The sequence below is a fragment of the Micromonospora musae genome (assembly GCF_003626635.1).
In the GTDB taxonomy this organism is placed as follows: domain Bacteria; phylum Actinomycetota; class Actinomycetes; order Mycobacteriales; family Micromonosporaceae; genus Micromonospora; species Micromonospora musae.
This window is the reverse complement of record NZ_RAZT01000008.1, coordinates 57,184-114,854: the sequence shown is the minus strand read 5'-3', so window position 1 is coordinate 114,854 and position 57,671 is coordinate 57,184. Positions and strand designations below refer to the sequence as shown.

Genomic DNA, 57,671 nt, shown 5'->3' with positions numbered 1-57,671 from the left:
TGAGGGTCTGCTCCCGCTCGTCGTGGCCACCGCCCATGCCGGCGCCACGGTGCCGGCCGACGGCGTCGATCTCGTCGACGAAGACGATCGCCGGAGCGTTCGCCTTGGCCTGCTCGAAGAGGTCACGGACCCGGCTCGCACCGACACCGACGAACATCTCGACGAAGTCGGAGCCGGAGATGGAGTAGAAGGGCACCCCGGCCTCGCCGGCGACCGCGCGGGCCAGCAGCGTCTTACCGGTACCGGGCGGGCCGAAGAGCAGCACGCCCTTCGGGATCTTGGCGCCCAGGGCCTGGTACTTGGCCGGGTTCTGGAGGAAGTCCTTGATCTCGTGGAGCTCCTCCACCGCCTCGTCGGCGCCCGCGACGTCCGCGAAGGTGGTCTTCGGCGTGTCCTTGGTGATCATCTTGGCCTTGGACTTGCCGAAGTTGAGCACCCGCGAGCCGCCGCCCTGCATCTGCGACATGAAGAAGAGCAGCAGAAGCACGAGCAGCACGATGGGGAGCAGGTTCACCAGCAGGCTCACCCAGATGCTGTCGGACGACACCTTCGTGTCGGCGGGGCCGGTGATCCGGTTGGCCGCCTTGGCGTCGAGCACCTCCTGCCAGACCCGGCCGCCCACCTCGTAGGGGAACTGGGCCTCGATCCGGTCGGTGGTGGTGTCGCCGAACTTGGTCTTCTGGGCGAGCTTGAGCTGGAGCGTCTGCTCCTTGTCCTGGAAGACCGCACTATCGATCTTGCTTGTGTGGAGCTGGTCCAGCGCAACGGAAGTGTCCACCCGGTGGTAGCTGGGTCCCGAGGTGAACAACTGACTGAGAACAACGGCGCCGAGGATGACCAGGATGATCCAGACCACCGGTCGGCGGAAGAAACGCGTACGTTCCATGCTGTTGTCGGGTGCCTGAGCGCCCGCATCCTCCTGATCGACGTCCTGACCGTCTGATTGGTGTCGCCGCCGGAGCGGCTGCCGGAGCCGCCCTGCGGGCCGGCCTCGACCGCCGAGGAGCGACAAATTGCCGCGCCGCGGTCATTCGACGGTACACCGTGTGCGCACGGAGTGAGCTTGCGAGCCCCGCACTCGACGCACGCCGGACATCGACGGCACGTCCCGTGGGTCGGGCCCGCCAGCCCGCGCCATCCCGTACGACGGGACCGGGCGGAGACCGGCGTGGCGAGGAGTCCACTCCCGGCCACCCACAAACACCCGGTCACGCGGTCGAGGGGCCGGGCGCGGAGGTGCCTCCACGCCACCGACGTCCACGGTAGTCCGAAGAGCTGAGAATCCGCTGAACGTCCGCTTGACGAGCGAGCCCTCTTCGGTCTCTGCCCGCCGTCCGCCGGAGCGCCGGCGCGGCCACGGTGCGTACCCGGCGGGCTCTCCTCCTCGACGGCGGGTCAGCGTCGATGCGAGGAGGGTTCAGGAACGGGCGTAGACCTCGGGCTTCAGCACGCCGACGTAGGGCAGTTCCCGGTACCGCTCGCCGAAGTCCAGCCCGTAGCCGACGACGAACTCGGTCGGGATGTCGAAGCCCACGTACTTGACCGGCACCTGGACCTTGACCGCGTCCGGCTTGCGGAACAGCGCGACGACCTCGACGCTCGCCGCCGAACGGGACTCCAGGTAACGCAGCAGCCAGGAGAGGGTGAGGCCGGAGTCGACGATGTCCTCGACGACGATCACGTGCCGGCCGGCGATGTCCCGGTCGAGGTCCTTGAGGATGCGGACGACGCCGGAGGAGGTGGTGCCCTGCCCGTACGACGAGACGGCCATGAACTCGAGCTCGGCGGGCGGGCCGTGGCGGCCCAGCGCCCGGGCGAAGTCGGCCATGAACATGACCGCGCCCTTGAGCACGCAGACCAGCAGGAGCCCGTCCTCGACGTGGGCGTGGTCCGCTGCGACCTGCTTGGCCAGCTCCGCGGTCTTCTCGCGGATCTGCGCCTCGGAAATGATCACGTGGTCGATGTCGGCGTCGTACCAGGAGCCGTCTGCCATGGCTCCTAGCCTGCCGTACGCCGACCGGCCCCCGTCGGCGGGGCCGCCCCTTTTGGCGCGGTCCCGCCCGGGATTTTCCGGTCGAATCACACCAAGGGGCATCAGCAGGTACGGGACGGCGAGCGACGACCGGCGTCGGTCGGTTTCCAGTCGGCGGAGTCGCGGCTGTCGGCGGTGACGCCGGTCGCCGCGGCGACGGCGAGGACGGCCAGGAACAGTACGAGGACGAGGAACTCCATGACGGCGCCCACTTTCGAATGGTTGATATTGGTTTCGCCGCCGATGCGCATCGGATCTGAGCCCAGTGTGCGACCTCGACCCAGGAGCCGACAGTGGCAGGAATGCCACTGATCATCGATTTACTGCCAACAGTCGGGTTACCCTCGTCACATGCTCCGATCGGTTGCCGTACTCGCCCTCGACCAGGTCGCCCCGTTCGAGCTCGGCGTGCTCGCGGAGGTCTTCGGCACCGACCGGACGGCCGACGGATTTCCCGCCTACCGCTTCGACGTCTGCAGCCCGGACGGCGCGCCGGTACGCACCTCCGCCGGATTCCAGCTCGTCCCGCACGCCGACCTCGCCCCACTGGAGGAGGCGGACCTGGTCGCGGTCCCCGCGCACGACCGGTGCGCCACCGTCCCCGAACCGGTGCTGGAAGCGCTGCGCCGGGCCGAGGCCCGCGGCGCACACCTGCTCAGCGTCTGCTCGGGCGCCTTCCTGCTGGGCGCGGCCGGGCTGCTCGACGGCCGCGACTGCACCACCCACTGGCGGTACGTCGACGACCTGCAACGGCTGCACCCGACGGCACGGGTCCAGTGCAACTCCCTCTACGTCGCCGACGGTCGGCTTCTCACCAGCGCCGGCACCGCCGCCGGCATCGACGCCTGCCTGCACCTGGTCCGCCAGGAGCACGGCTCGGCCACCGCCACCCGGCTGGCCCGCCGGATGGTGGTGCCGCCGCACCGCGACGGCGGCCAGGCCCAGTACATCGAGGCACCGATCCCCCGGGCGCCGGAGGCCCCGACCCTGGAACCGGTCCTGGAGTGGCTGATGGGGCACCTCGAACGCCCCGTCACCGTCGACGAGCTGGCGGCGCGGGCCGGCATGGCGCCCCGGACGTTCGCCCGCCGGTTCCGGGCCGAGACCGGCACCACTCCGCACGACTGGGTGACCAACCAGCGGGTGCTGCTGGCCCGCCGGCTGCTGGAGGAGACCGGGCTCAGCGTCGAGGCGGTCGCGGACCGGGCCGGCTTCGGCGACGCCGCAACGCTGCGCCACCACTTCACCCGCCGGGTCGGCGCCACGCCGCAGAGCTACCGCAGCACCTTCCGCGACCGCGCCCACGTCGGCTGACCGACCGGGCCCGGCACCACCACCGGGGTGTTACGCGAGCGTACGGTCGGGGTCTTCGCCCAGCCCCGGCCCAGGAGGTGCCCTCCGGCGCCTCAGGCGAGCAGGAGGCGATCGGCGCGGCGAAGGACGCGCAGACCGCCCGGCAGGTGCGCGGGGCCCTGTCCCCGCCACGCCGTGACCAGCGCGTTCAGCGCCACCACGTGACGGTGGGAGAGCGCGCTCGGCGGGGCGCCCAGCTCCCTGGCCCAGGCGTGCAGCACCCGGCTGCGTACGGCGGGAGCGAGCGCGGCGAGCGCCGGCACGGCAAGGCCGCCCGCCGGATCACGGGCGGTCGCCAGGGCCGCCTCGGCGAGGTCGTCGAGCGCGGCATTGTCCTCAGCGACCAGCCCGGCGGTCCGGGCCAGCCCGTCCAGCACCGCCGGCCCCAGCGCGCGGACCAGCGCGGGCAGCACGTCGGAGCGCACCCGTGCCCGGGAGTACGCGGGGTCGCTGTTGTGCGGGTCGACCCACGGCTTCAGGCCGAGCACGACGCAGGCCGCCAGGGTCTGCGCACGAGTGATCCCGAGCAGTGGGCGCAGCAGCGGCACCCCGGCGAGGTCCCGGCGGGCGGGCATCCCGGCCAGGCCCCGCGGGCCGGCGCCCCGGGCCAGCGCGAGCAGCACGGTCTCGGCCTGGTCGTCGCGGGTGTGTCCGGTGAGCACCGCGGCGGCGCCGTGCCGCGCGGCGGCGGCCCCCAGCGCCTCGTAGCGGGCCTCCCGGGCGGCCGCCTCCGGGCCACCGTGACGCCCGGCCACCTGCACCCGGACCAGCTCCACCGGGGCCAGTCCCAGCTCGCCGGCGAACGCCACCACCTCGGCGGCCCGCTCGGCGGAGCCCTCCTGCAGCCCGTGGTCGACCGTCACCAGGCCGGCGCGGCGGCCGAGGCGCGGCGCGACGAACGCCGTGGCGGCGGCGAGCGCCAGCGAGTCGGCGCCACCGGAACAGGCCACCAGCACCGGCCCCTCCCCGGGCAGGCCGGTCAGGGCGCGGCGCACCGCCACCCGGATCGCGGCCACCGGCGGGGCGAGTACGGCCACGGACGTGCCGTCAGCCGGCCGACGGCAGCGGACCGGCGGGGCCGTGCACCCGGGCCACCCAGGCGTCCGGGTCGCCCAGCTCGTCGATCCGGGGCAGGGTCAGCGGCGAGCCGAAGACCTTGTTGAAGCCCTCCATGCCGACCCGCTCGACCACCCCGTGCACGAACTTGCGGCCCTCGGCGTACTGGCGCATCTTGACGTCCACGCCCAGCAGCCGGCGGATCGCCTTCTCCAGCGGGTTGCCGGCCTCACGCCGCCGGTTGAACGCGGCACGGATCCGTTCGACGCTGGGAATGACCTGGGGGCCGACGCCGTCCATCACGAACTCGGCGTGCCCCTCGAGCAGCGTCATCAGCGCGGTGAGCCGGTCCAGCACGGCCCGCTGCCCCGGCGTCTGGACGAGATCCAGCACGCTGGTGCGGCTCTCCGGGTCGCGGATGGCGTCGGCGAGGGTGCCCACCCCGCGGCGCAGCCGATCGACCAGGTGATCCTCGCCGGACGACGCGTCCACGAACGCCTGCACCTCGCCGAGGAAGTAGGCCCGCATCCACGGCACGGCGGTGAACTGGGTCCGGTGGGTCACCTCGTGCAGGCAGACCCAAAGCCGGAAGTCGCGCGGGTCGGCACCGAGCTTCCGCTCCACCTCGACGATGTTCGGCGCGACCAGCAGCAGTTGCCCCGGGTCGCCGGAGAAGACCTCGTACTGGCCGAGCACCCGGCCGGAGAGGTACGCGAGCACGGTGCCCGCCTGCACCCCGGTCAGACGGGAGCCGATCGCCTCGGTGAGGACACCAGGCTTCTTGTCGCCACCGAGCCGCCCGACCAGCGGGCCGAGCACCTCACGCAGCCCGGCGATGTTGGCGGCGGCCCAGTCCCGCCGGTCGACCACCCGGACGGGCGGATGGCTCACCTGCGCCCGCAGACCGGTGTAGTCGGCCACGTGCCGGGCCGCTTCCTCGGTGAGTCGCCGCAGGTCACCGACGACCTCGGTGGCCTCGGCGTACGACACCCGGGGACCCGACTTGCCGAGCGCCCCCGCGGTGGCGGCGGCGAGATCCCAGTCCACGAACTGCGCCATGCACCCACCGTACCCGGGTGGGAACACCCCGAACCGGGCCTGCGGTGGGCCGGCCGGGAGGCGCCACGCCCCGCCCGCCGGCCCGGGGTGGGTCAGCGGCAGCCGCAGCTCGCGAGCGTGGCGGCGATCCGGTCCAGTGCCACCCGGGCGGGATCGCTACCGCCGGGCACCCGGTCGGTGAGCACCGCGAAGGTGAGCAGCCGGCCGTCCTTCGTGGTGACCAGGCCGGCGATCGCGTTCACGCTGCTCAACGTCCCGGTCTTGGCCCGGACCACGCCGGCGCCGGCCTCGGTGCCGGCCGTCTCGTACCTGTCGCCCAGGGTTCCGGACCAGGCGGCGACCGGCAGGCCACCGAAGATCGCGGCCAGCTCGGGGCGGCTGCCGTTGCCGGCGAGCGTGATCAGGTCGGTGAGCAGCGACGGGCTGATCCGGTTGGTGCGGGACAGCCCGCTGCCGTCGGCGAGGGAGAGCTCGTCGGCCGGCAGGCCCAGCTCCCCGGCCACCTCGTCCATGGCGGCGCCCGCGCCGACGAACGAGCCGGGCTTGTCCCGGGCCAGCGCGACCTGGCGGGCCAGCGCCTCGGCGATGATGTTGTCGCTGTCGGTGATCATGATGTCGACCAGCCGCATCAGCGGCATCGACTCGACCTTGCCGAGTTCGCTGCCGGGGGCGCCGGCCGTGGCGTCGCCCCCCGCGATGGGCGCCGTGCCGCGGGAGACCGCGCTGTTCGGCAGACCGAGCCGCCGCGCGAACGCGCGGCCGGCGGTGAGGTCGGGCTCGGAGACCCGCACGGCGGCGTGGTTACCCGCCTCGTGGTCCCGCTTGGCCTGCGGCACGTCCCGACGCGCGCCGTCGGTCATCAGGGCGGTGATGGGCGAGCCGTACCCGCCGGTCGGAATGTCCTCGTCCCAGCCCGGTTCGAGGCCCGGGCCGGAGTAGAGCGACCCGTCGATGATCACCTTGGTCGGCTTGGCGCCGCCGAGCGCCTGCTCGACCTGGCGGGCCAGGTCGTCCAGCCGGGCGGCGCCCGGATAGAAGCCGTTCTTGTCGACGGCGAGCGTCGGGTCTCCGCCGCCGACGATGACCACCTCGCCCGGGTTCGCCCCGGCGACCGCCCGGGTCGGGATCCGGTATCCGGGTCCCCTGGCGGCGAGCACGGTGACCCCGGTGACCAGCTTCGTCACCGAGGCGGGCACGGTGCCGTCGTCCGCGCCCCGACCGAAGAGGGACTGGCCGGTGACGGCGTCCGCCACCGAGACGTTCACCCGGTCGCCGAGCGCGGCCGCCCGGACCAGCGGGTCGAGCGCGGCGCGCACCCCGTCGGGCGTGGGCTCGGGGGCGTTCGGGTCGGCACCGGCCAGCACCGCCGACGGCGAGGGCTCCGGTGCCGCCGGTTCGGCCCGGGTGTCTTCGGCGCCGCCGAGCCAGTCGGCGACCGGGCCGGGGCGTACCACCGCCACCCCCACGCCGGCGAGCACGAGCAGGAGCACCACGGCGAGCACCACCGGCAGCCGACGGCGCGGCGCGGGAGCGATCGGGCCGGCGGCATCCGGCGGCGCACTGACCGGGCCGTCGGGCGAACCGCCGGCGCCGAGCCGGTCCGGACCGGCGGGAGCGGTGCGGTCGGTGGGACCGGTTGTCGGCGGTCCGCCCAGCGCCGCCCCGGCGTACTCCTGGACGGCGGGCCACTGCTCGCGGCTCGGTCCGGCCGGTGCCGGGCTGGTCGGGATACCGGAGGTCGGAGCCGGCCCGGCGGAATCGGGGGCGGGAAAGACCGGAGGGACCATGGGCCGCTCCGGCCCCACGGCGGGGAATCGTCCCGGAATGGGCGCGGAGCCACCGGTGGGCGGTTGCTCCGCCGCCTGGTCGGGGCCCGGGCCTGAGGTCCGGGAGGGGTGAGTACCGGGAACCCGTACGCGCCCAGTGGCGCCACCGGAACCAGATCGCCCCGTACCGCGTCCAGACCCCTCGTCCGGGCGGTAATGTGAATCTTCCCTCCCCACGGCCCCCTCCTCCCCTGCGGAAATTGGCTTGGGTGACACTACTTCGGTCCGAACACTATGCGGCGGTCGCGGCCGGCGGGTGAATACGCCCACCGGCGGTGCCGGCGATTCCGTTGGCCAGCGTGGGCAAACGAGGGAGCGTGCACATGGATTTCGACGTCACGGTTGAGATCCCGAAGGGTCACCGCAACAAGTACGAGGTGGACCACAAGACCGGCCGGATCCGGCTGGACCGCACCCTCTTCACATCCACCCAGTATCCGGCGGACTACGGCTTCATCGAGGGCACCCTCGGTGAGGACGGTGACCCGCTGGACGCGCTCGTCCTCGTGCCCGAACCCACCTTCCCCGGCTGCCTCATTCGATGCCGCACCATCGGCATGTTCCGGATGACGGACGAGAAGGGCGGCGACGACAAGGTCCTCTGCGTCCCCTACGAGGACCCGCGCCAGGAGCACCTGCGCGACATCCACCACCTGGGCGAGTTCGACCGGCTGGAGATCCAGCACTTCTTCGAGGTGTACAAGGACCTCGAGCCCGGCAAGTCCGTCGAGGGCGCCACCTGGGTGGGCCGCACCGAGGCCGAGGCCGAGATCCACGCCTCCTACCAGCGCGCCAAGGAAGCCGAGGAGCGCGGCGAAGGCCTGCACTGATCGCATCGATCTTTACGACGGGCCCGGGAACCGCTCAGCCGAGCAGCCCCCGGGCCTGTTCGTACAGGTCCAGCACCGCGCAGGCGACCGGCACCACGGCCACCACGAACGCCGTGTCGGCCAGGTCCGCGACCCGACCGAGGTACGGCGAGACCGGACGTCGGGCGTAGGTGGTGCCGGCGCTCACGGCGAGCACGGCCAGCGCCACCCCGGCGGCGGCCAGCCCGAGCCGACCGGTCGCACCGGCCCGGTCGGCGAGCACGGCGCCGAGCACGGCGTACCCGACCAGACCGCCGATCACCGGCGGCACCCGGTGCCGGACCGCCACGAAGAGCCGGGAGCGGAGCAAGAGGACGGCGGCGGTGACGGCGATCAGCACCGCACCGGCGACGCCACCGGTGACGGCCAGCACCACCGCCGCCAGCACGGCCAGCACGGCGTGCCCCAGCAGCATCCCGGTGAGCATCTCCTCGGTGCGGGCCACCGCGGCGTACACCCGGCCCCGGTCGGGCAGGTCGCGCACCGGCGTACCGCCCTCGTCCGCCGTCGGCAGGGTGATCGGCGGCAGCGGCAGCTTGCCGAGCCGGATCGCCAGCAGCGGAATCACCCCGATCGCGAAGACCAGCACGCAGAGCAGCACCGCGGCGGCTCCGGCCGGGCCGAGCGCCAGCCCGCCGAGGGCCGTCGGCGCGCCCAGCAGGCCGACCGTCGCACCGGCCACGAAGACGCGTAGCCGGCTGGCGACCCCGAGCAGGCCGAGCACCGACGCCAACAGCAGCGCCACCGCGCCGGCCAGCACCTCCGCGGCCCCCACCCAGCGCAGCGGCGCGAACGGACCAACCGGGTCACCCGAGCCGACCGCCAGCGCACCGGCCGCCGCCGCGTACGGCAGAGCGTAGCCGCCGAGCGTCGCGGCGCTCACCCCGTCGCCGTGCGCCCGGGAGGCGATCGTCCCCGCGACGACCAGCAGCAGCGCGCCGACGGCCGCGGTGAGCCAGCCGCCCCGCTGCTGCGGCCCGCCGCCGAGCAGGGCGAGCAACCCCACCGCGAGCGGCACACCGGCGCCGGCCAGTACGACGGTCCGGGTGGCCGCCGCCGACCACGCCCCGCCCCGACGCCGCGCGCCGTCCACGATCGCCTCGACCACGTCGTCGTACTCCAGCTCCGGCCAGTGGACGCGGGCCGGGACCAGGTGCAGCACCTCACCGTCGCGGATCCCCTGCGGATGCAGCCCCTGGGCGGTCGACAGCGGCACGCCGTCGGTGCGCCGCAACACCCAGCCCCCGTGCCGCTCGCCGTCGTCGGCCAGCCCGACACCGGCGTGGCGCAGCACGTCCGGGAGCAGCTCCGCGAGGGGGACCTGTTCCGGCAGGGCGACGTCCAGCCGGCGTCGCGGGGCGCTGATCGTGACGCGGGCCAGCCCGGATGACATCGGCCTGTCTCCATATCGAACGGGATCGGTGGCTGCGCGGACGACAGGACTTTACCTACGATGAGCCAGCTTCGGGTTACCGAGCGTTCCGGAAGGAGGTTCCGTGTCCACCGTCGTCGTCAAACGGCCGCCCCGCCGACCGGCACCCGAGATCCCGGTCGGCGAGCTGCCCGTCGAGGCCCCGCCGGAGATCCCCGAGGTGACCGGCGGCCGCTGGCAGCAGCTGCTCATGGTGCTGCCCATGCTCGGCGGCACGGTGGCGATGGCGATGATGTTCGGCCGGGGCGGGGGCGCCTACTCGTACGTGGTGGGCGCGATGTTCGGGCTCTCCTCGCTGGCGATGCTGGTGACCTCGTGGGGCAGCGCGTCCGGTACGCCCCGCAAGTCGGAGATGATGGCGGCCAGGCGGGAGTACCTGCGGCACCTGACCGCCCTGCGCCGCCGGGTCCGGGAGACCGCCGGGCGGCAGCGGGAGGGGCTCTACTACCGGCATCCCGACCCGGAGCGGCTCTGGTCGACGGTGACGAGCCACCGGGTCTGGGAGCGCCGCCCCGGCGATCCGGACTTCGCGGTGGTACGGGTCGGCGTCGGGCCGCAGACCCTCGCCACCCCGCTGCTCCCACCCGTGACCCGGCCGCTGGAGGAGCTGGAGCCGATGACGGCCGGCGCGCTGCGCCGCTTCCTCGACGCCTACTCGGTCGTGCCCGACCTGCCGGTGGCGCTCTCGCTGCGCAGCTTCGCCCGGGTCTTCGTACGCGACGTCGGCGCCACCGAACCCGACAACGGGCCGGCGGCGGACGGCGGCCCGGCCCGGGGCGCGGCGGCGCGGGCGATGGTGCGGGCGGTCCTCACCCAGCTGGCGGTCTTCCACGCCCCGGAGGAGCTGCTGATCGCCGTCTGCGCCGGACCCGAACGACGCGCCGCCTGGGAGTGGGTCAAGTGGCTGCCGCACGCCCGGCATCCGGACCGCGCCGACGCCCTCGGCCCGGTGCGCCTGGTCACCAGCTCCGCCGCCGAACTGGAGCAGCTGCTCGACGAGGTGCTGGCCAGCCGATCCCGGTTCAGCCCGGCCGGCCCGGCGACGGACGGGCCGCACGTGGTGGTCGTCCTCGACGGCGGCGACCTCACCGGCGCCACCGACATGACCGGCGACAGCGGTATCGACGCGGTCACCGTGCTCGACCTGGACACCCCGCCGCCCCGGCTGCTCGACCGGTACGCGCTCCTGCTGGAGCTGCGCGACGGGCGGCTGCACTCGTACTCCGCACAGGGGCACGCCGAGGTGGGCGCGCCGGACCAGCTCGACCCGGCCGACGCCGAGGCGGTGGCCCGCCGGCTGGCCCCGCTGCGCCTCGCCGGCACGGCGAACGGCCCGGACGCCCCGCTGCACGCCGAGCCGGGGCTGCCCGAACTGCTCGACCTCGGCGACCCGCAGGGCTTCACGGTCGAGCAGGGTTGGGCGCCCCGGCCGGCGCGGGACCGGCTGCGCACGCCGATCGGCGTGGGCGCCGACGGCGGCACCGTCGAACTGGACCTCAAGGAGTCCGCGCAGGACGGGATGGGCCCGCACGGGCTGCTCATCGGCGCGACCGGCTCCGGCAAGTCCGAGTTGCTACGCACGCTGGTGCTGGGGCTGGCCGCCACGCACAGCTCGGAGCAGCTCAACTTCGTGCTCATCGACTTCAAGGGCGGGGCCACCTTCGCCTCGTTCGACCGGCTGCCGCACACGGCCGCCGTGATCACCAACCTGGAGGACGCGCTGCCGCTCGTCGACCGGATGGTCGACGCCATCAACGGTGAGCTGATGCGCCGTCAGGAGCTGCTCCGCCGGGCCGGCAACTTCGCCGGCGTACGGGACTACGAACGGGCCCGGGCCACCGGCAGCGCCCTCCCCCCGCTGCCGTCCCTGCTGCTGATCTGCGACGAGTTCTCCGAGCTGCTCTCCGCCAAGCCGGACTTCATCGACCTCTTCGTGCAGATCGGCCGGTTGGGGCGGTCGCTCGGCGTACACCTGCTGCTCGCCTCGCAGCGGCTCGAGGAGGGGCGGCTACGCGGGCTCGACACGCACCTGTCGTACCGGATCGGCCTGCGTACCTTCTCCGCGCTGGAGTCCCGGACGGTGCTCGGCGTACCGGACGCCCACGAGTTGCCCCGCACCCCCGGGCACGGCTACCTGCGCTTCGGCACCGAGCCGCTGGTCCGGTTCAAGGCCGCGTACGTCTCCGGCGCGCTGCCCCGGCGCGGCCCGGCGGGCGGCCCCGAAGTGGACGGACCACCGCGCCTGCTCACCTTCGACACCCACTTCGTGCCGATACCCGACCCGGGCGCCAAGCCCACGCCGACGGCCGAGGAGGAGGGCCGGGAGAGCCTGCTGGACGTCCTGGTGGGCCGGCTGGCCGGCCAGGGGCCGCCGGCCCACCAGGTCTGGTTGCCTCCGCTCGACCGGCCGCCCGCGCTGGACGAGCTGCTCGGCCCGGTCACGGTGGATTCCGCGCGCGGATTCAGCACCGGCAACCCGGAGCTGCACGGCGCGCTCGGCGTTCCGGTGGCCGTGGTGGACAAGCCCTTCGAGCAGCGTCGTGACCTGCTCTGGCTGGCCCTCGACGGGGCGGCCGGGCACGTCGCGGTGGTCGGCGCCCCGCAGAGCGGTAAGTCGACGGTGCTGCGGACGCTGATCTGCGCGCTGGCGCTCACCCACACCCCGCGCGAGGTGCAGGTCTACTGCCTGGACTTCGGCGGGGGTGGGTTGGCCGCGCTGCGCGACCTGCCGCACGTCGGCGGGGTGAGCGGGCGCGCCGACCCGACCGCCGTCCGCCGCACCATCGGCGAGGTCGCCACCCTGCTCGCCGAGCGGGAACGCCGCTTCGCCGAGCTGGGCGTCGAGTCGATGGCGGCGTACCGGCGGTGGCGGAGCGAACCCACCGGCGCCGGCCGGCCGGACGTCGACCCGTTCGGCGACGTCTTCCTCGTGGTGGACGGGTGGACGACGCTGCGCGCCGAGTACGACGACCTGGAGCCCCTGATCACCGATCTGGCGACCCGGGGGCTCTCCTACGGGGTGCACGTGGTGACCACCGCGCTGCGCTGGCTGGACTTCCGCCCCGCGATCCGGGACCTCTTCGGGTCCCGCCTGGAGCTGCGCCTCGGCGATCCGAACGACTCTCTGGTGGCCCGCCGGGCGGCCGCGAACGTGCCGGAGAAGACTCCGGGCCGGGGCGTCAACGCGGACGGCCTGCACTTCCTGACCGCCCTGCCCCGGCTCGCCGGAGCCGACACCGCCGACCTCGTCAAGCAGGTCGCGGGGGCGTGGAACGCTCCGCCCGCGCCCCGCGTACGGCTGCTGCCGCCGGTGCTCCCCTACGCCGACCTGGACCTCGCCGCAGCGACCGGGCTGCGGCTGCCCATCGGGATCGCCGAGGCCGACCTGCGCCCGGTGGCGCTCGACTTCGCCGCCGAACCGCACTTCGTGGTCTTCGGCGACGCCGAGTGCGGCAAGTCCTCGTTCCTGCGTGCGCTGGGCGCCACCATCACCACCCGGTTCACCCCGGAGCAGGCCCGGGTGATCCTGGTCGACTACCGGCGGAGCCTGCTGGGGGCGATCGAGACGGACCATCTGATCGGCTACGGCACCGCGGCCGCGCACGCCACCGACCTCGTCGAGTCGGCCGCCGGTTACCTCGCCCGCCGCATCCCCGGTCCCGAGGTCACCCCCGAGCAGCTGCGCGAGCGCTCGTGGTGGTCGGGGCCGGAGCTGTTCGTGCTCGTCGACGACTACGACCTGGTGGCGACGGGGCCGGCGAACCCGCTGCGCGCGTTGGAGGAGTACCTTCCGCAGGCCCGCGACATCGGCCTGCACCTGGTGCTGGCCCGGCGCAGCGGCGGCGCCGCCCGCGCCCAGTACGAGCCGATCGTCCAGCGGCTGCGGGAACTCGCCACGGCCGGTCTCGTGATGACCGGCAGCCCGGACGAGGGGGCGCTGGTCGGGCCGGTCCGCCCCGGCCCGCTGCCGCCGGGCCGTGGTCGGCTGGTCACCCGGCGAGAGGGCGTACGCCTGGTCCAGCTGGCACATCTGCCGGCGCCGTGAACCGTGTCCTGCGGATCGTCCCTCGATCGGGCGGGGAACCGGTAATCTCCGATCGTTGTGGTTCCGCTGGCGATGAATGGCTGAGGATGTGACTGGGGTTCGGCGCAGCTGCCCGGCAGCGGGCCGACGGACCGCCGGCCGGGCGCTGCTCGGCGTGACGGCGGCCGTCGTCGCGGTGACCGTTCCCGCGGTGCCCGTCGCGGCGGCTCCGGTCCGCGCGAACCCGGTCGCCGCCACCCCGTTGGCGTACGCGCCGGACGTGGCCCCGGACCGGCCGGACCAGATTCGCGACGAGCAGTGGCAGATCGACGAGTTGAACGCGGCCACCGCCTGGCGCACGTCGACCGGGCGCGGGGTGACCGTCGCCGTCGTCGACTCCGGAGTGGACGCCACCCACCCCGACCTGACGGGGCAGGTGCTGCCCGGGTACGACCTGGTGTCCCCGGGTGGCGGCGAGCAGGCGGATCCGGTGGGCCACGGCACCACGGTGGCCGGGTTGATCGCCGGCCGCCGGGACGACAAGCGGGGCGTGGTCGGCCTCGCGCCGGACGCACGCATCCTGCCGGTCCGGGTCCTCGACGACGAGAACCGGTACGACGACGCGCTCATCGTGGCGCGCGGTGTGCGTTGGGCGGTCGACCACGGCGCGCGGGTGATCAACCTGTCGCTCGGCGGCAGCGGCGACAGCCCCGCGCTCGCCGCCGCCCTGGACTACGCCTTCGCCCGCGACGTGGTGGTGGTGGCCTGCACCGGCAACGTCGCCAGCTCGACGACGACCGAGGTCTGGTACCCGGCCCGGGAGCCGGGTGTGATCGCGGTCGCCGGCCTGGAACGAAACAGCGAGAACCTCTGGTCCGGCTCGATCACCGGGCGCGCCGCCGTGCTCTCCGCGCCGGCCACGGGGCTCGTCGGCGCCCGCCCCGGCGGCTACTGGCGGGTGCAGGGGACCAGCTTCGCCGCGCCGCTGGTCTCCGCGACCGCGGCCCTCGTCCGGTCCCGCTATCCGCAGATGTCGGCGGGCGACGTCGTCAACCGGCTGATGTCCACCGCTCGTGATCTCGGGCCGACGGGGCGGGACGACCGCTTCGGTTTCGGGCTCGTCGACCCGGTGGCCGCGCTCTCCGCCGATGTGCCGACGGTGGCCGGCAACCCGCTCGACGACAACACCTCTCCCGGCGTGGCCGGCTTCGGGCCGGCGCCGGGTCTCGCCCAGGGCGACGAGACGGCCCGCATCGGTGATGCGCTCGGCTTCAACGCCCCGCAGCAACAGACCCGGTGGACCGCCCGCCCGGCGGGCGGCCAGGACGACTCGGAGCCGGAACGGCTCTGGACGGGGGCCGCGCTCTTCGTCGCCCTGCTCACCGGGGCGGCGCTGATGCTTCGCCGGCGGCGCCGGCAGCACCGCTGAGGCTGCGGCTGATCAACCGCCGGGTCGGGTAGAACGGATGCCATGAGTACGACCGGTCCGCGCACCCTCGTTCCCGGCACCGAGACGTCCTGGCGGCGACGCCGGCTCGACCCGGCGGCGCCACGCGGACTGCGGCTGACCCTGGCGGTGGCCGCCGCCTTCCTGGTGCTGGCACCTTTCACCTCGCTCGCCCTGCTCGTGCTCGGGGCGTGGCCGCCGCTGCACCGGCTGGACACGTCGGTGACCGGGGCGCTGCACGACCACGCGCTGGAGCACCCGGGTTGGGTACGGCTGATGGCGGTCTGGACCGAGGTCTTCGCGCCCATGCCGCTGCGCGCCGCCGCCCTGGCGCTCGTGGTCTGGCTGGTCCGTCGAGACGCCCGCCGGCTGGCCCTCTGGGTGGTGGTGACCATGGTGCTGGGCGGGCTGCTCGGCCCCCTGCTCAAGCTGCTCGTCGGCCGGAACCGCCCGGATTTGCTCGAACCGGTCGCCCGGGCCACCGGGTACGCCTTCCCCTCCGGTCACGCGCTCAACGCGGCGCTCGCCGCCGGGGTGCTGCTGGTGGTCTTCCTGCCGTTCGCCCGGCGCCCGGCGCAGCGCGCGGCGCTCTGGGCCACGGCCCTGCTGATCGCCGCGCTGACCGGGGCGAGCCGGGTGGCGCTCGGCGTGCACTGGACCAGCGACGTGATCGGCGGGTGGCTCCTCGGCACGGCCGTCCTGGCCGCCACCGCGGCGGGCTTCACCGTCTGGCGGCACACCTCACCGGTCGCCCGACCGCTCTCCCACCGGGAGCCCGCGCCGCCCCGCAGGTAGCTCAGGTGCACTCGCCGGTGTCGACGCCACGGGTGCGCTCGGCACCGGCCAGGGCCACCGGCCGGGCCTCCGCCGCCGTCACCGCGAACCCGGTGTTCGGGTCGTCCGCGGCCGCCGCGAAGATCACCCCGAGCACCAGCCCGTTCGAGGAGACCAGCGGCCCGCCGGAGTTGCCGCTGCGGACCAGCGCACGGATCGTGTAGATCTCCCGGGTCACGTCCCCCGACGAGTAGATGTCGGGCCCGGTGATCCGGTCCACGTCGCGGATCCGGGCCGACTGGGCGTTGTACGGCCCGTCGAGCGGGAAGCCGAGCACGATGGCGTCGGCACCGGTGCCCGCGTTGCCGGCGGCGAACCGCATGGAGGGGCCGGGCAGCCCCGGCACGTGGAGCACGGCGAGGTCCCGGTCCGGGTCGTAGACGACCACCTCCCCGTCGTACCGGTCGCCGCCGAGCTCCACGGCGACCGAGCGGGTGCCGGCGACGACGTGGGCGTTGGTCATCACCCGGTCGTCGGCGTACACGAAACCGGAGCCCTCGATGCGCCGGGAGCAGCTCGGCGCGGAGCCGAGCACCTTCACCACCGAGCGCTGCCCGTTGACCACCACCTGGGAGCCGGCGAGCGCCGGGTCGGGCGGCTCCACCTGCCGGGCCCGGGTGGGCGCGAGGTCGCCGAAGACGTCGGGGAAGCCGTTCGTGTCGACGGTGTCCCGCAGCGCGGTGGAGAGCCGCTGTGCCTGGTCGGGCAGGACCCGGTCGACCACGTTGAGCAGGGCGCTGTTCCGCACCGAGGAGGCCAGCCAGGGCAGCGAGGAGGAGCCGAGCGGCACCGCGACCAGCCAGGCGACCAGCAGGACCGCGAAGAGGGAGACGAACGCGCCGCCGACGTCGTCGATCTTGCGGAAGACCGGACCGGTGATCGCGGCCCGAAGGTTCGAGCCCAGCCAGCCGGCGAGCGCCTGCCCGGCCACGGCGAGACCGAAGACGGCCACCAGGGAGATCAGCACCCGTGTGCCGCTGTCGACGAACTGGCGGGCCAGGATCGGCCCGGCCTGGAGCCCGATCAACGCGCCGAGGAAGAACCCGGTGAACGACAGGATCCCGATGACGAAACCCTGGCGATATCCGCTGATCGCGAACACGAGCATGAGCAGCAGGAGGACGAGATCGACGGCGGACACGGGTCAAGCGTACGGGCCGGCGGCCCGTCGGATGACCATCGCTTGCGGAAGGTGACCGCGTGATCAGCGTACGGGTGTCTCGTCGACCTCGTCGGTGCCCGCGGAGGGCGCCGGCGTCGCCCCGGTGGGCGGCAGGTCGACCAGCCGACCCGGTTCCCAGGGGCGGGACCAGCCGCCCAGGTCGAGCAGGGTGCTCAGCACCCCGGCGGTGAAGCCCCAGACCAGCATGCCGCGGACCGCGAAGGCCGGGCCGACCCAGCCGCTCGGGTGGCGTACGCGCACCCGGTTCACCGGGTCGACCAGCTCGGCGATCGGCAGCCGGGCCACGTGCGCCACCTCGGCCGGCTCACAGGGGCGCACCGGGTGCGGTGCGTGCCACCAGGCGAGGACGGGGGTGACCACGAAGTCGCTGACCGGTATCCAGAGCTTCGGCAGTTCGGCCAGGACGGTGACGCTGCCCGGGTCGAGGTCGACCTCCTCGTTCGCCTCCCGCAGCGCGGTGGCCCGGGCGTCGGCGTCCTCCGGGTCGGCGGCGCCGCCGGGGAAGGCGGGCTGACCGGCGTGGGTCCGCAGGGTGGCCGCCCGTTGCAGGATCAGCACGTCCGGACCGGTTTCGGCCTGCTCGCCGAGGAGCACCAGCACGGCGCTCTCCCGCCCGCCGCTCTCCGGCGTCACCAGCCGGGTGAAGTCCTCGGCGCGGGCCGTTCCGACCCGGGCGAGCAGGGGCGCCATCCACTCCGGCGGTCTCCGGGTCACGCCGGCACCGCCACCCCGAGGTGCTCGCGGACCAGCTCGCCGAGGCGTGCGTCGTCCAGCGCGCCGGACGCGTCGGTGTGCACGACCCGCCCCTGCGGGTCGACGAGGAGGGTCAGCGGGAAGGCGTTGCGGTTCAACGCCCGCTGCAGCGCCGTGCCCTGGTCGACCAGCATCGGGAAGCCGACGCCGAGGTCCTCGCCGATGGACTGGGCTGCGCTGCGGCTGTCCTGGCTGTTCACGCCGATCACGTGCAGCCGGTTACCGGCCCGTTTGCTCAGCCGCTGGAAGGCGGGCAGCTCCTCGCGGCACGGCGGGCACCAGGACGCCCAGATGTTGATCACAGCGGGGCCACGTACGTCGCGGAGGGCGACCGGCGCCCCGCCCGTGAAGCAGGAGAGGGTCAGCTCCGGCAGGGGATCTCCGGTGCCGACGGTCGAGTCGGCGGCGTCGGGGGTCGCCGTGCCGGCGGTCGGGGTGGCCGGCGGGGTGGTCAGCGTCGCGCAGTCCTCGAACGGTGACGGCCGCTCGGCCCGCGGCCGTGACGGAGCGGCGGACTCCTCGGTGCCGGCGGCGGTGCAGCCGGCGGTGGCGGCCACCAGCAGCGGCAGGAGCAGGGCGACGATCCGGCGCTTCACGGCACCTCCGCGGTGACCGCCTGGGCCGGCACCAGCTGCGGGTCGATCCCGGCGGCGACCGCCAGGTCGCGGGCCCGGGGGCCCTTGAGCAGCTTGACGGCGACCGTGGGGTCGGTCGGTCCGGTGCCGTACGACGGGCAGAGCTTCGCCAGCGTGCAGGCTCCGCAGGCCGGCTTGCGGGCGTGGCAGACGCGGCGGCCGTGGAAGATCACGCGGTGCGAGAGCATGGTCCAGTCGCGCTTCTCATAGAGCGCGCCGATCGCATGCTCGATCTTGACCGGGTCGGTCTCCGCCGTGAGCCGCCAGCGGTGCGTCAGCCGCTGGAAGTGGGTGTCGACGGTGATCCCGGGCACCCCGAACGCGTTGCCGAGGATGACGTTCGCCGTCTTGCGCCCGATCCCGGGCAGCGCCACGAGGTCGGCGATCCGGCCCGGCACCTGACCGTGGTGGCGCTCGACCAGCGCCTGCCCCAGCTTGATCAGCGAGTCGGTCTTGTTCCGGAAGAAGCCGGTGGGGCGGAGCAGCTCCTCCAGCTCGCCCCGGTCGGCGGCGGCGTAGTCGGCGGCCGTCGGGTAGCGCGGAAAGAGCTTCGGGGTGACCTCGTTGACCCGCTTGTCGGTGGTCTGGGCCGAGAGGATCGTCGCGACGGCCAGCTCCAGCGCGTTGGAGTGGTCCAGTTCGCAGTGCGCGTCGGGGTGGGTCTCGGCGAGCACCCGGCCGATCCGCCGAGCGCGTCGCTTGCGCCCGAGGTCGGTCTCGTCGACACCGGGAGAGCTACGGGTCACGACGGCCAGCCTACGTCGCCGCTCGGGCTCCCCCCGGGTCCACGCCCCGGAGCACCTAGCCGGGGTCAGCTGGGGCTGATCTTGCCGGCGGCGTCGAAGCGGGCCCCGGTCTTCGGGAAGTCGCTGCCGGTGAGCTGCTTGACCAGGCCCAGGCCCCGATCATCCGGGTCCATGGTCGGCTTGCCCGCCCCGTTCATGTACGTCGACGTGAACGAGCCCCCCGCCCAGCTGCCGTCGCGGTGCAGAGACACCTTGAGGACGCCACCCCAGCCGAGCCGGCCGTTGTTGCTGAGCGAGCCGCCCCCGCCCGCGAAGTTCCCCAGGCTGTAGGCGATCAGCCGGCCCTTGTAGAACTCCATTCCGCGCAGCACGTGCGGGCCGTGCCCGACGATCAGGTCGGCCCCGGCGTCGATCATCGCCTTCGAGAACTTGACCGGATCGCCCCGGTTCTCGCCCAGGAACATCTCGGTGCCGGGCCGGACCCGGGTCTTGTCCGAGCCTTCCGCGCCCATGTGCACCTGCACCACGACGAGGTCGGCCATGGTGGCCGCCTTCGCCACGACCCGCTTCGCGGCGGCGATGTCGACGAGGCTGTTGGACCAGACGTACGACGAGAAGCCCGCGACCGCGATCTTGACGCCCTCGGCCTCGACGACAGTGATCTGATCCGGCGCGCCGGTGTGCGCCAGGTCGTACTTCTCGAGGGCCCGCTGGGTGTTCTGGTAGCCCTTCGGGCCGTAGTCGTAGCCGTGGTTGTTGGCCTGGTTGAGCAGGTCGAAGCCGGCTTCACGCAGGTGGGCCGCGTACTCGGGCGGGGCCCGGAACTGGAAGCAGCGGGTGGAGTCCGCCCCGCACTTGCCGGTGCCCGTGTCCACCGTCAGCGGCTCCTCCAGGTTGCCCATCACCACGTCGGCGGCGAGCGCCTTGGTGACCGAGTTGAAGAAGCCCTTGCCACCGTTGGCGGGCAGCCGGTTCGGGGCGTTGCCCATGATGATGTCGCCGGTCGCGGAGAGCGAGACGATCTCCTTCTCGGCCGCGGCGGAGCCGCCCGTCGAGGGGGTGACGTCAGTCACCGGCGCACCGGGGGCGCCACCGCCCGCGCCGGGTCGCCAGACCGGGGAGGTGGCCGACTCGCCGCACCCGGCCACGAGAACAGCGAGCAGCACGCCGAGGACCAGGGCGGTCCGGCGGCGGCGCGAGGGGTGGGCGGCACCGTACATCGCCCGCGACCCTACCGGGCAGGCTTCGCCGAAACGACGGCCGATCGGCCGGAATTTCAGCCGTTCAGCCGCTCTGACCAGGGCACGACTGTGCATACCCCGCCTGCGAGCACGGCGGCGTGCACCGCGCGGGCGAGCGGCGCACCCCAGGTCGAGCGGGGCCCGCCGTAGGCGAAATCGGGGCCGTCCACGGGGCAGAGCACGGCGACCGCGTCCGTCGGGGTGCCGGTGGCCGCCAGACCCAGCTCCGAGATCGCCTGCGCCTTCGCCTCGGTCGCGGTGGCCACCGCGTTGACCAGGGCGGCGTCGCCGAGCCGCGCCGGCACGTACACCACGATGTTGATCGTGCCGACCCGTTCGCCGAGCGCCTCGGGCGCCGGCTCGGCAGCCCGGACGGGGAGGCCGAGCCCGACCGTCGCCCACACCCGCACGCCGCCGTCGCTCCGGGCGACCACCTCGGCGACGTCCACGCCGGTGAGCAGCCCCACGCCGGGTCCGTCGAGCCCGAGTCCGTGGGCGAGCGCGGCCAGGTGGTCGGCCGGCTCGTCCCGGTCGTACGACATCGGCACGGTCGCGTTCACGACCCAGTGCCGTACGCCGATCCCGCCGCCCAGCGACGCGGTGCTCACCGCGCGCAGCGGTGTGGTGGCCCGCCACACCAGCAGCGGAACGTCGAGCCCGTCCTCGTGGCGGGTGGTCAGCAGCGGCTCGCTCAGCACGCGGTGACCCTACGGGCCGCCGGCTCCGGTGACGCCGGTGGTCGGTTGCCGGCGTCCTCGCTGGTCAGGCGGAACGGGCGGATTACGCCCAACGATCACGTTTCCAGGGGCGACCTCTGATTCCGGCTCACGTGCGCCTAGACTTGTCGGCGCGCGAGGGACCAGCGGACGGCGGACCCGGCCGAGGGACGGCAACGCGCAACCGGAGGTGCGCGATGGACGAGGTACTGGCCCGCAGCGGGATCTTCCAGGGTGTCGACCCGGAGGCTGCCGAGGCGCTCGCCAAGGAGATGGAGACGATCGAGGTCCGCAAGGGCGAGGTCGTGTTCAACGAGGGTGAGCCCGGCGACAGTCTTTACATCCTGCTGTCCGGCAAGATCAAAGTGGGTCGCCGCGCGGCGGACGGCCGGCAGAACCTGATCGCGGTGATGGGCCCGTCGGACATGGTCGGCGAGCTGTCACTCTTCGACCCGGGGCCCCGCACGGCGACGGCCACCGCGGTGACCGACACCCGCCTGGTCCGGCTGCGTAAGCAGGCCCTGCGGCCGTGGCTGGCCAACCGGCCGGAGATCGCCGAGCAGCTGCTCCGGGTGCTGGCCCGCCGGCTGCGCCGGACCAACGACTCGCTCGCCGATCTGATCTTCACCGACGTGCCGGGCCGGGTCGCGAAGAACCTGCTCCAGATGGCCGGTCGCTTCGGCACCCGCGACGGCGGCGTGCTGCGGGTGACCCACGACCTCACCCAGGAGGAGATCGCCCAGCTCGTCGGCGCCTCCCGGGAGACGGTCAACAAGGCGCTGGCGGACTTCGCCTCGCGGGGCTGGCTGCGCCTTGACGGCAAGAGCATCATCATCCTGGATCCGGAGCGCCTGGCCCGCCGCGCGCGGGTCTGAGCGACCCGTCGGGCCGCCCGCCCGATCCCGGAGCGTCTCCGGCCCGGACCGCCTCGCGCGGTCCGGGCCGCTTCGTGTCTGCCCCGGGCAGAAAAGCTCGACACCGCCCCCGGCGCGGCGGGATCGTGGACCGATGTTGAACCGGGTCGCCGTCCTCTCCGACATCCATGGGGTGCTGCCCGCGCTGGAGGCCGTGCTGGCCGAGCCGGACGTGGCCGCCGCCGACCTGATCGTGCTCACCGGTGACATCGCCGCCGGCCCGCAGCCGGTCGAGGTGCTCGACCGGCTCGCCGACCTCGGCGACCGGGTCTGCTGGGTGGGCGGCAACGCCGACCGGGAACTGGTGGAGGCACGAGCCGGGCGCAGCCTCCCGATCGAGGTCTCGAACTGGGCGGCGACTCAGCTCCGCGACGATCAGGTCGACCGGCTGGCGGCGCTGCCCCGCACGGTGACCCTGCCCGTCGCCGGCCTCGGTCCGGTGCTCTTCTGCCACGCGACGCCCCGCGACGACGAGGAGGTCGTGCTGGTCGACAGCCGGATGGCCCGCTGGGCCGAGGTCTTCGCCGACCTGCCGGCGGAGGTGCGCACGGTGGTCTGCGGGCATACCCACATGCCGTTCGCACGGCTGGTCGACCGGCGCCTGGTGATCAACCCGGGCAGCGTCGGGATGCCGTACGGCGGGACCGGCGCGTACTGGGCGCTGCTCGGCCCCGGGGTGCAGCTGCGCCGTACCGACTTCGACGTGGAGGCGGCCTGCGCCCGGGTGGCCGCCGAGTCCAGCTTCCCGGACGCCGCCGGCTTCGCCGACGAGTACGTCCGTTCCCGGCACAGCGACGCGGACGCGCTCGCGGTCTTCGCCCCTCGCGACGGACGCTGAGCGGACCGGCCCCAACCCCTCCGAACGCGCGCCAGCCCCAACCTCGCCGAGCAGCGGGCCAGCCAGCCTCGCGAACAACGCGCCAACCTCAACCCCTCCGAACGCGCGCCGGGAGACGCGCCGAAGGGGGTAGGGATATGGTGCGCGGCGCTTTGGAGCTGAATCACCCACGACATCGGGTCGGGTCGGGGAACCTCTGCCGGCTCACGTCGCCTTCGGGGCCGGCACGCCAACACGGGGAAGTGGTCTGCCCGGTAATCGACGACGCACTGCGCCCCGGCCACGACCGCTCTCGGCCCGCACGCTCGTGGGTGAGCCGGTGTCCCGGCAGATCGGCGTCATTGACGACGGTGATCGCGCGACGTTCTCCGGGCACAGGTGGGAGGCATCTCGAGGTCCGCCGCCGCCCCGCAGGCGCGGCGTTCAAGGCCGCCAGCCAGGCCGGCCTCGTCGATCGACTCGGGTTCCTTGAAGTCGGGGTGTCCGGGTGGTCCGGACGGCCCGACATCAAGGAACCCGAGTTGACCATGGGGCGGATCAGGCGGGCTGCATGCGCCTGGACCGCCACGCGGGGTCGCTGTCGTCCGGTCACCGTTCGGTCGCGAGGTCGCCATCGCTCGCCGGGTCCACAAAGCGGACACATCCTGCCGACTGCGCGGGGGTGCCCACGGCCCACGGCCCACGGCTCACGGCTCACGGCTCACGGCTCAGGCTCACGGCGACGACGGGCGCGGCGGAGCGTCAACGCGCGACCGCAGGCTCGCTGACTCGCCTGCGACATCAGCTCCAAAGGCTCCGCGCACCAGCACTCGGCGTCCGCCGACGCCGATCGGTGGTCCGCAGTGGACACCACGGTCACGGGGCACGAAAAAGTCAGGCTTGACTGTTTGTTTTGATCCCGGCACGCTGTTCCCGTGTCCGCCGCATCGATCCGCGTGCCTCGGCAGGAACGCAGCCGCGCCACGCAGGCGCGACTGCTGGAGGCGACCGTCGAGTGCCTGGTGGAGCACGGCTGGGCGGGCACCACGACCACGTTGGTCGCGGCCCGGGCCGGGGTCTCCCGCGGTGCGCAGCTGCATCACTACCCGACGAAGGCCGCGCTGGTCACCGCGGCCGTCGGGCACCTCGCCGAGCGTCGCGCGGCCGAGCTGCGCGCCGAGGCAGCAGCCCTGCCGATCGGGCCGCAGCGGCTCGACCGGGTGATCGACCTGCTCGAAGTGGCGTTCACCGGTCCGCTCTTCGTCGCCGCGCTCGAACTCTGGGTCGCCGCCCGCACCGATCCCGAGCTGCGTAGGGCGCTGATACCCCTGGAGGCCCGGGTGGGCCGGGAGATGCACCGACTCACCGTCGCGCTGCTCGACGTCGACGAGCGACGCCAGGGGGTCCGCGAGACGGTCCAGGCCACCCTGGACCTGCTTCGTGGGCTGGGCGTGGCCAACCTGCTCACCGACGACAGCGTCCGGCGCGCCGCCCTCCTCAACACCTGGAAGCGACGACTCGCCACGCTCCTCACGCCCTGACCCGCCCGCGCCCGGGGGCACGACCAGACCGGAGGCACCATGGTCGACCTGACGAACCTGCTCGCCGACCTGGCCGAGGAGTCCGAGGCGCTGGAGGCTCTCGTCCGTCCACTGCCGCCGGCCGACTGGTCCCGCCCGACCCCGGCGGCGGGCTGGACCATCGCGCACCAGATCGCCCACCTCGCCTGGACCGACCACGTCGCGTTGCTCGCCGGCACCGACTCCACGGCCTTCTTCGCCTCCGTGAACGCCGCCCCGGACCCGGCCCGGCTCGTCGAGACCGGTACGAGAGAGTTCCTCGCCCCGCCGGCCGAGCTGCTCCTCCGCTGGCGCGCCGGTCGTGCCTCCCTCGCCGCCGTCCTCGCCGCCTGCCCACCCGGAGAGAAGCTGCCCTGGTACGGCACCCGGATGTCGCCCACCTCGATGGTCACCGCCCGGATCATGGAGACCTGGGCGCACGGCGAGGACGTCGCGGACGCGCTCGACGTACGCCGCCCCGACACCGACCGGCTCCGGCACATCGCCCACCTCGGCGTGCGTACCCTCGGGCACAGCTTCGCCACCCACGGCCGGCCGATGCCCGCGGCGCCGGTGCGGGTGGAGCTGACCGCGCCCCGCGGGGAGACCTGGAGCTTCGGTCCGGCCGACGCCACCGACCGGGTCACCGGACCGGCCCGGGACTTCTGCCTGCTGGTGACCCAGCGCCGGCACCGGGCCGACCTGGCGCTTCGCGTCACCGGCCCGGTCGCCGACGAGTGGCTCGACGTGGCGCAGGCCTTCGCCGGCCCGCCCGGCGCCGGTCGCCCGCCGCTGGACCCGCGATCCGGCCGTCCGTCGCCGGCCGCGCCGCAGACCCCCGGGGTACGAGCGTGATCCGCATCGGCAACGCCTCCGGCTTCTACGGCGACCGCTTCACGGCCTGGCGGGAGATGCTCGACGGCGGCGAACTCGACGTGCTGACCGGCGACTACCTGGCCGAACTCACCATGCTGATCCTCGGCCGGGACCGGCTGCGCGACCCCTCGCTCGGGTACGCGAGGACCTTCCTCCGGCAGCTCGAAGGCTGCCTCGGCACCGCGCTCGACCACGGGGTCAAGCTCGTCACCAACGCGGGTGGGCTGAACCCGGCCGGGCTGGCCGCCGCGATCAGCGCGCTCGCCGACCGGCTCGGCCTGACCGTCCGGGTCGGGTACGTGGAGGGCGACGCACTGGCCCCGCCGGACGCGCTCACCGCAAACGCGTACCTGGGCGCGTTCGGGATCGCCGCCTGCCTCGACGGCGGGGCCGACGTGGTCGTCACCGGCCGGGTCACCGACGCCTCGCTGGTGGTGGGTCCGGCGATCGCCTGGTACGGCTGGACCCGCGACGACCTCGACGCGCTCGCCGGCGCGACCGTCGCCGGGCACCTCGTCGAGTGCGGCGCACAGGTCACCGGCGGCAACTTCAGCTTCTTCACCGAGCTGCCCGACGGGGGCCGCCGCCCCGGCTTCCCGATCGCGGAGGTGCACCGCGACGGCTCCTGCGTCATCACGAAACACCCCGGCACCGGCGGCGCGGTGACCGTGGAGACCGTCACCGCACAGCTGCTGTACGAGGTGGGCGGGCCTGCGTACCTCGGGCCGGACGTGGTGACCCGGCTCGACACGGCGACCCTGCACGCCGAGGGGGACGACCGGGTAAGGGTCTCCGGCGTCCGGGGAGCGCCACCCCCGGCCACCCTCAAGGTCGGCGTCAACAACCTGGGCGGCTACCGCAACTCGATGACGTTCATCCTCTGCGGACTGAACATCCCCGCCAAGGCGGCCCTCGTCCGGGGGCAGCTCGAAGCGGCGGTCGGCGCGGACGGGCTGGAGTTCACGCTGGCCCGCACCGACCACCCCGACTCCGGCGACACCGAGACGGCGAGCGCGCTGCTGCACGTACACCTGCGCGACGCCGACCGGGCACGGGCCGGGCGGGCGTTCTCGGCGGCCGCGGTGGAGCTGGCGCTCGCCTCCTACCCCGGGTGCACGCTGACCACCCCGCCGGGCGACGCCACCCCGTACGGGGTCTTCACCGCGGACCTCGTGCCGCAGGACGCGGTGTCGCACGTCGCGGTGCTCCCCGACGGCACCCGCGTATCGATTCCGCCGCCGCCCGACACCTCTGCGCCGGAGACCGACGCACAGCAGGATGCGTCGACACCGATCCCCGCCGGGCACCGCACCCGCCGGGGTCCCCTCGGCGAGCTGGTCGGAGCGCGGTCGGGAGACAAGGCCGGCGACGCGAACCTGGGGGTCTGGGCCCGCAGCGACGCCGCGTACGACTGGCTGCGCGGCTGGCTGAGCGTCGAGCGGTTGGCCGAGCTGCTGCCGGAGACGGTGACGCTGACCGTCGAGCGGTACGAACTGCCGAACCTGCGTGCGGTCAACTTCCTGATCCGGGGTCTGCTCGGTGCGGGCGTCGCCGGGTCCACCCGCTTCGACCCGCAGGCGAAGTCGCTCGGTGAGCTGCTCCGCTCACGGATCGTCGAGCTGCCGATCCTGGAGGCGACCGGATGACCATCGTGGACACCCCGGAGCGGCGTCAGCTGCGCGAGCTGACCCGCGCCTTCGTCGCCCGGGAGGTGCTGCCCTACCTGGACGACTGGGAGCGGGCCGGCGAGGTCCCGCGCCAGCTGCACGCCACCGCCGCGAAGGTCGGCCTGCTCGGCGTCGGCTTCCCCGAGTCGGTCGGGGGCAGCGGCGGCGACCTGCTGGACACGATCATCGTGACCGAGGAGATCATCCGGTCCGGTGGGTCGTCGGGGTTGGTCGCTGCGCTCTTCACGCACGGCATCGCGCTTCCGCACATGGTCACCGCTGCGGGCGGCCGGACCGGTGGCTCGCTCGGCGGTCGGCTCGGCGCCGTCGCGGACCCGGCCGGCGACGAGCTGGTCGACCGGTACGTCCGCCCCACGCTCGCCGGGACGATGATCGGCGCGCTGGCGATCACCGAGCCGGACGGGGGTTCGGACGTGGCCGGGATCCGCACCACCGCGCGCCGGGCCGGCGACCACTACGTGGTGAACGGGTCGAAGAGCTACATCACGAGCGGGGTCCGGGCCGACTTCGTGACCACCGCCGTCTGCACCGACTTCCCGGGCAGCGGCGAGCTAGCCCTACTCGTCATCGAGAAGGGCACGCCCGGCTTCACTGTGGGCCGCCGGCTGGAGAAGCTGGGCTGGCACTGCTCGGACACCGCCGAGCTCTCCTTCGTCGACGTACGGGTGCCGGTGGCGAACCGGATCGGCGCGGAGGAGACCGGCTTCCTGTCGATCATGCAGCACTTCGCCACTGAGCGGATCTCGCTCGCCACGCAGGCGTACGCGATCGCACAGCGCTGCGTCGAGCTGGCCCTACGTTGGTGCCGTGACCGCGCCACCTTCGGCCGGCCGCTGGTCAGCCGCCAGGTCGTCCGGCACCGGTTGGCGGAGATGCACACGCGCACCGAGGCTGCCCGCGCGTACGTGCACGACGTGGCCGCCCGGGTCGCCGCCGGCGAGCCGGTGGTGACCGAGGTGGCGATGGCGAAGAACGTGGCCGTGACGGCCTGCGCCGAGGTGGTGGACCAGGCGTTGCAGCTGCACGGTGGCTTCGGCTACCTGCGCGACGCCGAGGTGGAGCGGCACTACCGCGACGCGCGGATCCTCGGCATCGGCGGCGGCACCACCGAGATCATGAACGAGATCATCGCGAAGGGGATGGGGTTGTGACCGTACTGGACAGCTCGCTCGGCCCGTCCTCGCCGGGGTTCGCCGAGAATCGGGCGGCGCTGCTGGAGCGGCTGGCGGAGCTGGACGCGGCGCAGGAGCAGGCGCGGGCCGGGGGCGGCGAGAAGTACGTGGCCCGGCACCACGCCCGGGGGAAGCTGCTTCCCCGGGAGCGGATCGAGCTGCTGCTCGACCCGGACAGCCCGTTCCTGGAGTTGTCGCCGGTGGCCGGGTACGGCACCGACTTCCCCGTCGGGGCGAGCGTGGTGACCGGCATCGGTGTGGTCGAGGGGGTCGAGTGCCTCGTCGTCGCGAACGACCCGACGGTGCGGGGTGGCGCGGTGAACCCGTGGTCGCTCGCCAAGACCCGCCGGGCCGGTGAGATCGCGCTCGCCAACCGGCTCCCCATGGTCAACCTGGTCGAGTCGGCCGGCGCGGACCTGCCCACCCAGGCGGAGATCTTCATTCCGGGTGGGCGGGTCTTCCGCGACCTGACCCGGCTCTCCGCGGCGCGGATCCCCACGGTCAGCGTGGTCTTCGGCAACGCGACGGCGGGCGGCGCGTACGTGCCGGGGATGTCCGACCACGTGATCATGATCCGGGAGCGGTCGCAGGTCTACCTGGCCGGGCCGCCGCTGGTGAAGATGGCGACCGGCGAGGTCACCGACGACGAGTCCCTCGGCGGGGCGGCGATGCACGCCACCGCATCCGGGCTCGCGGATTTCCTCGCCGCCGACGAGCGGGACGGCATCCGGCTGGCCCGGCAGTGCGTACGCCGGCTGAACCGTCGCAAGCAGGGCCCAGCACCGCGCAACCCGTCGCCGCAGCCGCCGAAGTACGACCCGGAGGAGCTGCTCGGCATCGTCAGCTCCGACCTGAAGGTGCCGTTCGACCCGCGCGAGGTGCTCGCCCGGATCCTGGACGGCAGCGACTTCGACGAGTTCAAGCCGGCGTACGGCGCCGCGCTGGTCACCGGCTGGGGCGAGCTGCACGGTTATCCGGTCGGGGTGCTCGCCAACGCCCGGGGTGTGCTCTTCAGCGAGGAGGCGCAGAAGGCGGCGCAGTTCATCCAGCTCGCCAACGCGGCCGACACCCCGCTGCTCTTCCTGCAGAACACCACCGGCTACATGGTCGGCACCGAGTACGAGCAGCGCGGCATCATCAAGCACGGCGCCCTGATGATCAACGCGGTGTCGAACTCGACGGTGCCGCACCTGACGGTGAACCTCGGCGCGTCGTACGGGGCGGGCAACTACGGCATGTGCGGGCGGGCGTACGAGCCGAGGTTCCTCTTCACCTGGCCGAACGCGAAGTCGGCGGTAATGGGGCCGGCCCAGCTCGCCGGGGTGCTCTCGATCGTGGCCCGGCAGGCCGCCGCCGCCCGGGGCCGTCCGTACGACGAGGAGTCCGACGCCGCCATGCGGATGATGGTCGAGCAGCAGATCGAGTCGCAGTCCGGTGCCCTCTTCCTCTCCGGCCGGCTCTACGACGACGGGGTGATCGACCCCCGGGACACCCGCACCGTCCTCGGCCTCTGCCTCTCCGCCGTGCACAACGCCCCCGTGCGGGGCGCCGACGGCTTCGGCGTCTTCCGGATGTGAGCCCCGGTGAGCGCGAGGAACGCAGCGCAGCGGAGTCCCGCAGTCGCGAACGAAAGACCAGCCCCGTGAGCGCGAGGAACGCAGCGCAGCGGAGCCCCGCAGTCGCGAACGAAAGACCAGCCCCGTGAGCGCGAGGAAGGCAGCGCAGCGGAGTCCCGCAGCCGCGAACGAAAGGCAGGATCGACGGTGACGATCAACCGACTCCTGGTGGCGAACCGGGGCGAGATCGCCCGTCGGGTCCTCGCCACCTGCCGGCGGCTCGGCGTCGAGACGGTGGCCGTGCACTCCGACGCGGACGCCGACGCGCCGCACGTCGCCGAGGCGGATCAGGCGGTCCGCCTGCCGGGCGACAGCCCCGCCGAGACGTACCTGGGGATCGACCGGATCCTGGATGCGGCCCGGCGGACCGGCGCGGACGCCGTGCACCCCGGTTACGGGTTCCTGGCGGAGAACGCCGAGTTCGCCGCCGCGGTGATCGACGCGGGGCTGACCTGGGTCGGCCCGTCGGCGAAGGCGATCGCCGCGATGGGCGACAAGGTGGCGGCGAAGACGCTGCTCGCCGACGCCGGCGTGCCGATGTTGCCGACCTGGACCGAGCCCGACCAGGTCAGCCGCTTTCCGGTGCTGGTCAAGGCGGCCTCGGGTGGTGGCGGCCGGGGCATGCGGGTCGTCCGGGACGCGGCCGGGCTCCCCGAGGCGATCGCCTCCGCGCGTCGCGAGGCCGCTGCGGCGTTCGGCGACGGCACGGTCTTCGTCGAGCGGTACGTCGAGCACGGCCGCCACGTCGAGGTGCAGATCTTCGGCGACGCCTTCGGCACGATCGCGGCGCTCGGCGTCCGGGAGTGCTCGATCCAGCGGCGGCACCAGAAGATCGTGGAGGAGGCGCCCGGCGTGATCCCGCCGGAGGTGCGGGAGCGGCTGCACGAGGCGGCGGTGGCCGCCGGGCGGGCCGTCGACTACGTGGGCGCTGGCACTGTCGAGTTCCTGCTGACGCCCGACGGGGAGATCCACTTCCTGGAGATGAACACCCGACTCCAGGTCGAGCACCCGGTCACCGAGCTGTGCACCGGGTTGGACCTGGTCCGGCTGCAACTGCTGGTGGCCGAGGGTGAGCCGCTGCCAGCGGAGGCCGTGTACCCGAAAACCCGCGGGTACGCCGTCGAGGTGCGGCTCTGCGCGGAGGACCCGGCCGAGGGGTTCCGGCCGGCGACGGGAGTGCTGCACCGGTTCGCCGTTGCAGGGGTGTCCGCCGAGTTCGGCGCGCTCACCGGCGTCGGGCTGCGGCTGGACTCCGGTGTGGTCGACGGCTCGGCGGTCGGCGTCCACTACGACTCGATGCTGGCCAAGCTGATCGCCTGGGCACCGACCCGTGGCGAGGCGGCGCGGGCGCTGGCGGGCGCGCTGGCCCGCGCCGAACTGCACGGGGTGACCACGAACCGCGACCTGCTCGTCCGGGTGCTGCGCAGCCCGGAGTTCGCCGCCGTCGAGGTCGACACGGGCTTCCTCGACCGGCATCCGGAGGTGTTCGTGCCGCTGGTGCCCTCCGATCGGGTGCCGCTGTACGCGCTGGCCGGGGCGCTGGCCTCGGCGGCCGACCGGCGGGCGAACGCCCCGGTGCTCGCCGGGCTCCCGTCCGGCTGGCGGAACGTGCCGGCGTATCCGCAGGTGACCCGGCTGCTCGGCCCGACCGGCGAGGTCGAGGTGCGCTACCGCCTGGACCGGACGGGTGCGCTCGCCGAGTGGGCGGTCCGACCGGCCACCGGTGTGAGCGGCGACCGCGCGGCGCCCGACGGCCCGAGGATCGACTCCAGCGACGCGGGGGCCGCGGGCAGCGCGACGGGCTCGGGCAGTGGGATTCCGGCAGTGGCGCTGGTGTCGGCCGCCCCCGAACGGGTCGTGCTGGACGCGGACGGTGTGCGGTACGCGTACCGGGTGCACCGGGTCGGCTCGGCGGTGCACGTCGACGGCCCCGAGGGGTCGGTCACCCTCACCGAGCTGCCACGCCTTCCCGAGCCGACCGCCGAGCTGGCGCCCGGTTCGCTGCTGGCGCCGCTGCCCGGCACGGTGACCCGGGTGCACGTGGCGGCCGGTCAGCGGGTCGCCGCCGGTGACCTCCTGCTGACCCTGGAGGCGATGAAGCTGGAGCATCCGGTGCTCGCGCCGATCGACGGCACGGTCGTGGAGCTGCCGGTGCCGACCGGCGGTCAGGTCGACACCGGGGCCGTGCTGGCCGTGGTCAACCCCTTGGAGGACGCGCGATGAACTTCGACCTCACCGACGAGCAGGAGCAGCTCCGCGACGCCGTACGAGCGCTGGGCCGGCGGTACGGGCACGACTACTTCGTGGCGAAGGCCAGGGCCGGCGAGCACACCACCGAGCTGTGGGCGGAGGCGGGACGGCTCGGCTATCTCGGGGTGAACATCCCCACCGAGTACGGCGGCGGGGGCGGCGGCATCACCGAGCTGGCGATCGTCTGCGAGGAGCTGGCCGCGGCGGGCTGCCCGCTGCTGCTGCTCGTGGTCTCCCCCGCCATCGCGGCCACCGTGATCAACCGGCACGGCACCGAGGCGCAGCGGAAGCGGTTCCTGCCCGGCTTCGCCGACGGCACGCTGAGGGTGGTCTTCGCGATAACCGAACCGGAGGCCGGGTCGAACTTCCACCGGCTCGGCACGGTGGCCCGGCGCGACGGCGACGACTGGCTGCTCTCGGGGCGTAAGTGCTTCATCTCCGGCGTCGACGAGGCGCAGTACGTGCTGGTCGTGGCGCGCACCGAGGACGCCACGACCGGCCGGCTGAAGCCGGCGTTGTTCGTCGTGCCGAGTGACGCGCCGGGGCTCACCCGCTCCAAGCTGGAGATGGAGATCGTCTCGCCGGAGAACCAGTTCCTGCTCTACCTCGACGACGTGCGACTGCCGGCGGACGCGCTGGTCGGCGAGTCGGTGGAGGCCGGCCTGCCGGCGCTCTTCGCCGGGCTCAACCCGGAGCGGATCACGGTGGCCGCGATGGGCGCCGGCACCGGCCGGTACGCGATCGAGCGGGCGTCGACGTACACCGCGACGCGGAAGGTCTGGGGCGGGCGGAGCATCGGCTCGCACCAGGGCGTGTCCCATCCGCTGGCGCACGCCGCCGTGCAGGTGGAGCTGGCCCGGCTCATGATTTACAAGGCGGCCACCCTCTACGACGCCGGGCGGGACCTGGAGGCCGGAGTGTCCGCCAACATGGCGAAGTACGCGACCGGCGAGGCCGCCGCGCTCGCCGTGGACACCGCGGTACAGGTCCACGGTGGGGCCGGCATGACCACCGAGTACGGCGTCGCGACGCTGCTCGGCGCTGTCCGGGCCGGACGGATCGCCCCGGTGAGCCGGGAGATGATCCTGAACTACGTGGCCCAGCACGTCCTCGGCCAGGAGAAGTCGTACTAAGAGGGCCGAACGCCGCCTGGCACTCGGCTCGCTACGGGCGAGCCTCCTCAAACACCCTCGTGGGGTCAGCCGACGGCGCGGCAGGCGGCGTCGATGCGGTGCACCGGGCGTACCCGGCGACCCAGCCCCTCCATCAGCGAATCCTCCACATGGAAGTCGTGGATTCGCAGCTGGTGCCGGGGCAGCTCCTCCTCGCTGGGGCAGAGCACCTGCGCGCGTACCTGGTCGACCGGCACGTACCGCACGCCGCCCTGCTCCTGCAGGAGAACCATGTTCACGTCGTCGGTGGTCACCACGTGCCCCCGTACGTCCTCGGTCGGCCCGTTCACCGGCCCGACGGTGGTGACGGTCAGCGGGAGCACCGGGGTGCTGATCACCGGCAGCGACGCCCAGACCAGCACGACCAGCACGGCGACCTCGGTGAGCGAGGCGAGCGGCCCGATCACGACGCGCGGCAGCGGCCCGGAGATGCCGAGGGCCAGCAGCGGCGGCAGAGCGAGCAGCGCCACCACCAGCGGCTTGCCCTGCCGGGCGGCGTCCAGCAGGGTGGGCAGCAGCAGCCAGGCGTACCCGACGAGCAGGGCCGCGATCAGCAGCACCCGGGGCGCGATCCGCTCGTGCAGCTGTTCGGGGCGCAGCTGAAAGGCGGCCACGAACGCCGGGATGAGCAGCGGCAGATAGAGCAGCGGCCAGGTGACCAGGGCGAGCAGGAAGCTCGCCAGCACCAGCCAGGCCGGGGTGATCTCGGCCCAGCGGGCGAAGAGCGGACGACGCCGGGTGCCGGGCGGTAGCCGGTCCACGCTCGCGCCGAAGACCGCGCCGAGGGCGAAGACGGCGACCAGCGCCGTGGCGAGCAGCCGGGCGGCCGTGGTGAGGAAGCCGGCGAGCAGGTTGACCGGCCCGACGTTCGCGACCAGCAGCAACGTGGTCTGAAGTTCACCGCCCGCCTCGACGCCGAGCCGGAGGACGGAGAAGACGGCCGGCACGCCGACGAGCGCCGTCCAGAACGACTGGTTGGCCTGCGCTCGCCGCTCCGCCTTGTCCAGCCGGTCGCCACCGTTCCAGCTGCGGTCGTACCAGGCCGTCGGCTCCTCGACCCGGGCATCGCCGTCGGCCACCGACTCGGCGGCGGGGGCCGGGGCCGACGAGGGGATGGTCACCGGGGGGCCTTGTCGTCGAAGTCGACGAGCTCCGGCACCTCCAGTGGCTGAGGCTGTGGTTTCTCCGCCCGCAGCCACGGGCCGAGCGTCCGGTTGTAGGCGGTCTGCCAGGGGCTGGCCCGGCCGGCCCGCTCCAACCGGTAGCTCTTGTCGAGGAAGAAGGCGACCAGGTCGCGGAGGGCGGGATCGCTGATCGGCACCCCGACGCCGATCAGCTCGCTGGTGCCGAAGGGCATGTCGACGATCTCGAACTCGGTCGGGTACCGGGACAGGAAGCCGGCCAGCATCGTCTCGTCGGAGCTGACCGCGTCGTAGCGACCGGCCCGGATCCCGGCGACGCAGTCACCGACGTCCTTCACGACGAAGGTGCGGACCTGGTGCTGCTCCAGCTCCGCCTCGGTGGTCGAGCCACCGCTGGTGCAGATCTTGTACGCCGGGTTGCGGAGGTCCTCGATGGTGCGGATCTTGTCCTTGAGCCGGACCGGCACCATCACCTCCTGGGTGGTGACGAAGTACGGCCCGGCGAAGCTGACCAGCTTCCTGCGGTCCTCGGTCATCGAGAAGCTCGAAACCACCAGGTCGACCGTGCCGCCCTGGAGCGCGGGGATGCGGTCCTCGGTGGAGACCGGGACGAACTCCAGCCGCTGGTCGCCCTCGTAGCCGAGGGAGGCGGCGATGTAGCGAGCGATCTCCACGTCGAAACCGACGTGCACGCCGTCGCGCAGTTCGCCCATCAGCGGCTCGTTGCTGGCCACGCCGATCCGCAGCTTCGGCTGCCCGTAGATGTGCGACTCGCGGAGCTTCTCCTGCACCGACGGAAGCTCCGGCTCCTGTCGGCTGTCGCAGCCGGCGGCGGCGGCGAGGGTGAGCGTCATCGCCACGGCAACTGTGGTAGCGACCGAGCGGAACCTGAGCCCGGTGGACGATTCGTTCATCGGTGACCTCGCTGACGCGGACAGCCTGCGGGAGACCGAGCGTAGCGACCACCGTCCATTTTCGGTGGTCGCCGGGCCGGGGTACGGCGGGCGCCCGATCGCCCGCCGTACCCCGGCGGTCTCAGCGGACGGTCAGCGTGCCCACCGCGGGCAGCGGCGCCACGACCGGCGGGAGCCGCTTCGGCTCACCCCGACGCGGCACACTCTGGTCCGACAGGGTGCTCTTGGACGCCGCCACCCGGTCGGACGCCTGCCCGCCGGCCACCTCGGCGAAGGGCTGCGCGTCGCCGACACAGAGCGTGCCCCTCGCCGGCAACGTGCCGTCGATCAGGTACTCGTCGATCGCGCCGGTCGCGCACGCCGACGTGCCGTACGCCGTGTGCCCCCAACTGTCGCTGCTCAGCAACCGGCTGTTCGGCAGCAGCGCCGCCGAGCTGACCGCGCCCCGGTAGTTGGTCGCCGGGTCCCAGTAGTTGCCGACCACCAGCACCGGCGCGCTGGTACGCCGATCGAACGGGCCGGTGTAGGCGTCCTCGTCCCGCACCGTCCAGGTGTCGCGGGCGCAGGGCGAGCTGATCCAGGCCCAGACCCGACCGAAGTACGGGTCCCGCCGGTCGGCCTTCGCCGCCCGAGCCGGCCAGGAGGCCGCGTCCTTCGGGTGGTTGGCATCGGTGCAGTCCACCCCGAGGAAGGTCTCCAGGCCGTTCTCGTACGGGAAGTCGTACCGGCGGGCCTGCTGGCGCGCCTCGGCGGCGAGCCGGGTCACGGCCGCGCGGGCCCGGTCCCGGGCCGGGGCGGTGGCGGCCGGTTCGGTGAGAACCAGCAGCTCGGCGGTGAGACCGGCCACCTGCAGGTAGCCGTACGGGTCGTAGAGCGCACTCATCGTGGCGGCGACGAAGTCGGCGTAGCCGACCGTGAACGGGCCGAGGTCCGGATCCTCGATCACCAGCGGCTTCGCACGCAGCCGCTGCGCCACCAGCTCGTACTTGCCGGCCGCCCCGCCGGCGATCGGGCAGGACTCCGCGCCGGCCGCGTCGCAGCGCACGAGGATCTCGCGCAGGGCTCGGGAGGCGCCCTGCGCGCTGCGCATCCGGTCCTCCTGGAGCAGGTCACGGGCCTTTCCCTTGCCCAACCAGGCGTACGGGTCGAGCACACCGTCGACCACGAGGGCACGCACCCGGTCGGGGAACATGTTGGCGTAGTACTGCCCGAGCACGCTGCCGTAGCTGAAGCCGAGGTAGGTCAGCTTGCGGTCGCCGACGGCCCGGCGCAGCACGTCCATGTCCCGGGCGACCTCGGCCGTCGACATGGCGCCGGAGAGCGGGCGGCCCGTCGTCGAGCAGCCCCGACCGACCGCCTTCGACGAGGCGACGTACGCCTTCTCCTCGGCCTTCGTGACCGGGAAGGCCACGTTGAGCCCCGCGTACGCGCGGGTCTGGTCGCCCACGGTGGCGAAGCAGCGCACCTGCTCGCTGCTGGCCACGCCGCGCGGATCGACCCCGACGACGTCGAACCGGTCCAGTAGCTCGTCGCCGAGGAACTGGGGGGCGCCGAGCGCCATGCTGGTGCCGGAGCCGCCCGGCCCACCCGGGTTGACGAAGAGGCTGCCGATGCGGTTCTGCTGATCGCGGGCCTTGACCCGGAGCAGGGCTATCTCGGTGGTGGCACCCCGGGGGTGGTCGTAGTCCAACGGGAGGCGGACGGTGGCGCACTCGGCGTAGTCGTAGCAGGGGTACCAGTCGAGCCGAGGCGTGGGCACCCGGTCGACTCGGCGGGCCTCGATGGGGCTGGTCCGGTCGGTGGTGACCGGTCGCCCGTGAGCGCCGGTCGCCGGTGCTGCGGCCGCTGGTGCGACCGCCGAGCCGGCGAGGAGAGCACCGATGATTCCTGCTAGGGCCAGGGACCGGGTTCGTCGTTGCATGTGGACGCCTTCCGTGGACGACAGGGAAGGTCGGGGGCACCGCCCGACTTCCGCCACTCTAGAGATCGTAGGCAATGAATGTGGCGCGCAAAACGCCTACAAAAGCGACAATCACCGGTCCGCCGTAACGTTTTTCCCGACTTCGACGCCACCCCACGCGCGTAGTGGCGGGTTGACAGCCGCTGCGCCGTCGACATGCTGGACGGGTGAACCGGTTGACCAGGCCCGACGCGCGGACGCTCGCCGTCGTCGCGGCGGTCGCCGCGCTCTCCCTGCTGGTGACGCTGCTGGTGTGGCGGCGGCAGGATCTCCTCGGCGTGGTGCTGGCGCTGCTCTGCGTGCTGCTCGCGATCCTCGCCGCCGTGTCGGTGGCGGCGGCGCGCCAGCACGACGAACCGACGGCGGAGGACCCTCCGGCGGCCATTCCGCCGCCCCTGCCCGAGCCGTCCGGCGTGGACGCGGACACCCTCGACGCGTTGGACAGCCGGGACGCGCTGCGCGCGGTACGCGACCGTCGGCGCGGCCTGAACGGCGGCTGAGCGCCCGGGCTCTCCTCGCACCGCCGTCCTTCTCGGATCGAGAGCGGGTCGCCGGGGGATGCGAAGCTCGCCGTCCCGGCGAGCACCGGGTCGAGGCGGGTCTGCCGGTGGGCGCGGAAGCTCAGTGCCTGGCGAGCGCCGGGCCGAGGGCGGCCTGCCGGTGGGTACGGAAGCTCAGTGCCCGGTGAGCGTCGGGCCGCCCAGCGCGTCGACGCCTCGCCCCGCCAGGCAGCGGAACGTCCGGTCGATGCTGCCGTCCACCGGCGGCAACACCTCGAGGTGCCAACCGGCCGTCGGATCGATCCGGCTGGTCAGCCGGAACGTGGTCGGGCCGCACACCTGCTGGACCACCGGGTCCGCGGTGATCTCCGGGTAGCCGGCGCCGACCAGGTGCACCGGGAGCACCCCTTCGGCGTACGCCTCCCAGGTGTGCGGGCCGTCGCAGGTCACCTGGGTCGCCTCGGCGCGGGTGCCGCGCACCCGTACCGGCCCGAAGCACTCCAGCCCGGTCGCGCACCGGGCCCCCTCGGGCAGCGTCTCCACGGTGGCCGCGTCGGTGCAGCCGGGCAGCCGTCCCTCGGTCGCCGGAGCGGCGGCCCGGCTCACCGACGGATCCGGCTTCCGCGCGCCGTCGGCGACCCAGGCGCCGGCGGCGGCCGAACCGGCCACGGCGAGCACCACGGCACCGCCGAGGAACCAGCGCCGACGCCAGCGCCGGCCGGCCGACTTGGCGGGGCTGGGGAGGGTGGGGTGGGCGTCCTCGGCCGGGTTACGGGGCAGCGGCTGACTCGTCGGGCCGGCGTACGGGCCGGAGCCGGTGAAGCCGCCCCTGCTCGGGATCCCCGGGACGGGCGCGCCGCTGACCGGGGTGGCGGCGGGCTCGATGGGGAGCGCGGCGAGCAGCCCGAGCAGCTCGGCGGCGGAGGGGCGATCGGCCGGATCGTTCGCCATTCCGGCGCGCAGCACGTCGATCAGTGCTTCCGGAACACCGGGCAGCCCGGGAATCGGCTGGTTGAACATCTCCAGCACGGTGACCAGGCTCGGGTTGCGCTCGGCCTGCCAGCGCGGCGGCCGGCCGTGCATGACGGCGTAGAGGGTGGCGCAGAGCGCGTAGACGTCGACGGCCGGCGAGGGCGGGCTGTGGTTGAACATCTCGGGCGGCGCGTACGCGGGCGTCAGCACCTCGAGCGTGACCGTCGGATCGCGCACCTCGGCCAGTACGGCCAGCCCGAAGTCGGCGAGCACGGCCGGGTTGAAGTGCGAGTAGAGGATGTTCGCCGGCTTGACGTCTCGGTGCAGCACTCCGGCCCCGTGCGAGTGGGCGAGCGCATCCGCGATCTTGATGCCCAGGTCGCGCGCCTCGGCCGCGCCGAGCGGGGAGTTGCGCATCCGCTCGGCGTACGAGCCGTCGCAGAGCTCCATGATCAGGTAGGGATGCTGGTCGACGGTGACGCCGACGTCGAAGAGATCGACCACGTGCGGGTGGGACGACATCCGGCCGGCGGCGCGCGCCTCGCGCAGGAACCGGGCCTGGTCCCGCTCGCTGTCGAGCGTCCGATTCTCCACCTTGACCGCGACCTCGCGGCCCACGGAGATCTGGGTGGCCCGGTAGACCGTGGCGTAGCCCCCTCGGGCAAATACCCGCAAATCAGTCAGACCAGGCACGATGGGTGCCGGCAGACTGCCGGACGGGGTGTCGGTCACAGCTCGAAAATACCCAACCGTACTGACGGGTCAGCGGACCGCGTCGGCTGCTGGCGCCTCGCCGGCCGCCCCGGCATCGGCCCGGCCGCTCGGATCGGCCGCCCCGTCGCCACCTCGGGCCGACCCGACACCACGGTTCCGGCGGGCGTCCCACCACAGGCCGACGGCGGTCGCCAGGGCACCGGCGCCCTCCCAGGCCGCCACCCCGAAGAACCGGCCCGGCGCGATCTCGGCCAGCACCGCGATGCTGAAGACGGTGAAGGTGACGAGCCGGAAGAAGACCGTGAACCGGTAGAAGACCCGCCATTCGGTGGCGGTGGCGAGCAGGTAGTAGACGCCCATGTTGAACGAGGCCATCGAGGAGGCCATCAGGAACGTGCCGGTGTGGTCACCCGGGGCGCGGGTGGCGGGCACCTCGAAGCCGAGCGAGCGGAGCATCGCCTCCGGCCAGAGCAACCCCACCGCGCCCATGATCAACGCCAGCACGCCGAACACCGCGATCGTCCAGCCGGCAACCGAACGCGGCAGCCTCATGACGGCCCTCCCCCAAGCCGGTACGGCCGCCACTGTGGACCGCCGCGTGAACCTGACACGCTATCCGCTGCCCGGCCCCCGGTACATCAGCAGAACCGACACAACCCCCGGCTGCGGCGTCCGGCCCACCGGCGAGCGAGATCAGTCGGCGGCCAGGCGGGCCCGGAGCGCCTCGGCACCGCGCCGCTCACTGCGCTGCTCGGTGCCGTACGCCAGCCGGACCGCCTCCTCCGCGCCGGCCAGCGCCTCGGCGGTACGGCCGGTCGCGGCGAACGTCTCCGCCTGCACCATCGCCCCGATCACCTGGCCGCGGACGTCCTCGGCCGGCGCCGCCGCCGCCCGGCAGGCCCAGTCGAGCGCCTGCTCCGGCTGCCCGTGGGCGAGCAGCGCCGAGGCGTACCGGGCGAGCGTCTGCCGGCGGGAGATGAGCAACGAGGGGGTACTCCCGGCGGCGGTGGCCACCGGGGCGAGCAGCCCCACCGCGGTCGCCGAGTCGCCGATCGCGAGGCGGGCCGTGGCCAGCAGCACCCGGGGCGCGACCTGCGCCGGCGCCTGCGGGTTGTTCGGCTCGACAGTGGTCAGCACCGTCCGGGCGTCCCGCTCCGCCGCCGTCACGTCGCCCAACTCCAGCGCCACGAAACCGCGCAGCGTGCCGGCCATCCCGGTCAACAGCGGGTGAGCCGTGCGCTCGGCGTACCCCAGCGCGTCGGTGAGCAGGTCGGCGGCGTGCGCCGGCTCGCCCAGCCCGCGCGCCACCACACCCCGCACCACCAGGGCGAATCCGCACCCCCACTCGTCGGAGGCGGCGTCGAAGTCCCGGTAGGCCCGCCGGGCCTCCCGGTCCGCCTCGGCCAGATCACCCAGCTCCGCGCTGGCGAAGGCCTCGACCGCTCGTAGCGTCCCGACCGCCCACGCCTCCCCCACCCGCTCGCCGAACGGCAGGAAGACCCGCGCCAGGCGGTCCGCCTCCCGCAGCCGACCGGCCAGCAGTCGGGCGAACGCCGTGGTGCCGCGCAGCCAGGCCCGGCCGTACGGGTCCTTCAACTCGGCGAAGAGCCGCGCGGCGCGGTTCAGGACCGCGTCGGCGCCCGCGAAGTCACCCCGGGTGGTGGTGACCCAGGCGAGGTTCTGCAACGACCACGCCTGCCCGGGCCGGTCCTTCGCGGCGAGGCTCACCTGGTACGCGGCCGCCAACCGGCTGCTCGCCTGGCTGAGCCGCCCGGCCACGAAGTCGGCCATGCCCAGCCGGCGCATCGCGGAGGCCCGCAGCGTCGGCAGCTCGCCGGCGGTGGCGACCTGCAGGGCCTCCTGCCACGCCGCGACCGCCCGGTGCTGGTCGCCGAGCGTCTGGTGCGCCTGCCCGGCGAGCAGGAGCGCGCTGGCCCGGGTCCCCTCGTCCCCCGCGTTGGCGGCGATCTTCTCGGCCGAGGCGAGCGCGTCGGCCGCCCGGCCGATCTGGAGCAGGGCGCGGGCGTGGACCACGAGATCCGCGGCGGGCACCGCCTCGTGGGCCAGCTCGACGGCGCGTTCGGCGTACTCGACGGCGAGGGCCGGCTCCCCCGCGGTGAGGGACCGGCGGGCGGCCCGACCGAGCGCGGCGACCCCGAGCGGCACCACCGCGCGCGCCGGCGCGTCGGGACGCAGCTTCACCGCGTCGGCGAGCGCCGCGGTCCGCTCGACGTGGGCGGCGACGAACTCGTCCCGGTCGATGTCGGTGAAGACGCCGGACGGCTTGGCCGAAAGCTCGTCCCCGTCCGCGCCGGGCGCCGCCCAGCGGGCCAGGGCGGCGTGCCGCTCGGCCAGCTCGGCCTTGCTGATCCCGGCGTACGCGGCCTCCCGCATCAGCGGGGTGGCGAACGTGTACCCGGCCCGGGTGCGGTGCAGCATGCGCCGTTGCAGCAGCTCGTCGACGGCTCGTTCGAGCTCGACCGCGACCACGGCGGCGGGCCGCCCGTCCAGCCCGGCGCGCTGCTCGCGCAGCGCCTCCAGGGCCCCGGCGGGGACCGTGTCACCGACCACCGCGGCATCCCGCAGCACCGACCGGGCCTCCGGCGGCAACGCGTCGAGCCGGGCCGCCAGCACGGCGGCGAGGTCCCGGGAGAGCAGCCGGCTGCTCAGCGAGCCGGGCACCAGCCGCCAGGCCACGCTCGGCGTGCCGGCGCGGCCGGCGACCGCGGTGAGCGCGCCCCGCTCCCGCAGCAGGGTGACCAGCTCCGCCAGGTAGAACGGGTTGCCCTGAGCCGTGGCGAGCAGCCGGTCGGTATCCGCCTGCGGCAGCTTCCCGCCGCTCAGATAGCTGGTCAACAGCCGGGCCGCGTCGGCGCCGCGCAGCGGCGGCAGGGCGTGCACCTCGGCGTCGGCGACCCGGGTCAACGCACCCGCGGTGCGGACCAGCTCGGGGCGGCCGAGCAGCAGCACCAGCACCGGGCCGCTGAGCCGGGACAGGGCCAGCCCGAGCGCGCGGATGGTCTCCGCCGTGGCGTCGTGCAGGTCGTCGACGATGACCACCAGCGGCGCCTCACCGGCGAGCGCGCTGAGCAGGTCGGCGACCGCGTTCGGCACCGCCTCGGCGTCGGTGGGTGGCTGGGTGGCGGTCCACCCACCCTGGTCGGGAACCTCCGTGGTCAGCTCCGCGTAGCCGAGCAGGGCGAGGAGCTGGTCGGTCACGATCGGCGCGGGTTCGGCGCCGCGGCCCAGTCGCTGGCCGAGCCGGCGCAGCCGCTCCTCGACCGCCGGGCGGGTCAGCGCGGTGGACTGATCGTTGGGCAGGCCGACCGCGGCCCGGACCAGGTCGGCCAGCGGGGCGAGCCGCCGCCGCTCGCCGAACGCCGCACAGCGCACCGAGAGCACCCGGGCGCCGGTGTGCGCGGCGTACCGGCCGGCGCCCACGTCGTACCCGGCGGCCAGGCGCTCCACCTCGGCGGCGAACCGGGACTTGCCGATTCCCGCCTCGGCCGTCATGAGCAGCACCCGGGGCTCGCCGCGGTCGATCACCTCGGCGAGCCGGCCGGCGACCCGGCCGATCTCGGTCTCCCGCCCGACGAACGGGGCCTCGTCGCCCAGCCCGGAACGGGTGCCGGGCGCGTCCAGGAGGCCGAGCAGCTCGTACGCCTCGACCGGCTCGCGCTTGCCCTTGAGTCGCAGCGGGCGCAGCGCCCGCCAGGAGGCGACGTGCCGGGTGGCCGCGGAGGTGCGGGCGCCGGCGTAGACCGCGCCGACGGCGGCCGCGTCGGCCAGCCGGGCGGCAGTGTTCACGGTGTCGCCGATGACCGTGTACTCGATGGCGGCCTGGATGCCGGCGATGACGTCGCCGGTGTTCAGGCCGACCCGCAGGCCCAGCGGCGCGCCGCCGCCGCGCTCGTCGTCGAGCACCCGGCGGACCGCCCGCTGCATGGAGAGCGCGGCACGGACGGCGCGCTCGGCGTCGTCCTCGTGCGCCACGGGTGCGCCGAAGACAGCCATGATCCCGTCACCGGTCAGCTTGTCGACGTGCCCGCCGAAGGTCTTCACCGCACCGGCGAGGGCGGCGAGCACCCGGTCGGTGACCGCACCGACCCGCTCCGGGTCGAGATCCTCCGACCAGGAGGTGAAGTCGGAGAGGTCGCCGAAGAGCACCGTCACCACTCGGCGTTCGGCGGCCGGCAACGTCGCGGCCGCCGGCAGCGCGGCGCCGCAGTTGTGGCAGAACCGCGCGCCGGGGACGGCTACGGTTCCGCACACCGGGCAGGTCACGGCAGCTCCAACTCCGTGTCCCCGGTCACGCATTCCCGGGTCTCGGGCGCGAGGTACTCCAGCTGCGCGCGTACCGACCACTCGGCCGCCCACCAGAGGGAGCGGTCCACGTCGGCGTAGACGGCGGCGACCACCTCGGCGGGGGTGGTGGCGCCGGCGGCGACCGCCGCCCGGACCTGGTCGAGCCGCGCCCGGCGGTGGGCCAGGTAGAAGTCGGCCGCCGCGCCGCAGTCGGCCAGCGCCGGGCCGTGCCCGGGCAGCGCCGGGACGCCGCGGTACGTCGAGAGCACCTCCAGGCTCGTCAGGTAGTCACCCAGGTGCCCGTCCGGATGGGCCACCACGGTGGTGCCCCGGCCCAGGATGGTGTCGCCGGTGAGCACCACCCGCTCGTCGCCGCGCTCGACCAGGAAGCAGACGGAGTCGCTCGTGTGACCGGGGGCCGGGACGACCCGCACGCTCAACCCGGGAATCTCGAGGTCGGTGTCGGCGTCGAGCGATCGGCCGTCGACGGTGTGCACGGGGTCGACCGCGCGTACCGGCACGCCGCCGAGCAGCTCGCTGAGCCTCGGCGCGCCCTCGGTGTGGTCCGGGTGGCCGTGGGTGATCAGCACCAGCGCGACCGGTCCGTGCGCGGCGATCGCGGCCAGGTGCGCCTCGTCGGCGGGGCCCGGGTCGACGACGACCGCGTGCTCCGCGCCGGGGGCGCGCAGCAGCCAGGTGTTGGTGCCGTCGAGCGTCATCGGCCCCGGGTTCGGGGCGCGGAGCAGCGTCACCCAGGTCGGCAGCTGGTCGGCGAGCGCCGCTGCCGGCGCGGTCACGTGCCCGGTCATGGCTGCGATCGTACGACCCCGCCCGCCCCACCCCACGATCTTGCGGCACACCGTAGAGGTTTCTGCCCGTTCACGACTTTCGTCACCGACGAGCCGCCGGTCGCGGGGCGGAGCGGGACCACTCGGGTCAGCTGACCTCGACGATGACCTCGACCTCGACCGGGGCGTCGAGGGGCAGCTCGGCCACGCCGACAGCGCTGCGCGCGTGCCGACCGGCCTCCCCGAAGACGGCGCCGAAGAGGTCGGACGCGCCGTTGATCACGGCGGGCTGGCCCGTGAAACCGGGAGCGGACGCCACGAAGCCCGTCAGCTTGACGATCTTCACGACGTTCTCCAGGCCGACCAGCGAGTCGATCGCGGCCAGCGCGTTGAGCGCGCAGCGCTCGGCGAGGTCCTTGGCCTGCTCGGCGGAGACGCCGGCCCCGACCTTGCCGGTGGCCAGCAACTTCCCCTCCGCCATCGGCAGCTGGCCGGAGACGTAGACGTGCGCGCCGGACTGCACCGCCGGCACGTAGCTGGCCACCGGCGGCACCACCTCGGGCAGCTCGTAGCCGAGTTCGGCGAGCTTCGCGTGCGGCCCGTTGCTCATGCCGCCACCTCGCTCCGCGCGCTGAGCCGACTGATTCGCTCGCTGCGCTCGCTCATGCCTTCGGCCGCTTCAGGTAGGCGACCAGCTGGTCCGGGCTCATACCGGGCACCACGGCGACCAGTTCCCAGCCGTCCTCACCCCAGTTGTCGAGGATCTGCTTGGTCGCGTGGACCAGCAGGGGGACCGTGGCGTACTCCCACTTTTGCATCGGTGCAGGGCTCCCTCGAAACGCGGATCGTTCGAGGCACAGCCTACGGACCGGTGGTGGGCCGGGACGAGGGACGCTGCTCGGGCGCGGCGGGCAGCTCCCCGCAGGGGCCGCCGTGCTCGTACCGCTGTGGGCAGCGGGAGCGGTCGGGCAGGAGGAGGTCGCAGAAGACCCGGTACCGGTTGTTCTGGTCGTCGGCGTTGGAGACGGTGGTCTCGCCCGCGTCGAGTTCGGGCAGGAAGCCCAGGGAGACCGCGATCCGGCCGGCGAGGGCGGTGGCCGAGGCCAGGTCGGGTACCCGGATCGGCAGGTGGATGACGTAGCCGGGCTCCTCGTCCTCCCGGCCCCGCTCCAGGGAGCGCTTCAGCGTCCGCACCACCTCGACCGGCTCCGCGATCGGCCGGTACGACCGCTCGTTGAGCGGCAGGCTCCCGACCGGCCCGTCGCCCTCACCGGCGGGGCCGGTCCCGACCCGACGTGAGCGATCGTTCGCCGGGAACTGGGCTCGAGGGGTGTTGTCCGCGTCGTGCATGCACTTCCTCCGGGCGTCGTACCTGGTCAGATCCCTGCTCACCGGTCCGGACGGGACGCCCGGCCGGGTTCCCCCGCGCCGGGACGACCGTAGGTCCGGTGCCGGAGTCCCGCCAACAGGACGCGCGCGCCTCCCGCACCGCCAGTCACATATGCGACAGATGCCGTGTACCTGACAGACGCCGGCCACGCTCCCACCTGCAGCGGCCACCACGGGCGACACCGGCGGGGAGATCGACCGCTACCCTTCCGGTCGGACGGCGCACGATACGGCCGCCCTCGACTTCACGCTCGACGCCGGGTGGCGGCGGGCGCCGCACCCCCGGGGGAAGAGATGAGCCAGCCACCCAGCGACGACGCGAGCGGAGCTCCGGCCGTGCCGCAGGCGCACCCCGGCGCCGGGCAGCCGCTCACCCCGGCGGAGCAGCCGGTCTCGCCGGCACCCTCCGCCGGCCCGGGTGGCCCGGCGGATCTCGACGCTCCGTCCGCCCAGCCGCCGCTGCCCGGCCAGCCCACCACCGCCGCCGGCCCCCAGCCCGGCCAGCCCGGCTTCGTGGCCGGCCAGCCCGGCTTCGCGACCGGCCACCCCGACCAGCCCGGCCAGCCCGGCTTCGTGACCGGCCAGCCGGCGACGCCGGGCGGACCCGGAGCGGGTCCGGCGGGCTACCCGGGCGGCCAGCCCGGGGTCCCCACCGGCTACCCGCCGGCCGCGCCGGGCTTCCCGCCACCCGCCCCGCCGAAGAAGAAGCGTGGCGTGCTGATCGCGGCGATCGCGCTCGCGGTGGTCCTGGTGCTCTGCGTCGGCGGCGGCGTCGCCGCGTTCCTCACCCTGCGCAACGTGGAGACCGGCGAGGGGGCGAACGAGCCGGCGACGGCGGTGGACCAGTTCCTCACCGCTGTCTACAAGGAGCAGGACGCGACGAAGGCGGCGAGCCTGGTCTGCGCCTCGGCCCGGGACGACGACAAGATCGCGGCGAAGGTGGCAGAGGTGGAAAAGTACGCCTCCGCCTACCAGAACCCCCGCTTCCGGTGGAGCGCCCCGAAGGTGGACAACCGGAACGCCGACCGGGCCACCGTCTCGGCCAAGGTGACGATGACGACCTCCGACGAGAAGGTCGCCGAGCAGGAACTGCGCTTCACCGTGGTGCAGAAGACGGGTTGGTGGGTCTGCGAGGTCGCCTGACCGCCACGGCTGGATAGGCTCGACGGGTGCGAGCAGCTGATCAGCAGGCCGACCCGGCCGGTGTCGAGTGGCCGGCCCGCCTGAATGTGGTCACCGGCAAGGGCGGCACCGGCAAGACGAGCGTGGCGGCGGCCCTGGCCCTGGCCCTCGCGGCCGGCGGGCGACGAACCCTGCTGATCGAGGTCGAGGGGCGGCAGGGCATCGCCCAGCTCTTCGGCACCGACCCACTGCCCTACGAGGAGCGGCACCTCGCCGACGCGCCGGGCGGTGGTGAGGTCCGGGCCCTGGCGGTGGACGCCGAGGAGGCGCTGCTCGAATACCTGGACATGTTCTACCGGCTCGGCGCGGCCGGTCGGGCGCTGCGCAAGTTCGGTGCGATCGACTTCGCCACCACCATCGCTCCCGGGCTGCGCGACGTGCTGCTGACCGGGAAGGCGAAGGAGGCGACCACCCGCACCGTCGACCAGCGCCGGGTCTACGACGCCGTGGTGCTGGACGCCCCGCCGACCGGACGGATCGGCCGGTTCCTCAACGTGACGGCGGAGACCGCCCGACTGGCGAAGGTCGGCCCGATCAAGACGCAGAGCGAGGGGGTCGCGGCGCTGCTGCGCTCGCCGATCACCGCGGTGCACGTGGTCACCCTGCTCGAGGAGATGCCGGTCCAGGAGACCGTGGACGCGGTCGCCGACCTCACCTCCTTCGGCTTCCCGGTGGGCCGGATCATCGTCAACGGCACCCGTCCGCCGCTGCCGACCGGCCGGGTGGTCAGCGCCGCCGAGCTGCGCCGCGGACTGCTCGCCGCGGGACTGCCCGCCGACCGGGACGTCGTGGCCGGTCTCCACTCGGAGGCCCACGATCAGGTCATCCGCCGGGAGCTGGAGGACTCGCTCCGGGCCGACCTGGTCGAGTTGGGGCTCCCGATGATCGAGTTGCCGTTGCTGCCCGACGGGGTCGACCGGACCGGGCTCTCCGCCCTGGCAGAGGCCCTGCGCGGAGCCGATTGACTCACACCTGTCGTCGGCACGGGCGCACGGACCCGGTCGGCCCGATACGCTCGATTGGTGCCTTCTGCAGACGTGGCGCCACAGCTGGATGTCGACCAGGTCCTCGCTGATCCGGGCGTCCGGATCGTGGTGTGCTGCGGCTCCGGCGGGGTCGGGAAGACGACCACGGCCGCCGCGCTGGCACTGCGCGCCGCCGAGCAGCACGGCCGCCGTACGGTGGTGCTCACCATCGATCCGGCCCGCCGGCTGGCCCAGTCGCTCGGCCTCACCGAGCTGGACAACACCCCTCGTCAGGTGAAGGGGATCGACGTCGAGGCCAGCGGCGGCGAGCTGCACGCCATGATGCTCGACATGAAGCGGACCTTCGACGACGTGGTGCTCCAGCACACCGATCCGGCGAAGGCGGCGGAGATCTTCGCCAACCCCTTCTACCAGGCCATGAGTTCGACCTTCGCCGGCACGCAGGAGTACATGGCGATGGAGAAGCTGGGCCAGCTGCACGCCCGCGGTGAGTGGGACCTGATCGTCGTCGACACGCCGCCGTCCCGCTCGGCGCTGGACTTCCTGGACGCGCCGGCCCGGCTCTCCCGCTTCCTCGACGGCCGGATGCTGCGGATGATGCTCGCCCCGGCGCGCAGCGGCGGCCGGAGCATGTTCAGCCTGGTCACCGCGTCGTTCGGGATGTTCTCCAAGGCCGTGCAGAAGGTGCTCGGCGCTCAGCTACTGACCGATCTCTCCGGTTTCGTGGCGGCGCTCGACTCGATGTTCGGCGGCTTCCGGCAGCGCGCCGAGCAGACGTACCGCATCCTCCAGGCCCGCGAGACGGCGTTCCTGCTGGTGGCGGCGCCGGAGCCGGACGCGGTCCGGGAGGCCGCCTACTTCGCCGGCCGGTTGCGTGAGGAGCGGATGCCGCTGGCCGGCCTGGTGCTCAACCGGGTGCACCGGCCGACGGTGCCGGCGCTGGACGCGGCCACCAGCCGGGCCGCGGCGGACCGGCTGGCCGAGCTGGGCGGGCACGAGGGTGCCGCCGAGGTGCTACGGGCGCACTCCGCGCTGGCCCGGCAGGCAGCTCGTGAGCAGCAGGTCGCTGCCCGGTTCACCGAGGCGTTCCCGCAGGTACCGACGGTGTCGGTGACAGCACAGCCCGCCGACGTGCACGACGTCGACGGGCTGCGAACGATCGGCGCGGCGATCAGCCGGTCGTGACCAGGTCCTTGCCGGCCTTCTCCTTGGCGTTCTTCTTCATGGCCGCCTCGAACATCTTGCGCCAGCTCGTGACCTGCGGGTGGCGGCGCAGCAGCGCCCGCCGTTCGCGTTCGGTCATGCCGCCCCACACTCCGAACTCGATCCGGTTGTCGAGCGCGTCTGCCAGGCACTCGTACCGAACTGGGCAGCTCCGGCAGATCCGCTTCGCGACGTTCTGTTCGGCGCCCTGTACGAACAGCGCGTCCGGGTCCCCGTTCTGACACGCCGCCAGCGACGGCCAGTCAGCAATCATGCCCATGCGTACACGTCCCCCCTTGCAGTACCTACCGACCTCGTTACGCGTCAGCCGGCAATCCCCCCGATCGCCCGCCCGGCCTTCCCCTAGGCGGCACGGACGACATGTGGCGCTGTCGCCGTCCACCATCATGCTCTGTAGTCACCCGATTACGCAACGTTGTCGGCCAAATCCATCATTCCGGACACTCCCGGCTTCCCGGGCCCTCGACCGCCGCTTACCCCGCCCCAGAACGTGAAAACGCTGCGAAGGCCCGACTCGAGCGGGAAGACTCGCGGCAGGTCACACGCAACCACACACCGGGGGTCATGCGTTTAGCACAACGAGGGCAGCGCGCGCAGGAAATGGGGAAAGAACGCCCCAGCGCCCCTCGTTCCCTACTCGCGTACCCTGTCGAGGTGACCTGGATGCGGAAACGTGACCACAATGTGCTGACCAACGCCGCATCGCTGCTCATATGTGGCCTACTGGCCGGCGTGGTGGTCGCAGCTGCGGCCTTCCCCGCAGTGGCGATGTCCGGACTGGCCGCAAAAGCCGGCGCGGAGACATTCGGCGCTCTGCCCACGGAGCTGACGGTGGCCCGCGCCCCGCAGATCACTTACCTGCTCGCCAAGGACGGCAAGACGCCGCTGGCCACTATGTACGACGAGAACCGTCGCGACGTGAAGCTCGCCGACATCTCGCCCTACATGGCGAAGGCCATCGTCGCCGCCGAGGATCACGACTTCTACAAGCACAACGGGGTCGACATCAACGGTGTCGCCCGGGCCTTCGTGAACAACCAGTCCGGCACCAACTCGCAGCAGGGCGCATCGACCCTGACCATGCAGTACGTCCGGCTGGCCATCGCGTACTCGGCCACCCACCCGGCTGACGTGGTCGCGGCGACCGAGGACACCAGCGCCCGCAAGCTGCGCGAGATGCGGTACGCGCTCCAGATCGACAAGGAGCTCTCCAAGGACGAGATCCTGGAGCGCTACCTGAACATCGCCTCGTTCGGCAACGGCGCCTACGGCGTCTACGCCGCCAGCCAGGTCTACTTCGGCAAGAGCCCGAAGAACCTCACCATTCCCGAGGCGGCCATGCTCGCCGGAATGGTGAAGGCGCCCAGCACCAACGACCCGACCACCAAGAGCGGCTACCCGCTCGCGCTGCAACGACGCGACTACGTCATCCAGAACATGGTCGACATCGGCGCCATCACCAAGCAGGAGGCGGAGGCCGCGAAGGCCACCAAGCTGGTCGTCAAGGGCAAGCGGGCACCGAACGGCTGCGTCGCCACCAACGTGAAGGAGTGGGGCTTCTTCTGCGACTACTTCTACCGCTGGTGGCTGCAGCAGGAGACCTTCGGCTCCACCTCGTACGACCGGGAGCGGCGCCTGAAGAGCGGTGGTTACACCATCGTCACCACGCTCGACCCACAGGCGCAGCGCGGTGCCGACAAGGCGGTCCGCAAGTCGAAGAAGGTGACCGAGAAGGAAGCCGCCATGGTGGCCGTGGTGGAGCCGGGCACCGGCCGGGTCCGCGCGCTCTCGGTCAACCGCAACTACAAGCTCGACGACCCGAAGCACCCGGCCAACAAGCCGCACAGCGACCCGAAGCAGCGCGACAAGGGCAAGCGCGGCAACTACCCGAACACGGTGAACCCGCTGCTCACCGGCGGTGACGGCATCACCGGTTACCAGGCCGGCTCGACCTTCAAGATCTTCACGATCGTGGCGGCGCTGGAGAAGGGCATCCCGCTCAGCTACACCTTCAACTCGCCGCAGCAGTTCAAGTCGGAGTACATCATCGACTCGAGCAGCCCGGCCGCCTGCCCGGGCACGCACTTCTACTGCCCGACCAACTCCGGCCTGAAGGCCGGCGGCGTGCAGAACATGTGGAGCGCGTTCAGCGCCTCGACCAACACCTTCTTCGTACCGCTGCAGCAGAAGGTCGGCGCCGAGAACGTGGTCGATGCGGCCAAGCGGATGGGCATCCAGTTCCGGGCCTCGAACGACGCCGACTTCGCCAGCACGAAGGACAAGGCCCATCAGTGGGGCGCGTTCACCCTCGGCGTCTCGCAGACCACCCCGCTGGAGCTGGCGAACGCCTACGCCACCCTCGCCGCAGACGGCAAGTACTGCGAGCCGATCCCGGTGCAGGAGATCCGCGACCCGGACGGGAAGAAGCTGGACATCGCCAACCCGCGCTGCGAGAAGCGGATCAGCACCGAGGTGGCCCGGGCCGCCGTGGACGTCGCCCGCTGCCCGGTCGGTGACAACTCGCCGACCACCAAGTGCGGCAGCAGCCGTACGGCGGCGAACGTGCGGGGCATCGTCGGCGCGCCGGTGGCCGGCAAGTCCGGCACCACCGACTCCGAGAAGACCGCTGCCCTGGTCGCCATGACCAAGCAGTACTCGGTGGCCGGCATCATGGCCGACCCCGACTGGCCGCAGACCAACGAGAAGATGCAGCACAACCAGCCGCACGGCATCAACCCGCCGGTCTTCGAGACGCTGCGCGACGCCATGAAGGGCAAGAAGGACATCAACTTCGAGCCGCCCGGTCAGAAGATCTCCGTCGGTGACCAGCGCTCGATCCCGGACGTGAAGTGCGCGTCCGTCGACACCGCGAAGTCCCGGATCAACGGCGCGGGCTTCGAGGCGGTCGTCTCGGACCAGCGGATCGCCTCCAGCTGCCCGGCCGGCTCGGTGGCCGGCACCAACCCCGACGGTCGGACCATCAAGGGCGGCGTGGTGACCATCCAGATCAGCAGCGGCGGTGGCGGCGGCGGCCGGCCGGGTAACAACCCGGACACTCCGCCGGGCAACCAGCCCAACCGTCCGGGCAACCGTCCCGGCGGCTGAGCCCGGCCGGGCCCGGCGGCACCAGCCGCCCGGCCCGGACCGCCCAGCGTGAACGTTGAAGGGCGGGCACCCCCTCGGGGGTGCCCGCCCTTCACGCACAACAACCCCGCCCCGCCCCTGCCTCTCACTCCCCGCCCACGCCCCTCACCCTCACCCCGCACCCCTCACCCCTCACCCAGGGTCGGCTCTTTCACGGAAAGAGTGGCCATCGCCGAGGCGGAGCGGACTCTTTCACGGAAAGAGTGGCCATCAGCGCGGAGGAGGGGACTCCTTCGGGGAAAGAGTCCGGGGCGCGGCGGGAGGGTCAGGCGCCGAGTTGGCGGCGTACCTCGGCGGCCACCCGGCCACCCTCGGCCCGGCCCGCCACCGCGGCCTGGGCCGACTTCATGGCCGGGCCCATCTGCGCCTTGCCGGTGAAGCCGCCCTCGGCGAGCGCCTGTGAGACGAGCTCGGCCAGCTCGGCGTCGCCGAGCTGCTTCGGCAGGTAACGCTCCAGCACCTCGCCCTCGGCGGTCTCCTTGGCGGCCTGCTCGGTGCGGCCCGCGTCGGCGAAGGCGACCGCCGACTCCCGGCGCTTCTTCGCCTCCTTGGTCAGCACCGCGAGCACCTCGTCGTCGGAGAGCTCACGCTTCACCTTCCCGGCGACCTCCGCGGTGCCCACGGCGGCCAGGGCGAGCCGCAGGGTCGACGTGGTCAGCTCGTCGCGCGCCTTCAGCGCGTTACGCATGTCCGTGGTCAGGCGGTCCTTCAGCGTGCTCATGGACCGTCAAACTACCCTGATCGGCATGCGAAAGCGCACAGTATTCCGGCTCGCGGCCACCACCGCCGCGGTGGGCGCGGCCACCCTGGCGTACGCGTCGCTCATCGAGCGCAACATGTTCACGCTGCGCCGGTACGACGTACCGATGCTGCCCACCGACTCGGAGCCGCTGCGCGTCCTGCACGTCTCCGACCTGCACATGACGCCCGACCAGGCGCGCAAGCAGCGCTGGGTGGCGTCACTGGCCGCGCTCGACCCCGACCTGGTGGTGGTGACCGGGGACAACATGGCGCATCCGGACGCCGTACCGGGGGTGCTCCGCGCCCTGCAACCGCTGCTCGACTACCCCGGTGTCTTCGTCTTCGGCTCCAACGACTACACCGGCCCGGTCTGGAAGAACCCGTTCACCTACTTCCTGCCTGACCGGGAGTACGTGGAGGGCGTCGAGCTGCCGTACGAGGAGCTGCGCGAGGTGCTCACCGGCGCCGGCTGGCTCGACCTCAACAACGCCCGGACGACGCTGAAGGCCGGCGGGCGGGTCATCGATCTGGTCGGCGTGGACGACCCGCACGTCGAGCGGGACGACTACGCCGCCGTGGCCGGGCCGGTCGCCGGGTCGGCCGACCTGTCGATCGCGCTCACCCACTCTCCCGAGCCGCGGGTGCTCGACCAGATGGCCGCCGACGGCTTCGGCCTGCTGCTCGCCGGCCACACCCATGGTGGGCAGGTCTGCGTACCCGGGGTCGGGGCGCTCGTCACCAACTGCGGGCTGCCCCGGTCGATGGCTCGGGGACTGCACCGCTGGCCGGGCTCCGACTCCTGGCTGCACGTCTCCGCCGGTCTCGGCACCCACCCGACCGCGCCGGTCCGGTTCGCCTGCCCGCCAGAGGCGAGCATCCTGACCCTCATCCCCCGCTGACCCCACCCCTTCCGCCAAGGCCGCGACCTTCCCCGAGGCCGCGTCCCCAAGGCCGCGGCTGCCCCGAGGGCCCGTCCCCAAGGCCTCGACCTGCCCCGAGCCCGCCATCGAGGCCGCAACTTCCCCGAAGTTGCGGCCTCGATGGCGGCCCGGCCAGCAACTTCCGGGAAGTTGTCCGGATCATGGTCGCCCCGGTGGGCGGTCCTGGTCTCCGGGGGTGCGTGGCGGCGGCCGACCCGAGGGGGTACCGAGTTGGAGCCCCCGACCGGGTGGGCTACTATTTGTCGGCACGCCTCGGGGTGTGGCGCAGCTTGGTAGCGCGCTTCGTTCGGGACGAAGAGGTCGTCGGTTCGAATCCGGCCACCCCGACCAGAGGTAAGAGCAGGTCAAGGCCCCTCAACTGAGGGGCCTTGATTCGTATCCGGGCACCGTCGCGCGGCCCGGGACGGTGCCCGCTCCGTTGGCGGGGAGCCGCCGCGGGCCGGGTCCGCGCCTCTCCGGTGACGGATCAGCTCCGCAGGAAGGCCAGCAGGTCGTTGTTGACCTGGTCCTGGAGGGTGGCGGTCATCCCGTGCGGGGCGCCCGGGTAGTAGATCTCCTGGGCGTTCGCGACCAGCTGAGCGGTCTTCCGCGCCGAGTCCTTGACCGGGACGATCTGGTCGTCCTCGCCGTGCATCACCAGCGTGGGCACGTCGAACTTGGCGAGGTCGGCCCGGAAGTCAGTCTCCGAGAAGGCCTTGATGCTCTCGTAGGCGTTCTTCAGGCCCGACTGCATGCTCCACAACCAGAACTGGTCGAGGATGCCCTTGGACACCTTCGCCCCGGACCGGTTCGCCCCGTAGAACATCTGCGCCAGGTCCTGGTAGAACTGCGACCGGTCGTTGAACAGGTTCGTACGCAGCTCGTCGAAGACCTGCAGCGGCAGACCCTCCGGGTTGTCCGAGCTCTGCACCATGATCGGCGGCACGGCGGAGATGAGCACCGCCTTCGCCACCCGACCGGTCCCGTGCCGACCGATGTACCGCGTGACCTCACCGCCACCGGTCGAGTGCCCGACCAGGGTCACGTCGTTCAGGTCCAGCGCCTCGATCACCGCGGCGAGGTCGTCGGCGTACCCGTCCATGTCGTTGCCGGCCGAGGCCTGACCCGAACGGCCATGGCCCCGCCGGTCATGGGCGACGACCCGGAACCCGTTCTGCGCCAGGAAGAGCAGCTGCCCGTCCCACGCGTCCGCGTTCAAGGGCCACCCGTGGGAGAACGTTACGGCCGGACCGGAGCCCCAGTCCTTGTAGTAGATCTCGGTGCCATCCTTCGCGGTGACGTACGCCATGACACCCAGCTTGCCGGAATCCGCCCCTGCCCGAGCCCGAACCACCACTTCCCCTGCTCGGGCCTGTGCTCCGCCGGTTTCCGGTAATCCACCGGTGGCCGCTGCTACAGCTGAACCCAGTAGCGCCGCACGGCACCGAGTTCGGTGTCCCGGACGTCCTCCAGAATTCCGCCCTGGCGCTCGATGGTCCGCGCCGAGGCGACGTTCGCCACCTCACAGGTGATCAGCACCCGGTCCAGGCCGAGCGTCCGCGCCTCGTCGAGCATCCGGCCCAACGCCCAGCCGGCCAACCCACGCCGACGCGCGGAGGGCCTGATGCCGTAGCCGATGTGTCCGCCGACCCGCAACAGGAAGTCGTCGAGCGCGTGCCGCAGGGCGATTCCGCCGAGCACCTGGTCGCCCTCGACGATCCACCGGTACGTGCAGTGCGCCCGCCCGGCCTTCAGGGGCTTCGTCGGATCCGACTGCTCGATGAGCCGGGCCACCCAGGTGGCGAAGCCGCCGGACGACCGCACCTCGTCCGCCGGGCGCAGGCCGAACCCGTCCTCGTGTGCGCCGGGTCCCCACTCGTCGTGCGCTTCGAGCCAGGCGGCGTGCAGGTCGACGGTGGGGGTGATCAGTTCGGGCATCCCAGCGACGATAACGGCTCCCGCGGATCGAGCCGGAAGGGCCACCGACGCGCTGCCCGGCCGGGCGCGGGCCGGGGGGCCACCGACGCGCTGTGCGGGCGGGCGCGGGCCGACCGCTGAGCCCTCGGGGCCGCTCGGGCGGCGCCCCCGCCAACGCACGAGGAGCGGACGACGCGAAAGTGACTAACATTCGGGGTCATGCTGCGCATCTGGGGTCCACCGGGACTGCTGCTGGCGACCGGCGTGTACGTCGCGGCCACCCTCCGACCGGTCTGGCTCGGCCTCACGTGGTTGGTGCTTCTCGTGGCGCTGGCAGCAGTACTGTCGCCGCTGGCCTTCCCCGGCTCGGTCACGGCGGCGCAGGCCCGCCGGCGCGGCGCCGCGGACGGGCGGCCGGTCGTCTACTGGCGGCCCGGCTGCACCTACTGTCTCCGGCTGCGCCTGCGGCTCGGCCGCGCCGCCCGCCGGGCGTACTGGGTCAACATCTGGAGCGACCCGGACGGCGCGGCGACCGTCCGGGAGATCGCCGGTGGGAACGAGACCGTGCCGACGGTGGTGCTGGCCGACGGTACGGCGGTCGTCAACCCGACCCCGGACTGGCTCCGACGCCGGCTGGGCCGGTAGTCGCCCACTCGACCGGGGAGTTGATCAGCCGGCCCGCTTCGCGGTGAGCGTCGCGCCGAGGGTGCCGGAGCGCCGCTCCGCCGCGCACTGCACGAGCAGCGCCACCACCAGCAGCGCCAACGCGGAGAGCGCGGGCAGCACCCGGGCCGGCGCGATGAGCAGGAGGAGCGCGACGGCGCCGACGATCGGCGGCAGCGCGGCCCGAACGGCGGTGAGCCGGACGCAGAGCACCCGGCCGACGAGATAGAGCGCGGCGCCGCCGTAGAGCGCGACGACACCGGAGAGGCCCAGCGCGTGCCGACCGACGCCGCCCCTCTCGTGGATGAGCATCGCCAGCACCTGCTCGATGCCGAGCGCGATGTACATGATCCCGGCGATCATCGGTAGGTGGGCGAGGCTGAAGACGTCGCCGGCGATGGTGCCTCGCCGCGCTCGCGGCACCGTCGCCATGACGTGCTCGACGGCCGACGCGAACCGGTCGAAGTACAACCGCCACAGGCAGACGGTGACGACGAAGCCGAGCAGCGCCGCCAGCAGCACCCACCAGGTGGCCAGCTCCGCGCCGGCACCGAGGCCTATCGAGATCAGCGACTCGCCGATGGCGATGATGATCACCAAGCGGTGCCGCTCGGTGAAGTGGCTGACGCTGCGTAGCTCCCACGGGCTGTAGCGGGAGACGAGCCGACCGCCACCGACGTCGATCAGGAACGCCACCGCCCAGAGCGCCGTCTGCGCCGTGCCGCCGAGCAGCGCGCCGACCACCAACGGGATCCACCCCAGCGCCAGCGGGATCGCGCTGAGCCGGAGCGTACGGGTGAGCTGCGCGCTGCGGGACACGTAGAGGTAGAGCGCGAGGTGCAGGACCCGTACCACCAGGTAGGCGAAGGCGAGCAGGAGCGGGGCGGGCAGCAGCGGATCGGGCTCCCCCTGCCAGGCGTCCGGGATCGCCAACGCGGCC

Annotated in this window: 49 protein-coding genes and 1 tRNA gene (2 of these 50 only partly in view); 22 read left to right on the top strand and 28 right to left on the bottom strand. The window is 73.3% G+C overall.

Annotated elements, in window-relative coordinates; translation table 11 throughout:
* The 3 genes from ftsH to D7044_RS32160 all read right to left on the bottom strand — a co-directional run.
* Positions 1–886 carry the 5' portion of an ATP-dependent zinc metalloprotease FtsH gene (gene ftsH, locus D7044_RS17040; protein WP_120680105.1) on the bottom strand. It extends 1,130 nt beyond the left edge of the window, so the window shows 886 of its 2,016 coding nt (coding positions 1–886); its start codon is at positions 884–886; the stop codon falls past the left edge of the window.
* Positions 887–1,417: 531 nt separating this feature from the next.
* Positions 1,418–1,993, bottom strand: coding sequence for a hypoxanthine phosphoribosyltransferase (gene hpt, locus D7044_RS17035; RefSeq protein WP_120680103.1), 576 nt, complete (start codon positions 1,991–1,993; stop codon positions 1,418–1,420).
* A 101-nt stretch (positions 1,994–2,094) separates the two neighbouring features.
* Positions 2,095–2,283, bottom strand: a complete 189-nt coding sequence (locus D7044_RS32160) for a hypothetical protein (protein WP_147434681.1) — start codon at positions 2,281–2,283, stop codon at positions 2,095–2,097.
* Positions 2,284–2,383: 100 nt separating this feature from the next.
* Here D7044_RS32160 and D7044_RS17030 point away from each other — a divergent pair, with 100 nt between their 5' ends.
* Positions 2,384–3,346: a GlxA family transcriptional regulator gene (locus tag D7044_RS17030; protein WP_120680101.1), complete on the top strand. Its 963-nt coding sequence runs from the start codon at positions 2,384–2,386 to the stop codon at positions 3,344–3,346.
* 92 nt (positions 3,347–3,438) lie between these two features.
* Here the strand turns inward: D7044_RS17030 and tilS are convergent, their stop codons facing one another.
* From tilS to dacB, 3 genes are all read right to left on the bottom strand, one after another.
* A complete protein-coding gene (gene tilS / locus D7044_RS17025) occupies positions 3,439–4,422 on the bottom strand; it encodes a tRNA lysidine(34) synthetase TilS (protein WP_120689506.1) in 984 nt (327 codons plus the stop codon).
* A 10-nt stretch (positions 4,423–4,432) separates the two neighbouring features.
* Entirely contained in the window at positions 4,433–5,500 is a 1,068-nt protein-coding gene (locus D7044_RS17020; RefSeq protein ID WP_120680097.1) for a zinc-dependent metalloprotease, read from the bottom strand.
* A 92-nt stretch (positions 5,501–5,592) separates the two neighbouring features.
* Positions 5,593–7,287 (bottom strand): D-alanyl-D-alanine carboxypeptidase/D-alanyl-D-alanine endopeptidase, encoded by a 1,695-nt coding sequence (dacB, locus tag D7044_RS17015; RefSeq protein WP_120689505.1) that lies wholly within the window; start codon positions 7,285–7,287, stop codon positions 5,593–5,595.
* 362 nt (positions 7,288–7,649) lie between these two features.
* Between dacB and D7044_RS17010 the strand changes: the two genes are divergently transcribed.
* Positions 7,650–8,156 carry an inorganic diphosphatase gene (locus tag D7044_RS17010; protein WP_120680093.1) on the top strand — a complete coding sequence of 169 codons (507 nt, stop codon included), beginning with the start codon at positions 7,650–7,652 and terminating at the stop codon, positions 8,154–8,156.
* Positions 8,157–8,190: 34 nt separating this feature from the next.
* Here D7044_RS17010 and eccD read toward each other — a convergent pair whose 3' ends face one another.
* Positions 8,191–9,588: a type VII secretion integral membrane protein EccD gene (gene eccD, locus D7044_RS17005; RefSeq protein WP_120689504.1), complete on the bottom strand. Its 1,398-nt coding sequence runs from the start codon at positions 9,586–9,588 to the stop codon at positions 8,191–8,193.
* Positions 9,589–9,691: 103 nt separating this feature from the next.
* On the opposite strand from eccD, the gene eccCa reads away from it, so the two are divergent.
* From eccCa to D7044_RS16990, 3 genes are all read left to right on the top strand, one after another.
* Positions 9,692–13,672 (top strand): type VII secretion protein EccCa, encoded by a 3,981-nt coding sequence (gene eccCa, locus D7044_RS17000; protein WP_120689503.1) that lies wholly within the window; start codon positions 9,692–9,694, stop codon positions 13,670–13,672.
* 76 nt (positions 13,673–13,748) lie between these two features.
* A complete protein-coding gene (gene mycP / locus D7044_RS16995) occupies positions 13,749–15,080 on the top strand; it encodes a type VII secretion-associated serine protease mycosin (RefSeq protein WP_120680086.1) in 1,332 nt (443 codons plus the stop codon).
* Positions 15,081–15,122: 42 nt separating this feature from the next.
* Positions 15,123–15,893 (top strand): phosphatase PAP2 family protein, encoded by a 771-nt coding sequence (locus tag D7044_RS16990; protein ID WP_120680084.1) that lies wholly within the window; start codon positions 15,123–15,125, stop codon positions 15,891–15,893.
* Position 15,894: 1 nt separating this feature from the next.
* On the opposite strand, the gene D7044_RS16985 is transcribed toward D7044_RS16990, so the two are convergent.
* From D7044_RS16985 to D7044_RS16960, 6 genes are all read right to left on the bottom strand, one after another.
* On the bottom strand, positions 15,895–17,073 hold the full coding sequence (locus D7044_RS16985) for a MarP family serine protease (RefSeq protein ID WP_120689502.1): 1,179 nt from the start codon (positions 17,071–17,073) through the stop codon (positions 15,895–15,897).
* A gap of 63 nt (positions 17,074–17,136) precedes the next feature.
* Positions 17,137–17,829 carry an NUDIX hydrolase gene (locus tag D7044_RS16980; RefSeq protein ID WP_120680080.1) on the bottom strand — a complete coding sequence of 231 codons (693 nt, stop codon included), beginning with the start codon at positions 17,827–17,829 and terminating at the stop codon, positions 17,137–17,139.
* A complete protein-coding gene (locus D7044_RS16975) occupies positions 17,826–18,464 on the bottom strand; it encodes a TlpA family protein disulfide reductase (RefSeq protein ID WP_120689501.1) in 639 nt (212 codons plus the stop codon). Before D7044_RS16975 ends, D7044_RS16980 begins: the two co-directional genes overlap by 4 nt.
* Positions 18,461–19,249 carry an endonuclease III gene (nth, locus tag D7044_RS16970; protein WP_120680078.1) on the bottom strand — a complete coding sequence of 263 codons (789 nt, stop codon included), beginning with the start codon at positions 19,247–19,249 and terminating at the stop codon, positions 18,461–18,463. Before nth ends, D7044_RS16975 begins: the two co-directional genes overlap by 4 nt.
* Positions 19,250–19,314: 65 nt before the next feature.
* On the bottom strand, positions 19,315–20,469 hold the full coding sequence (locus D7044_RS16965; RefSeq protein ID WP_120680077.1) for a CapA family protein: 1,155 nt from the start codon (positions 20,467–20,469) through the stop codon (positions 19,315–19,317).
* 56 nt (positions 20,470–20,525) lie between these two features.
* The gene (locus tag D7044_RS16960; protein ID WP_120680076.1) at positions 20,526–21,188 is read right to left on the bottom strand and encodes an adenosylcobinamide amidohydrolase; all 663 of its coding nucleotides are present in this window, start codon (positions 21,186–21,188) and stop codon (positions 20,526–20,528) included.
* Positions 21,189–21,403: 215 nt separating this feature from the next.
* On the opposite strand from D7044_RS16960, the gene D7044_RS16955 reads away from it, so the two are divergent.
* The 9 genes from D7044_RS16955 (at position 21,404) to D7044_RS16915 (ending at position 33,231) form a co-directional block, all read left to right on the top strand.
* Positions 21,404–22,081: a Crp/Fnr family transcriptional regulator gene (locus D7044_RS16955; protein WP_076467173.1), complete on the top strand. Its 678-nt coding sequence runs from the start codon at positions 21,404–21,406 to the stop codon at positions 22,079–22,081.
* Between the two features lie 133 nt (positions 22,082–22,214).
* Positions 22,215–22,958 (top strand): metallophosphoesterase family protein, encoded by a 744-nt coding sequence (locus D7044_RS16950; RefSeq protein ID WP_120689500.1) that lies wholly within the window; start codon positions 22,215–22,217, stop codon positions 22,956–22,958.
* Between the two features lie 914 nt (positions 22,959–23,872).
* The gene (locus tag D7044_RS16945; protein WP_120680074.1) at positions 23,873–24,478 is read left to right on the top strand and encodes a TetR/AcrR family transcriptional regulator; all 606 of its coding nucleotides are present in this window, start codon (positions 23,873–23,875) and stop codon (positions 24,476–24,478) included.
* Positions 24,479–24,517: 39 nt separating this feature from the next.
* Positions 24,518–25,351: a TIGR03084 family metal-binding protein gene (locus D7044_RS16940; RefSeq protein ID WP_120680073.1), complete on the top strand. Its 834-nt coding sequence runs from the start codon at positions 24,518–24,520 to the stop codon at positions 25,349–25,351.
* A gap of 56 nt (positions 25,352–25,407) precedes the next feature.
* On the top strand, positions 25,408–27,018 hold the full coding sequence (locus D7044_RS16935; protein ID WP_233565029.1) for an acyclic terpene utilization AtuA family protein: 1,611 nt from the start codon (positions 25,408–25,410) through the stop codon (positions 27,016–27,018).
* Complete coding sequence (locus D7044_RS16930) at positions 27,015–28,211, top strand: acyl-CoA dehydrogenase family protein (protein WP_120680069.1); 1,197 nt, start codon at positions 27,015–27,017, stop codon at positions 28,209–28,211. Before D7044_RS16935 ends, D7044_RS16930 begins: the two co-directional genes overlap by 4 nt.
* Complete coding sequence (locus D7044_RS16925) at positions 28,208–29,809, top strand: acyl-CoA carboxylase subunit beta (protein WP_120689498.1); 1,602 nt, start codon at positions 28,208–28,210, stop codon at positions 29,807–29,809. Before D7044_RS16930 ends, D7044_RS16925 begins: the two co-directional genes overlap by 4 nt.
* Positions 29,810–29,995: 186 nt before the next feature.
* A complete protein-coding gene (locus tag D7044_RS16920) occupies positions 29,996–32,071 on the top strand; it encodes an acetyl/propionyl/methylcrotonyl-CoA carboxylase subunit alpha (protein ID WP_120689497.1) in 2,076 nt (691 codons plus the stop codon).
* Entirely contained in the window at positions 32,068–33,231 is a 1,164-nt protein-coding gene (locus D7044_RS16915; protein WP_120680063.1) for an acyl-CoA dehydrogenase family protein, read from the top strand. Before D7044_RS16920 ends, D7044_RS16915 begins: the two co-directional genes overlap by 4 nt.
* Positions 33,232–33,296: 65 nt before the next feature.
* Here the strand turns inward: D7044_RS16915 and D7044_RS16910 are convergent, their stop codons facing one another.
* The 3 genes from D7044_RS16910 to D7044_RS16900 all read right to left on the bottom strand — a co-directional run bounded on the left by D7044_RS16910 (position 33,297) and on the right by D7044_RS16900 (position 37,247).
* The gene (locus D7044_RS16910) at positions 33,297–34,391 is read right to left on the bottom strand and encodes a hypothetical protein (protein WP_120680061.1); all 1,095 of its coding nucleotides are present in this window, start codon (positions 34,389–34,391) and stop codon (positions 33,297–33,299) included.
* On the bottom strand, positions 34,388–35,326 hold the full coding sequence (locus D7044_RS16905) for a transporter substrate-binding domain-containing protein (RefSeq protein ID WP_120680059.1): 939 nt from the start codon (positions 35,324–35,326) through the stop codon (positions 34,388–34,390). Before D7044_RS16905 ends, D7044_RS16910 begins: the two co-directional genes overlap by 4 nt.
* Positions 35,327–35,447: 121 nt before the next feature.
* Positions 35,448–37,247, bottom strand: coding sequence for an alpha/beta hydrolase (locus D7044_RS16900; RefSeq protein ID WP_120680057.1), 1,800 nt, complete (start codon positions 37,245–37,247; stop codon positions 35,448–35,450).
* A gap of 215 nt (positions 37,248–37,462) precedes the next feature.
* On the opposite strand from D7044_RS16900, the gene D7044_RS16895 reads away from it, so the two are divergent.
* Complete coding sequence (locus tag D7044_RS16895) at positions 37,463–37,786, top strand: hypothetical protein (protein WP_147434680.1); 324 nt, start codon at positions 37,463–37,465, stop codon at positions 37,784–37,786.
* A 174-nt stretch (positions 37,787–37,960) separates the two neighbouring features.
* Here D7044_RS16895 and D7044_RS16890 read toward each other — a convergent pair whose 3' ends face one another.
* From D7044_RS16890 to D7044_RS16860, 7 genes are all read right to left on the bottom strand, one after another.
* Positions 37,961–39,490, bottom strand: coding sequence for a serine/threonine-protein kinase (locus D7044_RS16890; RefSeq protein WP_120689496.1), 1,530 nt, complete (start codon positions 39,488–39,490; stop codon positions 37,961–37,963).
* A gap of 30 nt (positions 39,491–39,520) precedes the next feature.
* Positions 39,521–40,024: a hypothetical protein gene (locus tag D7044_RS16885; protein ID WP_120680051.1), complete on the bottom strand. Its 504-nt coding sequence runs from the start codon at positions 40,022–40,024 to the stop codon at positions 39,521–39,523.
* A 141-nt stretch (positions 40,025–40,165) separates the two neighbouring features.
* Entirely contained in the window at positions 40,166–43,756 is a 3,591-nt protein-coding gene (locus D7044_RS16880; RefSeq protein ID WP_120689495.1) for an adenylate/guanylate cyclase domain-containing protein, read from the bottom strand.
* Positions 43,753–44,586 carry an MBL fold metallo-hydrolase gene (locus D7044_RS16875; RefSeq protein ID WP_120689494.1) on the bottom strand — a complete coding sequence of 278 codons (834 nt, stop codon included), beginning with the start codon at positions 44,584–44,586 and terminating at the stop codon, positions 43,753–43,755. The genes D7044_RS16880 and D7044_RS16875 overlap by 4 nt, the downstream gene beginning before the upstream one ends.
* 127 nt (positions 44,587–44,713) lie before the next feature.
* On the bottom strand, positions 44,714–45,175 hold the full coding sequence (locus tag D7044_RS16870) for a RidA family protein (RefSeq protein WP_120680045.1): 462 nt from the start codon (positions 45,173–45,175) through the stop codon (positions 44,714–44,716).
* Positions 45,176–45,227: 52 nt separating this feature from the next.
* On the bottom strand, positions 45,228–45,383 hold the full coding sequence (locus tag D7044_RS16865; protein WP_120680043.1) for a DUF4177 domain-containing protein: 156 nt from the start codon (positions 45,381–45,383) through the stop codon (positions 45,228–45,230).
* Between the two features lie 43 nt (positions 45,384–45,426).
* Positions 45,427–45,915, bottom strand: coding sequence for a hypothetical protein (locus D7044_RS16860; protein ID WP_120689493.1), 489 nt, complete (start codon positions 45,913–45,915; stop codon positions 45,427–45,429).
* A 612-nt stretch (positions 45,916–46,527) separates the two neighbouring features.
* Between D7044_RS16860 and D7044_RS16855 the strand changes: the two genes are divergently transcribed.
* From D7044_RS16855 to D7044_RS16845, 3 genes are read left to right on the top strand one after another with little or no spacing between them, the layout of a single operon-like run.
* Positions 46,528–47,097 (top strand): Rv0361 family membrane protein, encoded by a 570-nt coding sequence (locus tag D7044_RS16855; RefSeq protein ID WP_120689638.1) that lies wholly within the window; start codon positions 46,528–46,530, stop codon positions 47,095–47,097.
* 26 nt (positions 47,098–47,123) lie between these two features.
* Positions 47,124–48,101, top strand: coding sequence for an ArsA-related P-loop ATPase (locus D7044_RS16850; protein ID WP_120689492.1), 978 nt, complete (start codon positions 47,124–47,126; stop codon positions 48,099–48,101).
* Positions 48,102–48,155: 54 nt separating this feature from the next.
* Complete coding sequence (locus tag D7044_RS16845; protein WP_199716652.1) at positions 48,156–49,307, top strand: ArsA family ATPase; 1,152 nt, start codon at positions 48,156–48,158, stop codon at positions 49,305–49,307.
* On the opposite strand, the gene D7044_RS16840 is transcribed toward D7044_RS16845, so the two are convergent.
* Positions 49,294–49,605, bottom strand: coding sequence for a WhiB family transcriptional regulator (locus D7044_RS16840; protein WP_120680036.1), 312 nt, complete (start codon positions 49,603–49,605; stop codon positions 49,294–49,296). The two genes, D7044_RS16845 and D7044_RS16840, sit on opposite strands and share 14 nt — an antisense overlap.
* Before the next feature lie 404 nt (positions 49,606–50,009).
* Between D7044_RS16840 and D7044_RS16835 the strand changes: the two genes are divergently transcribed.
* Positions 50,010–52,451 (top strand): penicillin-binding protein, encoded by a 2,442-nt coding sequence (locus D7044_RS16835; RefSeq protein ID WP_120680034.1) that lies wholly within the window; start codon positions 50,010–50,012, stop codon positions 52,449–52,451.
* Positions 52,452–52,755: 304 nt separating this feature from the next.
* Here the strand turns inward: D7044_RS16835 and D7044_RS16830 are convergent, their stop codons facing one another.
* Positions 52,756–53,211: a GatB/YqeY domain-containing protein gene (locus D7044_RS16830; protein WP_120680032.1), complete on the bottom strand. Its 456-nt coding sequence runs from the start codon at positions 53,209–53,211 to the stop codon at positions 52,756–52,758.
* A 25-nt stretch (positions 53,212–53,236) separates the two neighbouring features.
* Between D7044_RS16830 and D7044_RS16825 the strand changes: the two genes are divergently transcribed.
* Both D7044_RS16825 and D7044_RS16820 read left to right on the top strand, forming a co-directional pair.
* Positions 53,237–54,130, top strand: a complete 894-nt coding sequence (locus tag D7044_RS16825; protein ID WP_120680030.1) for a metallophosphoesterase — start codon at positions 53,237–53,239, stop codon at positions 54,128–54,130.
* Positions 54,131–54,425: 295 nt separating this feature from the next.
* Positions 54,426–54,502: transfer RNA gene (locus D7044_RS16820), tRNA-Pro, on the top strand.
* A 136-nt stretch (positions 54,503–54,638) separates the two neighbouring features.
* Here the strand turns inward: D7044_RS16820 and D7044_RS16815 are convergent.
* Positions 54,639–55,460 carry an alpha/beta fold hydrolase gene (locus tag D7044_RS16815; protein ID WP_120680028.1) on the bottom strand — a complete coding sequence of 274 codons (822 nt, stop codon included), beginning with the start codon at positions 55,458–55,460 and terminating at the stop codon, positions 54,639–54,641.
* Positions 55,461–55,564: 104 nt separating this feature from the next.
* Positions 55,565–56,089, bottom strand: a complete 525-nt coding sequence (locus tag D7044_RS16810) for a GNAT family N-acetyltransferase (protein ID WP_120680026.1) — start codon at positions 56,087–56,089, stop codon at positions 55,565–55,567.
* Between the two features lie 198 nt (positions 56,090–56,287).
* On the opposite strand from D7044_RS16810, the gene D7044_RS16805 reads away from it, so the two are divergent.
* Positions 56,288–56,713, top strand: coding sequence for a glutaredoxin domain-containing protein (locus D7044_RS16805; protein ID WP_120689491.1), 426 nt, complete (start codon positions 56,288–56,290; stop codon positions 56,711–56,713).
* Between the two features lie 24 nt (positions 56,714–56,737).
* Here the strand turns inward: D7044_RS16805 and D7044_RS16800 are convergent, their stop codons facing one another.
* Positions 56,738–57,671: the 3' portion of a low temperature requirement protein A gene (locus D7044_RS16800; RefSeq protein ID WP_120689490.1), read on the bottom strand. 275 nt of this gene lie beyond the right edge of the window; the window shows 934 of its 1,209 coding nt (coding positions 276–1,209); its start codon lies off the right edge, out of view; the stop codon is at positions 56,738–56,740.

Bases quoted from the DNA above. Each gene is read 5' to 3' on its own strand.
- hpt (WP_120680103.1), bottom strand. From the start codon at position 1,993: ATGGCAGACGGCTCCTGGTACGACGCCGACATCGACCACGTGATCATT.
- D7044_RS32160 (WP_147434681.1), bottom strand. From the start codon at position 2,283: ATGCGCATCGGCGGCGAAACCAATATCAACCATTCGAAAGTGGGCGCC.
- D7044_RS17030 (WP_120680101.1), top strand. From the start codon at position 2,384: ATGCTCCGATCGGTTGCCGTACTCGCCCTCGACCAGGTCGCCCCGTTC.
- D7044_RS17020 (WP_120680097.1), bottom strand. From the start codon at position 5,500: ATGGCGCAGTTCGTGGACTGGGATCTCGCCGCCGCCACCGCGGGGGCG.
- dacB (WP_120689505.1), bottom strand. From the start codon at position 7,287: ATGGTCCCTCCGGTCTTTCCCGCCCCCGATTCCGCCGGGCCGGCTCCG.
- D7044_RS17010 (WP_120680093.1), top strand. From the start codon at position 7,650: ATGGATTTCGACGTCACGGTTGAGATCCCGAAGGGTCACCGCAACAAG.
- eccD (WP_120689504.1), bottom strand. From the start codon at position 9,588: ATGTCATCCGGGCTGGCCCGCGTCACGATCAGCGCCCCGCGACGCCGG.
- mycP (WP_120680086.1), top strand. From the start codon at position 13,749: ATGGCTGAGGATGTGACTGGGGTTCGGCGCAGCTGCCCGGCAGCGGGC.
- D7044_RS16990 (WP_120680084.1), top strand. From the start codon at position 15,123: ATGAGTACGACCGGTCCGCGCACCCTCGTTCCCGGCACCGAGACGTCC.
- D7044_RS16965 (WP_120680077.1), bottom strand. From the start codon at position 20,469: ATGTACGGTGCCGCCCACCCCTCGCGCCGCCGCCGGACCGCCCTGGTC.
- D7044_RS16955 (WP_076467173.1), top strand. From the start codon at position 21,404: ATGGACGAGGTACTGGCCCGCAGCGGGATCTTCCAGGGTGTCGACCCG.
- D7044_RS16950 (WP_120689500.1), top strand. From the start codon at position 22,215: ATGTTGAACCGGGTCGCCGTCCTCTCCGACATCCATGGGGTGCTGCCC.
- D7044_RS16940 (WP_120680073.1), top strand. From the start codon at position 24,518: ATGGTCGACCTGACGAACCTGCTCGCCGACCTGGCCGAGGAGTCCGAG.
- D7044_RS16935 (WP_233565029.1), top strand. From the start codon at position 25,408: ATGCTCGACGGCGGCGAACTCGACGTGCTGACCGGCGACTACCTGGCC.
- D7044_RS16930 (WP_120680069.1), top strand. From the start codon at position 27,015: ATGACCATCGTGGACACCCCGGAGCGGCGTCAGCTGCGCGAGCTGACC.
- D7044_RS16915 (WP_120680063.1), top strand. From the start codon at position 32,068: ATGAACTTCGACCTCACCGACGAGCAGGAGCAGCTCCGCGACGCCGTA.
- D7044_RS16905 (WP_120680059.1), bottom strand. From the start codon at position 35,326: ATGAACGAATCGTCCACCGGGCTCAGGTTCCGCTCGGTCGCTACCACA.
- D7044_RS16900 (WP_120680057.1), bottom strand. From the start codon at position 37,247: ATGCAACGACGAACCCGGTCCCTGGCCCTAGCAGGAATCATCGGTGCT.
- D7044_RS16885 (WP_120680051.1), bottom strand. From the start codon at position 40,024: ATGAGGCTGCCGCGTTCGGTTGCCGGCTGGACGATCGCGGTGTTCGGC.
- D7044_RS16875 (WP_120689494.1), bottom strand. From the start codon at position 44,586: ATGACCGGGCACGTGACCGCGCCGGCAGCGGCGCTCGCCGACCAGCTG.
- D7044_RS16870 (WP_120680045.1), bottom strand. From the start codon at position 45,175: ATGAGCAACGGGCCGCACGCGAAGCTCGCCGAACTCGGCTACGAGCTG.
- D7044_RS16865 (WP_120680043.1), bottom strand. From the start codon at position 45,383: ATGCAAAAGTGGGAGTACGCCACGGTCCCCCTGCTGGTCCACGCGACC.
- D7044_RS16860 (WP_120689493.1), bottom strand. From the start codon at position 45,915: ATGCACGACGCGGACAACACCCCTCGAGCCCAGTTCCCGGCGAACGAT.
- D7044_RS16840 (WP_120680036.1), bottom strand. From the start codon at position 49,605: ATGGGCATGATTGCTGACTGGCCGTCGCTGGCGGCGTGTCAGAACGGG.
- D7044_RS16835 (WP_120680034.1), top strand. From the start codon at position 50,010: ATGCGGAAACGTGACCACAATGTGCTGACCAACGCCGCATCGCTGCTC.
- D7044_RS16830 (WP_120680032.1), bottom strand. From the start codon at position 53,211: ATGAGCACGCTGAAGGACCGCCTGACCACGGACATGCGTAACGCGCTG.
- D7044_RS16825 (WP_120680030.1), top strand. From the start codon at position 53,237: ATGCGAAAGCGCACAGTATTCCGGCTCGCGGCCACCACCGCCGCGGTG.
- D7044_RS16815 (WP_120680028.1), bottom strand. From the start codon at position 55,460: ATGGCGTACGTCACCGCGAAGGATGGCACCGAGATCTACTACAAGGAC.
- D7044_RS16810 (WP_120680026.1), bottom strand. From the start codon at position 56,089: ATGCCCGAACTGATCACCCCCACCGTCGACCTGCACGCCGCCTGGCTC.
- D7044_RS16805 (WP_120689491.1), top strand. From the start codon at position 56,288: ATGCTGCGCATCTGGGGTCCACCGGGACTGCTGCTGGCGACCGGCGTG.